A 54780-nucleotide genomic window follows, 5' to 3' on the forward strand; every position below is an offset into this window, starting at 1 on the left:
CTCAAGCGCCTCCACAGCTACAACGGCTATGAAACACCGGTAGCCATGGAGGAAAAGCTCAAGATAGCGGCATGAACCTTAACCGGTGTCCAAAATTACTTGACCAGTTCAGTTTACCCGCGAAGAGGCCAGACAAGGCAAACAACCTAGATGAATTTTTCTTAAATCGCCGGTTGGCTATTCTTTGGCACAATCAAGTCTCTATTAGATGCCCAGGAACCAGCATGCCTCGCGTACTGACCATCGAAGACGACGCCGTCACCGGCCAGGAAATCGTCGCCGAACTTACCAGCCACGGCCTGGAGGTGGATTGGGCCGACAATGGCCGTGAAGGCCTGGCCAAGGCCATTGCCGGCGGCTACGACCTGATCACCCTCGACCGCATGCTGCCCGAGGTCGACGGCCTGACCATCGTCACGACCCTGCGCAGCCTCAAGATCGCCACGCCGATCCTGATGATCAGCGCCCTCTCCGATGTCGACGAGCGGGTGCGCGGCCTGCGTGCCGGCGGTGACGACTACCTAACCAAACCATTTGCCTCAGATGAGATGGCCGCACGGGTCGAGGTACTGCTACGCCGCAACAGCGTGCCCATGACCCAGACCCGCCTGCAGGTCGCCGACCTGCAACTGGACCTGATCAGCCACGAGGCGCGCCGTGGTGACAATACCCTCAACCTGCTGCCTACCGAGTACAAGCTGCTGGAATACCTGATGCGCCACAGCGGCCAGGTGATTACGCGGATGATGATTTTCGAGGAAGTCTGGGGCTACCACTTCGACCCGGGCACCAACCTGATCGACGTGCATATCGGCCGCCTGCGCAAGAAAATCGACTCCGCCGGCCAGTCGCCGTTGATCCGTACGGTACGGGGCTCCGGCTATGCCATTGCTGAACCCGTCTAAGGGCTGGAGTTCCTCGACCAGCCGCCTGTTGGCGTTGTACAGCTTTCTGTTCGTAGCCTGGAGCAGCATCCTCATGGGGGTGCTGTACTTCGAGGTATCCAGCTACCTGAACAAACTCACCCGCCACTCCATGCTGCAGCGCCAGCACTTGTTCGCGCACATGAGCGGCAAGCAACTGGATGACGCCCTGATCGCCAGCCAGGCCTTCGAAGAACGTAGCTTTGACGCCTATGGCTTGTTCGACACCCAGCTCAACCCGATGGGTGGCAGTGTGCGCACCCTGCCTCCAGAACTTGGGCTGGACGGCAAGATCCATGAACTGAAACGCTGCCTGGATGCCGACGACCCGCGCATGCCCCGCGACAGCTGCGATGCGGTGGCGATCAAGGTGCAGGATGGCCGCTGGCTGGTGCTGGTACGTGACAACGGCTCGCTGTTCGTGGTCACCCGCATCATCCTGCACGCGCTGCTCTGGGGCATATCGCTCACCCTGATCCCGGGCTTTGCCGGCTGGTACCTGCTACGGCGCCGGCCACTGAAGCGGATCCGCGCGATCCAGGCCCAGGCCGAGCTGATCGTCGCTGGCGACCTGACCCACCGTCTGCCGCTTTCGGCCCGGCGCGACGAGTTGGACATGCTGGCTGCCATCGTCAACGCCATGCTCGACCGCATCGAGCGGCTGATGCACGAGGTCAAGGGCGTGTGCGACAACATTGCCCATGACCTGCGCACCCCACTGACCCGCCTGCGCGCCCAGTTGTACCGGATTCGCCAGCAGAGCGACGTGGACTCTGCGCAAGCCGAGGCGCTGGACCAGGCCATCGGTGAAACCGACACCCTGATGGCGCGTTTTCGCGGGTTGCTGCGCATCAGCGAACTGGAAGACCGCCAGCGCCGCGCCGGCTTCGTTCAGCTTGATCCGCATGATCTACTCGTCGAGTTGCACGACTTTTACCTGCCGTTGGCCGAAGATGGCGGCATTCACCTGGAACTGCACCAACCTGCGCAATTGCCGGCGCTGCACGGCGACCGCGAACTGTTGTTCGAGGCGTTGGCCAACCTGGTAGGTAACGCCATCAAGTTCACGCCCGAAGGTGGGCAGGTGCGGATTACCGCCGCGCAGGGCGACAACGGCGTGCACGTGGCTATCGAGGACAGCGGGCCGGGCATTCCGGAGGAAGAGCGGACCGCGGTGCTGAAGCGCTTCTACCGCAGCGATGAAGGCCACCGCCATGCCGGGTTCGGGCTGGGGCTGTCGATCGTTGCGGCGATCGTCGACCTGCATGGGTTCGGGCTGGAGATTGGCGAGAGCCAGTTGGGTGGGGCAAAGCTGGTATTGCACTGCCCGCTTGTGGGGCCAGGTAAATAAAAGCGGGGCTGCTTTGCAGCCCATCGCGACACAAGGCCGCTCCTACAGGAACGGCGCCGCATTCAATGCTTGCGTAATTCCTGTAGGAGCGGCCTTGTGTCGCGATGGGCCGCAAAGCGGCCCCCATTGCACCGATCAGTCAGCCAGACGCCAGGTAGTACCACCCTTGCTGTCTTCCAGCACCACGCCCATGGCGGTCAGCTGGTCGCGAATGCGATCCGACTCGGCCCAGTTCTTGTCCGCACGCGCCTGCAGGCGCGCCTGGATCAAGCCCTCGACCTCAGCGGCGTCAACCTTGCCTTCGGCACCAGCACGCAAGAAGTCATCGGCTTCCAGCTGCAGCACTCCCAGCACATCACCCAGCTCACGCAGGCGACCGGCCAGGCCGGCAGCAGCATCCAAGTCGCTGTCGCGCAGGCGGTTGATCTCGCGCACCAGGTCGAACAGCACGGCGCAGGCTTCGGGGGTGCCGAAGTCGTCGTTCATCGCCACGCTGAAACGCTCGACAAACTCCTCGCCACCCTTGGCCGCCACGCGTGGCAAGCCGCGCAGGGCGTGGTAGAAGCGCTCCAGTGCGCCCTTGGCGTCACGCAGGCTGTCTTCGGAGTAGTTGATCGCGCTGCGGTAGTGGCTGGCCACCAGCAGGTAGCGCACCACTTCCGGGTGGTACTTCTCGAGCACGTCGCGGATGGTGAAGAAGTTGTTCAACGACTTGGACATCTTCTCGCCGTTGATACGGATCATGCCGCAGTGCATCCAGGCATTGGCGTACTGCTTGCCAGTGGCCGCCTCGCTCTGGGCAATCTCGTTCTCGTGGTGCGGGAACTCCAGGTCGCTGCCGCCGCCGTGGATGTCGAAGCTTTCGCCCAGGCAGCAGGTGGACATCACCGAGCACTCGATATGCCAGCCCGGACGGCCCGGGCCCCATGGCGATTCCCAGCTTGGCTCGCCTGGCTTGACGCCCTTCCACAGCACGAAGTCCAGCGGGTCCTGCTTGGCCTCATCGACCTCGATGCGTGCACCGATGCGCAGGTCTTCGATCTTCTTGCGCGACAGCTTGCCGTAACCGACGAACTTGCCGACGCGGTAGTACACGTCGCCATTGCCCGGGGCGTAGGCGTAACCCTTGTCGATCAGGGTCTGGATCATGGCGTGCATGCCGGCGATATGGTCGGTGGCACGCGGCTCCTGGTCCGGCGGCAGGATGTTCAGGCGGCGCTCGTCTTCGTGCATCGCGTCGATCATGCGGGCAGTGAGCGCGTCGAAGCTTTCGCCGTTCTCGTTGGCGCGGTTGATGATCTTGTCATCGATGTCGGTGATGTTGCGCACGTAGGTCAGCTCGTAGCCGCTCTTGCGCAGCCAGCGGGTAACCAGGTCGAAGGCCACCATGCTGCGGCCGTGGCCCAGGTGGCAGTAGTCGTACACGGTCATGCCGCACACATACATGCGCACCTTGTTGCCATCCAGCGGCTTGAAGGTTTCCTTCGCTTTGCTCAGGGTGTTGTAGATGGTAAGCACGGCGGTTCCTCAGCTGCCCCAGGAGTCACGCAAGGTGACAGTGCGGTTGAACACCGGGCGGCCCGGCTGGCTGTCTTTCAGGTCGGCGCAGAAGTAGCCTTCGCGCTCGAACTGGAAGCGGTCCTCGGGCTGCGCCTGGGCCAGCGACGGCTCGGCACGGCAACCGCTGAGCACTTGCAGCGAATCCGGGTTGATGTTGTCGAGGAAGCTGCCGCCATCTTCGGTCTTCTCCGGGTTGGCGGAGCGGAACAGGCGGTCATACAGGCGCACTTCGCACTCTACGCTGCCTTCGGCCGGCACCCAGTGGATAACGCCCTTGACCTTGCGGCCTTCAGGGTTCTTGCCGAGGGTGTCCGGGTCGTACGAGCAACGCAGTTCGACGATGTTGCCGTCGGCGTCCTTGATCGCTTCGTCGGCGCGGATCACGTAGCTGCCGCGCAGGCGCACTTCACCGGCCGGCTCCAGGCGCTTGTAGCCCTTTGGCGGCTCTTCCATGAAGTCGTCACGGTCGATGTACAGCTCGCGGGAGAACGGCAGCACGCGCACGCCCATGTCTTCCTTCGGGTGGCGCGGCAACTCAAGCTGCTCGACCTGGCCTTCCGGGTAGTTGGTGATGACCACTTTCAGCGGGCGCAGCACGCACATGGCGCGCGGTGCGGTGCGGTCCAGGTCGTCACGGATGCTGAACTCGAGCATCGACATGTCGACCACGCCGTCGGAACGGTTGGTGCCGATCATTTCGCAGAAGTTGCGGATCGAGGCCGGGGTGTAGCCACGGCGACGGAAGCCCGACAGGGTCGACATGCGTGGGTCGTCCCAGGCTTCGACGTGCTTTTCGTCGACCAGCTGCTTGAGCTTGCGCTTGGAAGTGATGGTGTAGTTCAGGTTCAGGCGGCTGAACTCGTACTGGCGCGGGTGTGCCGGTACCGGCAGGTTGTCGAGGAACCAGTCGTACAGCGGACGGTGCCCTTCGAACTCCAGGGTGCAGATCGAGTGGGTGATACCCTCGATGGCGTCCGACTGGCCGTGGGTGAAGTCGTAGTTGGGGTAGATGCACCACTTGTCACCGGTCTGGTGGTGGTGGGCATGGCGGATACGGTACAGGATCGGGTCGCGCAGGTTCATGTTCGGCGAGGCCATGTCGATCTTGGCCCGCAGCACGCGCTCGCCGTCCTGGAACTCGCCGGCCTTCATGCGGGCGAACAGGTCGAGGTTTTCTTCCACGCTGCGCTCGCGGAACGGGCTGTTCTTGCCCGGCTCCTTGAGGTTGCCGCGGTATTCCTTGGCTTGATCAGGGGTCAGGTCGCAAACATAGGCCTTGCCACGCTTGATCAGTTCAACGGCCCAGTCATGCAGCTGGTCGAAGTAGTCGGAGGCATAACGCACGTCGCCGGCCCAGTCGAAGCCCAGCCATTTGACGTCGCTCTGGATGGCGTCGATGTATTCCTGGTCTTCCTTGGCCGGGTTGGTGTCATCGAAACGCAGGTGGCAGACACCCCCGAATTCCTTGGCCAGGCCGAAGTTGACGCAGATCGACTTGGCGTGGCCGATGTGCAGGTAACCATTGGGCTCCGGCGGGAAACGGGTGACGATGCTGCTGTGCTTGCCCGAGTCCAGGTCGGCCTGGATGATCGGCCGCAGGAAGTTCGCAGGGACAGCGGGGGCGCCTTTGGCAGCGGCGTTGGGCGCGTTGTCGGCAGTGGGCTTGCTCATAGGATCCTTGAATGCACGTGTCCGGCCTGGGTAGGCCGATTGAATCAAAGGGCCTATCATAGCCGAAGCAGTCAAGCTGCTGACAGTCGGGCCCGGACAAACTGGCGTGATTTATCACGGCTTTTTGCCGCAGCCTGGCAAAATGGCCGGTGCGCGCCATGTGTCGTGATCGCCTGATCCTGCGTCAGGTGATAACCCGCGCCCTGCGCACCCCAATTTCTGATTGCCTTGAAAGAGCGAGTTTCAGCATGTCCAAAGTCAAACTGAGCACCAACCACGGCGACATCGTCCTGCAACTGGACGCCGAGAAAGCGCCGCTGACTACCGAAAACTTCGTTCAGTACGTCAAGGAAGGCCACTACAATGGCACCGTGTTCCACCGCGTGATCAAGGGCTTCATGATCCAGGGCGGCGGTTTCGAGGCTGGCATGAGCCAGAAGAAAACCCGCGCCAGCATCCAGAACGAAGCCGACAACGGCCTGAAGAACAAGAAGTACAGCATCGCCATGGCCCGCACCATGGAGCCGCACTCTGCCTCGGCACAGTTCTTCATCAACGCCTCCGACAACGACTTCCTCAACCACAGCGGCAAGAATGTGCAGGGCTGGGGCTACGCCGTGTTCGGTGAAGTGATCGAAGGCCGTGAAATCGTCGACGCCATCGAGAAGGTCGCCACCGGTTCCAAGGCTGGCCACCAGGACGTACCAAAAGACGACGTGATCATCGAGAAAGCCGAGATCATTGAGTGATCCTGCTGATCTCTGATCTGCACCTGCAAGAAGAACGCCCGGACATTTCCCGGGCGTTTCTTGATCTGCTCGATGGCCGTGCCCGCCACGCCAAGGCGCTGTACATCCTTGGCGACTTCTTCGAAGCGTGGATTGGCGACGATGCCATGACGCCCTTCCAGCAGTCGATCTGCCAGGCCATGCGCCGGCTGAGCGACAGCGGCACGGCCATCTACCTGATGCATGGCAACCGTGACTTCCTGATTGGCCAGGCATTCTGCAACGCGGCGGGCTGCACGTTATTGAGCGACCCCTGCGTGATCGAGCTGGGCGGTGAACAGGTGCTGCTGATGCATGGCGACACCTTGTGCACTCGCGACCTGGGCTACATGAAAATGCGCCGTTTGCTGCGCAACCCGCTGAGTTTGTGGATCTTGCGCCACTTGCCGCTATCGGCCCGCTACAAGCTGGCACGCAAGCTGCGCAGCGAAAGCCGCACGCAAACGCGGATGAAGTCCACCGAGATCGTCGATGTCACACCGGAGGAAGTGCCAAAGGTGATGGCGGCGCATGGCGTGCGCACGCTTGTGCATGGCCATACCCACCGGCCGGCGATCCACAAGCTGGTGGTCGACGGGCAACCGGCGCGGCGCATCGTGCTGGGTGACTGGGACCGCCGGGGTTGGGCCTTGCAGGTTGACGAGCAAGGCTTTCAGCTAGCGCCGTTCGAGTTTTCCTGACCTGGCAGGTTTTGCAGGACCGGCCTCTTCGCGGGCTTGCCCGCTCCCTCAGATATCGCACGAGTTCCAAAACTTGTGGAGTACCTGTGGGAGCGGGCAAGCCCGCGAAGAGGCCAGCATGCCTTACTGCTGCGCCACTGCCCCCTTGTCCCCTTCACTGATCAACACTTCCCGGTACTGCGGGTCAGCCTTGATCTGCGCCTCGGTAAACGGAATCACCGCCAGTTGCTTGGCCGCAAACGCCTTGGTCTGGTCACTGGCATGCGCCGACGCCGCTTCGCTTGACTGGGAAAACGCCAGCAAACCTCGCGCCTCTGGCCCCTTGTCGGTAAAGCTGACCAGTTGCAAGTAGCTGGTACCACTGACCACCAGCCGCTTGCCCTGCCCGTGCGGTACGCTGTAGATCGCGTTGTACACGCCCAACGCCTGCGGGCCACCCGGTACCGGCGTACCATCGAGAGCTTGCTGTACCTGCCCCCACTTTGCCTCCCCCGCTACACCGCTCTCGGTTACCTGCTTGAGCGATGCCAACGCGGCTTCGTGTACCAGCTTGCGCACGGCGGCCTGCTCGACCGCCAAACCGCGTGGGGTGTGCTGCGGGTCGGCGGGATTGAAGGCCACCCGCCAGCTTTGCGGGTGATCGGCCAAGGCATTGAACAGGTTCTGGAAGTGCACCAGGCCAATGCCACTGTCGAGGTCGGCCTTGCCGTTCCAGGCCGCCAGGCTGCTGCACACGGCCTGCACGTCTGCGCCGGCACCTTTGCACCACTGCAGCAGATCCGGCAGTACCAGGCTGGCCAGGTACACCTCGTCTTCGGTCACCATGCGCTGCAGCTCATCGACACCCAAGCGGGCGCTACCCTGCAAGCGTTGCAGGGCAAAGCGGCCACGCATGCCCAGCGGCTGGTCATTGCGGCTGACCAAAGGTGAAAAACCGGTCAGCGGCTGCGCCGGGTTGGCCAGCCAGGCCGGGTCGTTGGAGTTCTGCACGTAGTCTTCGCGCTCAAGGCTCGGTAGCAACCGTGCAGGGAAGATACCCGGCTGCGCCGCCTGCGCATCGACTTTCCACTGGCACGCACTGCGTGAACCATCCAGCACCACCAAGCGCCCTTGCGCCTGCGGGTTGCTGCAGCTGTCCAGCAGCTGCTGATCGACATAGGGCACTACCGACTGGTTCAGGTACAAGGCCCGCCCCGCCTGGTCCACGGCCAGCGTATTGACCCAAGGGATGCCCTGCAGCTGCTCGACCGAGCCCTTCAATGTCGCCAGGCTGTCAGCACGGTTGATCTGGTACCACTGCTGCAACACCCGGGTATTCTCAAGGTTGGCGTCGCGCAAGCTGTAGGCCGCATGCGCATCCCAGTCCAGGCGGCCTGGCCATTGCACCACCGGGCCGAACTGCGAACTGTAGACCTGCCGCTCTACCTGGCTCAGGCTGCCATCCTCGGCTTTTACCGCAACGCTAATGGTTTGCCGGGCCAGCGGCAGCGATTGGCCATCGAGCAGGTAACGGGTCGGGTCCTTGGGATCGAGTTGCAATCGGTACAGGGTGAAGTGCTTGGAGGTATCGACGGTGTGCGTCCAGGCCAGGTGCTGGTTGAAACCGATGTTGACCATCGGCAGGCCGGGCAAAGCCGCGCCCATCACATCGAGCTGGCCAGGAATGGTCAGTTGCATCTGGTAGAAGCGCATGCCACCCATCCACGGGAAATGCGGGTTGGCCAGCAACAGGCCGCGGCCATTGGCGGAGCGCTGTGCCCCGACGGCTACGGCATTGCTGCCGCGCTCCGTGGCAAAGCGTTCTTGCCGGGCCAGCGCCACAGCGAAGCCCGCCGGCGCCTGCTGGCTGGTCAGGTTTGGCGGTTGCGCCCCCGCCACAGCCTCGACGAACTGCCCGACACCACCCTCGGCCAGCAACCGGCGGGTCAGTTTGACCAGGTCCTCACTGGTAATGGGTCGCACCCACTCGCCATTGCCACACTCGGCGGGCAAGCCTTGGCTGCGGCGCTCGGCCAAGGCCCGGTTGTAACCGCTGGCGTAGCCTGCCAGCAGAGCCTGCACCGGTGCTGGCTGCGCCTGCAAGAACGCAGCGACTGCCGCCGGGTTGTTGAGCCAGTTGAAGAACAGGTCGCTGGCCAGGTTACCACGCTGTTCCAGGGTCTTGCCCTTGGCACCGAAGTAGCGTGAGCGCTCACCACTGACGGTCAGCACTTCATTGGCCAGCAGGCACAGGTTGTCCTGGGCGTAGGCGTAGCCGACACCATAGCCCAGGCCACGCTCATCCTTGGCCACGATATGCGGCACCCCGTAACTGGTTCGGCGAATCTGCGCACTGGCTTCGCCGGTGCTCTGCGCCTGTACGCCAACGCTGAAGGCCACCAGCGCGGCAGCCAGGCCAGCGCAAGTCATGGGACGGGAAAGTGGAAACACGGGCACTCCTCGGGTTCGGGGGTCATCCCGATCTGACGAATGGCCAGATGAAAACTTTACGTATTACAAGCCGATGGAACGTCTTGATGAGAAACAGGCATTTTTTTCACGAGTGGGTTGCAGTTTTTGCGTTCTCATTCGTCCTAGTAAGTGAGGCACCCACATTTCGGGTTCGTCCACGAAAAGGAGCATTCACATGTACAACCCGCAACCCTCGATCCAGGCCGGGCGAGCCCCTGGCAGAGCGCCCAGGGAACAGGACGTTCTTGCTGATGAGCGCATTGGCAACGAGCAGATCCGTGAGCTGTTGCGCAGCTTCGGCCTGCGCACCAGCCTGATCCGCCTCAAGGTGATCGACGCCTTGCACGCCGCCGACCGTAATGGCCGCAGCATTGGTGTGCGCGGCGTGCACGCACAACTGGAGCAGCTGGATATTCCGCTGTCGTTCCTTAGCGTGCGCGAAGTGCTCAAGCGGCTGTGCGCCGAAGGCGTCATCCAGCTGGGCAGCGACAAATGCTACAGCCTCAACCCCCAGGCGCGCGCCATGCTGGAGCAAACGCCTTCACGCTGAGCGCATGGCCGGCCATGCCTGGCCGGCCCGCACAGGTCAGGGCTTGACCTTGCGTCGCAGAATGCCGTTGATTACCACGACCACCACGGCGATGGCGATGGCCAGCATCTGGAAGGTCTGCTCACTGATCGTGCCCTGCTTCTGCAGGTGGGACAGGCCCAGCATCAGGCCCAGTACCACCAGAATGATCAGAAGTGAATATTTGAGGCGCTGCACGTGTGTCATCGAAGGTTCCTTGCAACATCAGGGGCAAATGGCTCGCAACGAGCCGCGACAATGATACAACGCCCGCCGGCCCCGGCGCTGCATTTCCTGCTGGGTGGGGCGGCGCCAGCCTGAAAGCATGGGGCTCCCGAGTACCCATGCCGGAGGCATCATGTACAAACCCCTGCTGTTCGCATCCCTGTTTCTCACGCCCTTTCCCCTTTATGCACTGGACACCCGCCAGACCCCTGCCGAACAACTGCTCGACCTGGGCCGCGAGTTGGCTGCGCACGCGGGTGCCAGCCAATGGCAACAATTGTGGCAGCGCGTGCGCCAGGCCGGCTACCTGCAGGCCGATGGTGCCCCCATACATTTCAGCGTGCCTTCCGCCCGGCTACCCGAGCTGGCCCGGCAAACCTTGGCCGAGGCCGACCAGGTACAGGCGCTGCAGCAGACCCAGGCCCTGTACCGCCGCAGCTTTGCCGGCCAGGTCATCGGCCAGCGCAACGGGCAGGCGCTGCATGCGCTGTGCTTGCTGGTTGACTGGCGCACGTTGCCACAAGGCATGCGCGACACCCCCCAAGCCTACTTGCGCAGCGCCAGCTTGCTGAACAGCTATCCGTGCGATTGAGGGTTACCGGCCCCAGCTAGCGATGCAGGAAGTGATCTGTCGGGAAATCACCAGACACAGCCAAATATCGACGCCGTTTCCTACAACGCCGGATAACGCTGCCTGCAAAGCCTGTTCACCGAAACTACAACCCCCAACCCTTATGCCGCCTAGCGACGCGCCTAGGCTGTCGCAGAAAATTTGCTCACACCTTCGACATAACGCCGCTGGTGATCGGGTCGCACATCCCACCCATCCCGAAGGAGCGCCATATGCATTTGCCAGATTTGAGCCAGATCGATATCAGCCAACTGCCCCACTCGTTGCAGGCCCTGATCGACTGTATCGGCATCGACAACGCCTACCAGCTGACCAGCACCTACGGCGGCAGGCCCAAGTACATCCCCAAGCACCGTGAGCGCACCAAGCTCGCCGACATACTGCCGGCCGAAGCGCTCGACGCGCTGATCAAACGCTTTGCCGGTGTCGCCCTGGAGATCCCCAAGGCCGACCACTTCCTGCGCCAACTGCGCAACCTGCAGATCCAGAAGGAAAGCGCCAACGGCTTGTCACGCAGCCTGCTGGCCAACAAGTACGGCCTTAGCCTGCGCCAGATCGGCAACATCCGTCGCCAAGAGCCTTGCGTGCGCTGAAGCCCAAGCACCGTGGCCGCCATTGGCGGCTACCTTACCCCCACTAGAAAGAGCACCCCAACATGTCGATAGACAACAGCCTCATCGGCTCGGTCATCAATGCCCTGCCGATGGACCGCATGATCGCCGGCCCCCTGCAGGCCATGGTCCAGGCACAGGTAACCGCCAGTAAATCGTATGCCGACTTCCTGATGCAGGTGTGCGTCCAGGACGGCAAGGCAGTAGCCATCCAGTTCGACTACGACGAAACCATCGTCGACGAACAGGGCGAGTACAAGGGCGTAGTCAGCAAGACCATGAAAGTGCCGCTGCTGGCGGCCATCACCCACCCGAACATTACCATCGAAGAAGGCAATGTCGAGTTCGAGCTGATCATCAACCAGATGTCGGAAGACACATCCAGCACGGACATGAACGCAAGCGTAGGTGGCTCACTGGGTTGGGGGCCGTTCAAGCTGAACGTGAGAGGCAGCGTCAGCCACAAGTCCTCGCAAACGCGCAAGACCGACACCCGCGCCCGCTACGCATTCAATACCACCCTGAAACGCCAGGAGCCGCCTGAAGCAGTGATGAGGGTGATCGAGTTCCTGACCGATGCGGCGACCAAGCCAACTGTCGTCAAAGGCGCCACACTGGAGAGCCCGGACGAAATATCGCAGAAGGACACCTTGAAAGACCCTGCCGCCAATAACAACCCACCGCCAGGTGGCAGCAACCCTTGATACGCTCCGCCCTTGACGAAACAGCCCCCTGGCCAACAGGGGGCCCCTATTGGCCTGAGGAGTCGTATCAATGGACAAGTCCCCCGCCCCCATGACCTCCATCGACCTGCGGGAGATCACCCGTGGCCTGCAAGAAGCCGCCAGCGCCACCAATAGCCTGATCGCCCAGCAATACATCAACTTGTTCGACCAGTTTTTCGAGTGCGACACCGAGGCCTTGGGCGCCCCGATGAAGGCCAAGATGGTCGAGGTTGCCATGGACGGCCAGCACGTCATGCGCGTGCCGTTGTTCGCGCTGGTATCGCCCAAGGGCCTGGCCCTGGAACGCATGCAGGTCGACCTGTCGGTGCGGGTCAAAGGCACTGAAGCGCAACAGGCCTTGCTGACTGCTGGCGAAAGCAAGGCCGCCAGCTTCAAGGTGACCATCGGCGGCCAGGGCCGTCAGGGTGAAAACCGTGACCCGGACGAAGTGCAGATCCGCATGCAGTTCCAGGCCAGCGAACCACCAGAAGCACTGAACCGGCTAATCGAGGAATACACCAGCCTGATCATTCCGGTACGTGCCCCCAGCCCGCCGCCGTCGCCCGACACCAATGAATTCATCGAGGCGGCCACCGTTCGTTGATGGCCACCCCGGCGCCGGCTTAGAAGTCGCGCTTGTAGAAGATGTCCAGTGAACTGGCCAGCCCGCTGGCGGCCTCGAGGTAAACCTTCTTGCTCAGTTTGTAGCGCAACGCAATGGTGTTGGCGGGCTCGAACACTCCCACCCCATAGCGCAGGCTCAGTTTCTCGGTGAGGTTGCCGCTGGCGACCACGCTGGTGGTATTGCCCGAGCCTTCGGTATCCAGCTGGAAATCATCGATCCCCAGGCTTGAAGCCAGGCTGCCGGTAATGCCGGCGCTACCCGCCAGGCCCAGGCCCAGCGCTGCCTCGGCGAGCATGTTGTTGTCTTCGCCAGAGGTACCCAAAGGCCGCCCCAATACCAGGTACGAAAGGGCCTGTTCCTGGCTCATGGCCGGCTCCGAGAACACCTTTGTGGTGGGCTGCTCGGCGCTGCCGCTCAGGCGGATACCGGCAATCACGTCGTCAACCTTGCGGATTGCTTCGATATCCAGGTACGGCTGGTCGAGTGGGCCGGCGAACAGCAGCCGCGCGCGCCGGATAGTCAGGCGCTGGCCGTAGGCACGGTAGCGGCCGTCGGCCAGGCTCAGCTCGCCGCGGGTGTCGAGATTGTCGCCGATGTGCACATGGCCAAGCAGGTTGGCGGTGAGGCCAAAGCCACTGAACGACAGCTTTTCGCGGCCCACTTCGACATCGATATCCATGGCCATCGCCATGGGTGGCTTGCCCTCTTCGGTCTGGTGGCCGACGATCACCGTGTCATCCGACACCTTGACGGTGGACGGTGGCAGCTCGCGCACGGTGATCTTGCCCTTGGGCACCTGCACCTTGCCGGTCACTGCCAGCTTGTCGTCGACCAGGCGCAAGGTCAGGTCCGGAGCAACCTCCAACGTTGCATAAGGCTCAACCGTAACCGGCAGTTGCTGGCCTTGCAGGCGCAGGTCCATGCCCAGTGCCTGGCCCCAGGTGAGGTTGCCACTCAACTGGCCCCGCCCCGCCTCACCACTGCGCCAGCCACCGTTGAGCTGTACCTGCTCACCGGCAATCAACGCCTGCAATGACAGGTCCTCGAGGCTGACCGGCAGCTCGGCACCACTGACTTCGCCGCCACTGAGCATCAGGTTGCCGTTGACCTGCGGTGCCAGCAAAGTGCCCGACAGCCGGCCACTGCCATTGAGCTGCCCGGCCAGGCGTTCGACCATTGGCACGAACGGACGAGCCACCGACAGCTCCAGCCCAGCCAGGCGGAAATCACCCGACAACGGCTTGTTCTTGCCCAGTGGGTCGAGGCGAGCATTGACGTTCAGCTCTCCCAGGCGCTCGCCGCGGAAAGCCAGGCGCGTATCGATGCGCCGTGGTGCCAGCGTGCTATCCACGCGCAGGGCCTGGTATGGGAAATCGATCCAGCGGCCTTTGTCGCGCACGCGCAGGGTGCCGCCACTGGCGTCGACGACGATACTGCCTTTGGGGCCGCTGGCCGGGATGTCCAGGTTGATGTCGGCATTGAGCAGGCCCTGCCAGGCGAAGTCCTTCGGCAGCCACTGGGCCAGGCTGGTCAGCGGGAACTGCTTGAGGTGATAGCGCAGGCGCGGCTCGGGGGCCAGGCGCTGGTCTTCGCCACATAGGCTGGCCTGGCCGGAGCGCCAGCAGTGGGCGCCAAAATCCAGCTGGCCGCTGGCCAAGCGCTGCAGGCGTGCCGGCGCTTGCAACTGCCAGTCCTGGCCACCGGCCTGGATACGCCCGCTGGCCAGGCGCCCGCGCCAGTCACCTTTGTTCAACTGGCCATCCAGGCCAAGGTCGAGCTTGAGTTGCGGGCCATCCAGCGCCAGGCTCAGGGCTTGCTGGCGAATGTCGCCTTTGCCGTTGGCCTGCAACGTACCCAATGCCGTGTCACCCAGGTGGATGCCGCTGGCCTTGAGTTCGATCACACCGCGTTGGGCGTTGTCCAGGCGCGCATCCAGGTCCAGCTGTTGCAGGCGGTTTTCGGCCTGTGCCAAGCGCTGGCACTGCAGGGTCAGCGTACCTTGCGGTGCCTGCAAGGTGCCGGCAACATCCAGCCGGCCCTTGACCTGGCCTTGCAGCCTTGGCCACAGCTGGCCCAGGCGCGGCAGGTCGAGGTCGACCCGCCCGGCCAGGCGCTGCTGCAGGCTGCCACTGCCGTTGATGCGGTTGTCACCCAGCTGGATTGCCAGCGAACCCAACGTCCAACTCTGCCCTGCCCCCTGTGCCTCGACCTTGAGCAGCGCCGGTTGGCCACGCAGGCGGCCTTTCAGGTCAAGCTGGGCATCAAGGGTCAGTGCGTCACCCTTCATCTCGCCTTTGCTGCGCAGTGGCCCCGCCAGGGTGCCCGGCAGCTCGGCCAGCCAATAGGCCGGGTCGAGTGCCGACAGCTGCAAGTCGACATCCCATGCCAAGGTGTCGGCAAAGCGCACGGCGACACTGCCGGCGGCCTTACCTTGCCCGGCGCTCAGCGCCAACTGCGGCAACTTCACCTGGCCCAGGTCACCTTCGAACGGGCTGGCCAGGTTGAACGCCCCCGCCGGCCCGTCCAGGTCGCCATTGAAGGTGCCCTGGTAGCTGCCATCGCGGTAGTGCACCTGGGCATTGAAGCGCTTGAGCGTGACCTCGGGCGGCGTCTCCAATGGGTACAGGCGCAACCACGGGAAGTCCTGCCAGTCCAGCTGGGCGTCGGCGGTCAGGCCGTTTTGCCAATCGGCCGTGGCTTGCAGCTTGACGCGCTGGGTATCGCTGGCGTTCAGGTCCAGGGCATCGAGCTTGGCCCCTTTGCTGTCGACCACCCCGGACAAGATCAGGGCGATAGGCGCCTGCTCGGCCGGCAGATTGGCCGAGCCTGACAATTGATAACCCTTGAGCAGGTCGCCCTTGGCATCAAGCTTGAGTTGGTTCAACTGCAAGGTATCAGGCAGCGAGCCAGCCGGTTTGAAGGCCTCGGAACGGATCTGTAAGGTCGCCGGCAGGTGTTCGGCCAACGCCTGCAACTGCCCGCTCAACGTGGCATCGAGGTAACCGCTGCTGGTACCTGCAAGCTTAAGCGTCTTTTGCAACTCACCAGTGGCGGTCAGCGCCAGCTGCCACGCTTTGCCCTCTACCGCAGGCAGTTGCAGCTGGCCCTGGAGTTGCACCGGCCAGTCACCTTCGGGCTGCAGGTCGCCCTGCAGGTTCAATTGCAGGTCGTCGCGCTGCACATGCAGGCTATCGATGCGCAACCCGGTGTTAGTCCAATGTGCCGCCAGTTGCAGGTCACCGAGCAGGTCACTACCATCCAGGCGCAGTTGGCCAAGCTTGACTTCACCTAGTTCGATGGCCAGCGGCAAACGCAAGGCGGGCAACTGCAGCGGGCCGCTGTCGGCCGGCTCGGTGCTTGGTGCAAACGCCATGTCGATACGTTGTGCCTGCAACTGGTCGATACACAAGGTGGCGCGCAGCAGGCAAGCAGGCGACCAAGCCAATAACGGTGCCTGCACTTCTACCTTGCTGCCAGCGTCTGCCCAGCTCAACCGGCTGGCTTGCCAGCTGCCTGCCAGGCGGCCCTGGAAATCAGCCACCTCAAGCCCGGGCACCTTGCCTAGCGCCCAGCGGCTGCCAGCCTCGGTACCCAGTAAAAAGCCCAGTGCCAGGACCAGGCTCGCGACTGCCCCGAGCAGGCCCAGCAGGATGTATTTGATTACGCGTTTCAAAGCTCAGGTCCCATGGAAAAGTGCAGGCGAATGCCCCCTTCGTCATCCAGCGCCTTGGCCAGGTCGAGGCGCAGCGGCCCGACCGGCGAAACCCAGCGCACACCAAAACCGACACCGGTCTTGAGGCTGGGCAGCTCAAGGTTGTTGAACGAGTTGCCCTGGTCGACGAAGGTTGCCAGCCGCCACTTTTCAGTCAGCGAATACTGGTACTCGACACTGCCAGCCACCAGGTAGCGCCCGCCAATGCGGTCGCCGTCGCTGTTTTTCGGCGACAGGGTCTGGTAGTCGTAGCCACGCACGCTCTGGTCGCCACCGGCGAAGAAGCGCAGCGACGGCGGGATGTTGTTCTTGAAGCCATTGGTCGCGCTGCCGCCGAACTGCACGCGGCCAAGCAAGCGGTGGTTGTGGCCAAGCGTGGTCAGGCCCTTGAGCAACACGTTGCCGTGCAACAGGTTGGTGTCGGAAACCAACCCTTCCTTGGCCGCCTGTACATCGAACTGCAGGCGGTAACCGTTGTGCGGGTCGATGCGGTTGTCACTGCGCAGAAAGGAATAGCTCACGCCAGGCATCAGCAGGTTGCTCAACCCGGAGTCATCGCCCAGCCGATATTCCTCGCGCTGGTACTTGAGCGAAATCACCCGCTGCCAGCCACTGGGCAGCTTGCTGTGCCACTCGGGGCCGACCGTCAGCAGTTTACTGAGGGTGTCGGTACCGGCAATTTCCTCGTTCTGGTAGCCGCCGGCGAAGCGCAATTTGTCGGTCAGCGGCGGGTCGAGGGGAATGTCGTACCACAGGCCAACGTTTTTCCGGGGCGCCGACAGTTCGGTTTCCCAACCATAGCTGTGGCCCTGTGGGTTGACCCAGTGGCGGGTCCAGTTGGCCTTGGCACGTGGCCCGACGTCGGTCGAGAAGCCCAGGCCCAGGCCCATGGTGCGTGGCTTGCGGGTTTCCAGGCGGACATCCACCGGGACCTCTTCGCCAACGGCGGCGGTGGGCGCCGCATCCACGCGCACGCCTTCGAAATAGCCGCTCGATTGCAGGTCATTGTTCAGTTCGGCGATCAATTCCGAGTCGTAGGGCGTACCCGGCTTGAACGACACCATGCGCTGCAGCAGGTCGTCGTCCAGTGGTGTGTCGCCACCGAAGGTAACGGCACCCAGCCGATAGCGCGGGCCACTCTGGTAGACCAGTTCGATATCGGCCACGCCCGCCTGGGGGTCGACCGCCAGGCGCTGGCGGCTGAATCGCCCGTTGAAGAAGCCATAGCGCGATGCCTGGTTCTGGATCAGCCGCTTGGCGTCTTCGTAATGGCCGTGGTTGAGTTGTTCGCCCGTGCGTAGCGCCTTGCTGTCAGGCACGCGGAAGGCCTTCATCTCGCTAGCCGGGCCTTCGATGCGCACGGTCACGTTACGCAGGCGAATCGGCTCGCCTGGGTTGATGGTGATGATCAGTTGCGGGGAATGGTCAGCGGCACTGGCGGGCTTGACCTCGGTATCGATCTGCGCCTGGTAGTAGCCAAGTGCCTGCGCGGCTTTGCGCGCCTGCTCCTGGGCGCCGCGACTGAAGCGCAGCAGCGCTTCTTCATCGCGGTCGCCAAGGGTACCGATATAGCCTTCGACATTAGCCTTGAGCGCCTTGTTGGCCGGTTTTACCTTCACCAGCAACTCACTCTGGCCCCATGCTGCGAAACTGGCGGCCCAGAAAACCAGGCCCCAGGTCAATCTTCCTGAATACGTCATGCGGCGCATGCTACCAGAGCCAGGCGCTCAAGGGAGCCGCCCGGCGGCCTGCTCAGGCAAAAGCGGAACTTGATGAAACCGGATTGGGATGAAAAAACACCCTCTCTCGGATTGGTCCTACAGCGACCTCGCCAATTTCCTCGTAGCCCTGGCGCTGGTAAAAGGCCAGGTAATGCTCATTGCCGGTGTCCAGCACCACACCCTGGGTGCTTGGGTCGTCCGCGCACCAGTCGTGCACCGCTTGCAACAATTGCTCACCGTACTGCTTACCCTGAAATTGCGGGTGTACCCCTAGCAGCGGCAACACATGCACCTTGTCGGTAGGCAGGCAAGTTGCCAAGGCAGCCTGGTAGTCCATGTAGCGGCGCGTGCAGCGTTGGCCGGTGCCCAGCAACATGCGCAGGCGCCAGGCCCAGCTATCGGCCACGCCCAGCCGGCGCAGCGGCGGCACGATCAGCGCCAAGGCAATCAGGCGGTCGTCCACCAGCAGGCCGATGGCGGGCAATTGCAGGTAGAAATGCTGGCGGACCCACTCGCGCACCATAACCCGCAGGCGTCGCTCGTACCCTGGGCGCTGGGCCTCGAAGATATAGGCGAAGGTTGGTTCGTGGCGGTAGGCGTTGTACAACAGCGAACGTGCCTCGCGGCTGTAACCATCATCTAGCAGGCAGACACGCGCCTGAGCGGCTGTGGTTTCGGGCATTGCGGGCAGACCTCCTGGAATGGGCGTACAGAGCCTTGGAGGTGCCTTACCACGCATCGTTCACCCCCTACAGCACGTTAGCAGCAGCGCCCCGAAGCCGCCATGCTGGTGATGGCGGGCGATGTCGGCTAGCATCGCGCCTTTTACCGGGATCATCTTTCCATGAAGATCGTCTGTTTCAACATCAACGGCCTGCGGGCGCGCCCGCATCAGCTGGCGGCGCTGATCGAAAAGCACCAGCCGGACGTAATCGGCCTGCAGGAAACCAAGGTCAGCGACGATCAGTTCCCGCTGGCCGACGTGCAGGCGCTGGGTTACCACGTGCATTACCACGGTCAGAAAGGCCACTACGGCGTAGCCCTGCTGTCGCGCCAGGCACCGCTGAGCCTGCACAAGGGCTTTGCCACCGATGAAGAAGACGCCCAGCGCCGTTTCATCTGGGGCACCTTCGCCGATGCCGACGGCAACCCGATCACCATCATGAACGGCTACTTCCCCCAGGGCGAGAGCCGCGACCACCCCACCAAGTTCCCGGCCAAGCAGCGCTTCTACAGCGACCTGCAGGCATTGCTGGAAGGCCAGTTCCGCAACGACCAGCCACTGCTGGTGATGGGTGACATGAACATCTCGCCGCAGGACTGCGACATCGGCATCGGCCCGGACAATGCCAAGCGCTGGCTCAAGACCGGCAAGTGCAGCTTCCTGCCGGAAGAGCGTGAGTGGATGGAGCGTTTGAAAGGCTGGGGCCTGGTGGACAGCTTCCGCCACCTGTACCCGGAGGTGACTGACCGCTTCAGTTGGTTCGACTATCGCAGCCGTGGTTTCGAGGACGACCCCAAGCGCGGCCTGCGCATCGACCTGATCATGGCCTCGCAGCACTTGGTACCACGGATCAAGGCGGCGGGCGTGGACTATGAACTGCGCGGGATGGAAAAGCCGTCGGACCATGCGCCGATCTGGTTGGAGCTGAGCTGAGGTTAGTGGTGGGGCCTGAGGTGCTTGCCTTGAGCCCCCCTACTCACAACCCCAACCGCAACGCCTCCCCTACCCCCGCCCCGCGCACATCATCCGCCGCGCTGACCAGGGCAAAGTTGTAAGCCCCATGCGACCAGTAGCGCGCCTCCAGCTGGCCATCGACCCGCTGCCCGTCGGGCATGCGCCGGTACTGCTCACCCGGTGAGCGCAGGAACAGGCTGATGCGCTGGCCCTTGCCATCTTCAAACACCAGCAATGCCGCAGGCCCCTGTTCGTTGCTGAGCAGGCGCGCACCTACCGGTTTGAAGCCATAGCCCGCCAGGTCTGGCAACTGGCCCACACGGCTGAAGTGGCGCCCCAGCCAGTCGCGCAACTGCCCAGGGTCGCTGGCCTGGATATCCAGCGCCTCGCTCCCCGCGAACAAGCGGTGTGCCTGAACGGCATCAGCCATGGGCAGATCGACGCGCGCCAGGGTTGCATCGCGCACCTGCCAACCGCCCAAGCCACCCACGCCCAAGGCAAGCAGCAACACCGCCGCCGTGGCCCAGCGCCGCTGGCGACGCTGGCGCAATTGCCGGCGCAACGGCCCAAGTTCCAGTTGCGCCGCCGCGGGCGATTCAGCAAAGCCGGCCAGCGCTGTACGCAGCCGGCGCGCGTCGGCACGCCAGCCTTCCACCCGTGCCGCAGCCTGTGGGTTGGCCGCCAGCCAGGCCTGCACCTCGGCCCGGCGCACAGGCTCCAGGCGCTCATCGACGTAAGCGTGCAATTCGTCTTCACTGGGGATCAGGCGCGTCATTTCAATCTCCGCAAGGCCGGGGGCTGGGGGTTGCCCTCGGTCAGTTCGCGCAAGGCATTGCGGGCGCGCGACAAGCGCGACATCACAGTACCGATGGGGATGCTCAAGGCCTGGGCGGCCTCCTTGTAGCTCAAACCTTCGATGCTGACCAGCAACAACAAGGCTCGCTGCTCGGCCGTCAGCCGGGCGAACGCCTGCAAATCGGCCTGGGCCAGGACAATGGCCTCAAGGTTGTCGCCGACCGGCTCATCCTCGCGCTCAGCGCGGCCGAACCAGGACAGCCAGCGCGCATGCAGGCGGTCACGGCGTTTGCCGTCGAGGAACAGCCGATAAAGAATGGTAAATAGCCACGCACGTAGGGCATCGGCGTCGCGTTGCTGGTCGCGCCGGCTCAAGGCCCGCTCGACCGTGGCCTGCACCAGGTCGTCGGCGCTGCCCGGCTCGCGGGTCAGCCACACCGCAAAACGGCGCAGGCGGGCAAGCAGCTCGCGCCACTGGTGGTCGTCCAGATCGTGCATGGCTAGGTCCCGGCCTCTGGGGTTGTCAGTGTAAAGGGCAGACGCCTGTGAAGAAATTCTATTCCCCGCGAGGGAATAAGTTTTTCCCTGCCCCGTCGTACCGGCACCTTCACTGAACCGGACGATGACCATGAACTCACCTTTGCACGGCCCGGCCAAGGCCTTGCGCCTGGCCGCCATCGGCGCCGTGATGCTGGCTGCAGGTGCCGGCTTTGCTTATGCCGCCGGCTGGCTTGGCGAAAGCCGGCTGACGCCACAACGCATCATCGACACCTTCGAAGCCCAGGCCGGGCATTACCCAGGCTACCGCAAGAACCACGCCAAGGGCCTGTGCGTCAGCGGCTACTTCCAGGCCAGCGGGCAGGCCGCCAACCTGTCCACGGCGCGTGTGTTCAGCCAGACGCGGGTGCCGGTGATAGGCCGTTTCGCCATTGGTGGCGCCAACCCGTTCGCACCGGATACCGGCATTCCGGTGCGCAGCCTGGCCATACAATTGAGTACTGATGACGGGCAGGTCTGGCGCACTGGCATGAACAACCCGCCAGTGCTGGCGGTCAGCACACCTCAAGGGTTCTATGAGCAAGTGCTGGCAGGCGCGCCGAACCCGGCCACCGGCAAACCGGACCCGGCCAAGATGCAGGCGTTCTTCGCCGCCCACCCGGAAAGCGCGGCGTTTCGCCAATGGGCAGCGGGCTACAAGCCCAGCAACAGTTTTGCCAGTACCCAGTACCACAGCATCAATGCCTTCCGCCTGATCGACGCCAGTGGCGCAGCCCACCCGGTGCGTTGGCAGCTGGAGCCACAAGCCGAGTTTGCTGCGCTACCCACCCAGGTCGATGACAAACAGTTCCTGCAGCATGACCTGAAACAGCGCCTGGACCAAGGCCCGCTGCGCTGGACGCTACGCCTGGTGCTGGCCGAACCTGGCGATGCGGTGGACGACCCCGCCAGCCCCTGGCCTGCCGAACGGCGCAGCGTGGACGCCGGCACGCTGGTGCTGGAGCAAGTCGATGCGCCCGAACGAGGGGCCTGCCGCGACCTCAATTTCGATCCGCTGATCCTGCCCCAGGGTATAGAGGCGTCCGCCGACCCGATCCTCGCCGCCCGCTCTGCTGCCTATTCGGAATCCTTCAACCGCCGCAGCCGTGAATCGCTCAGCACTGGAGCCCGCCCATGAAACCGCAAGCCTTCCACCCCCTCGCCCGCCTGCTGCACTGGCTGATGGCCGTGTTGATCCTCGCCATGCTGTTCATAGGTGTGAGCATGGTCGCCGACTTGTCGCCGCGCCACCCTGTGCTGATCGGGCTGCACAAGGCCACCGGCCTGGCCTTGCTGGTGCTTGTAGTGTTGCGCATCGCCGTGCGCCTGGCCTTGCCTCACCCACCCTTGCCGCGTGACCTGCCAACGCTGCAGCGCTGGGCCGCCGGGGCCTCGCACCTGTTGCTCTATGGCCTGATGCTGGCCATGCCACTGTTGGGCTGGGCGATGCTGTCGGCTGGCGACTACCCTCGCCCGCTGGGCTTGCCCGCCATCGCCCCGCACAACCTGCAGCTGTATGCCGTGCTGCGCCAGGCGCATGGCTGGGCCGGCTACCTGCTGTTCGCCACGGTGCTGGTGCATGTAGGCGCGGCCTTGATGCACGCGTGGGTGCGCCGCGACGGTGTGTTGCGTAGCATGTGGCCTGGCCCCCTGCGCCGCGGCGAATGATCCGTGGCGGCCCAGGGTTTGACAATCGATAATAATTCTTAACAAGATCGGCTTTTAACTGCCGTACTGTCCTGGACTGCCTAATGAACGTTGCAAAGGATCCTGCCACCCTTCTACCGGCCAGCACCCTGGACTTGCGCCCATTGCTGCTGGCCAACATGGCCTGCACCATGTCGATGATGGCCTTCGTCGCACTGATCGGCCCAATTGCCCGCCAGCTTGGCATGGCCACCTGGCAAGGCGGTGCCGCCGTGACTGTGGCAGGCGTGGTCTGGGTACTGTTGGCACGGCCCTGGGGGCGCGCGGCAGACCGCCTGGGCCGGCGGCGCGTGCTGCTGCTGGGCAGCGCCGGTTTCACCCTGGCTTACTGGCTGCTGTGCCTGTTTGTCGAAGGCGCACTGCGCTGGTTGCCGGGGGCTACCGTGGCCTTCATCGGCCTGATGGTCGCACGTGCCTGCATCGGCGCCTTCTATGCCGCCATCCCGGTGGGCTGCAATGCGCTGATCGCCGACCATGTCGAACCGCAACGCCGGACCAGGGCCATGGCCTCGCTAGGGGCGGCCAACGCCGTTGGCCTGGTGGTGGGCCCTGCGCTGGCGGCGCTGCTGGCGCGGCATAGCCTGAGCCTGCCGTTCCATATCATGTCACTGCTGCCAGCCAGTGCCTTTCTCGTCCTGTTGTTCACCCTCAAGCCCCAGGCGCTACCCAACAGCCATGCCCCCAGCCCGGTGCGGTTGAACGACCCGCGCCTGCGCCGGCCCTTGCTGGTTGCGTTCAGCGCCATGCTCAGCGTCACCGTGTCGCAGATCATCGTTGGGTTCTTCGCCCTCGACCGTCTGCACCTGGGCCCTGCCGAAGCCGCCCAGGCCGCCGGTATCGCCCTGACCACGGTGGGCGTGGCGCTGATGCTGGCGCAGGTACTGCTGCGCCAGCTGGAATGGCCGCCGCTGAAGATGATCCGGGTTGGCGCCACGGTGTCGGCCCTGGGTTTTGCTTGCGGCTCGCTGGCGGCAACAGCGCCCTGGCTGTGGGCTTGCTACTTTGTCGCGGCTGCGGGTATGGGCTTCGTGTTCCCGGCGTTTTCCGCGCTGGCAGCCAATGCCATGCACGCCTCCGAACAAGGCGCCACGGCCGGCTCCATTGGCGCAGCCCAAGGCATGGGCGCGGTGATCGGGCCGCTGGCCGGCACCCTGGTGTATGCCCTCGATCCACGCTTGCCATTCCTGGCCGTGGCGGCACTGTTGTTGCTGGTCGGGCTGTGGCCAATGCCGCGTGACCAAAGGGTTTGAGAAGCACAGCGCGCAAGCGCGCAGAGTGTGTTTTAATGCGCATCGCTCATTATTTTAAACACCTCTGATTACAAGGCGGCTATGGACACGGGGACGCGACTCAAACTGGTGCGTGAACGCAACAACCTCTCCCAACGGGAACTGGCCCGCCGCAGCGGGTTGACCAATTCGACGATCTCGCAGATCGAACAGAATCGCGTCAGCCCTTCGGTCAGCTCCCTGAAAAAACTGCTCGAAGGCATTCCCATGAGCCTGGCGGAGTTTTTCAGCTTCGACGAGCCGGTGCGTGAAGAGCGCTACGTGTTCCGTGGTGGCGAACAGCCAGACCTGGGCCGCAACGGCCTGCGCATGCTGCTGGTCGGCGCCAGTGTCGAAGGCCGGCAGATGCGCATGCTGCGTGAACTGTACGCACCGGGTGCCGACTCGGGGGAGCCGATCGTGCATGCTGAAGGCGAAGAATGTGGCCTGGTCACCCGGGGCACCGTCGAGCTGTGGGTCGACGGCCAGGTCAGCGTGCTCAACTCGGGCGATGGCTACTACATCCCCACTACCCTGCCGCACAGCTTCAAGAACATCGGCCCGGACGAGGCCGAGATCATCAGCGCCAACACCCCGGCGAATTTCTGATCTTGATGCACAAGGGGTCGCTGAGCAGCCGGGATATCTACCAGTGCCTGCGCAATGTAGCCCTTGGCGTGCAGCACATTGAGGTGCGTGCACGCCGCGACGGCGGCCTGGTCGATATCGAGACCCAGGGCTGGCAACTGACGCTGGCCCTGGACGCCGAAGGCCTGGCACATTGCGTTCATTGCCTGGCCCCTGACGGCGAGCAGGCCGGGCTCGAGAACTGGCAGCGCTATGGCAGCAACCCCACCGACCTGCTCAGCCTGTGGGAGCGCACTCAGCTGGAAAGGCTGCTGGCGCCCTGACGCAACGCCTCTTCGACAAAGTCCAGGCGGTCCTGGCCAAAGAACATCTGGTCGCCGACAAAGCAGGTTGGCGCACCAAACACCCCACGCGCCACAGCCCCCTCCGTGGCCTGCCTTAGCGCGGCCTTTACCTCGTCATCCGCTGCCAACGTGTGAAATGCCTGCGGGTTGAAGCCGCCCTGGGCAAGCGTTTCATCCAGCACCGCGTTATCGCTCAGGTTGCGGCGCTGCACAAACAGCCCATTGAACAGCACCGCCAGCAAGGCCTGGAAACGCTCTGGTGAACGCAGCTGAGTGCCCACCACCCCGCGCATCAGGGCCAAGGTGTTGAGCGGAAACCCCGGCGGCAAGCCGTACGGCACCCCATAGCGTGCAGCAAAGCGTGCCAGGTCGGTGAACATGTAACGCCCCTTGGCCGGGATCAAGGCCGGCGAGGCGTTGCCGGTGGCCTGGAACACCCCGCCCAGCAGCATCGGGCGGTAGCGCAACGTGGCCCCGTGGCGGGCACACAGTTCTGGCAGTTGAGTCCAGGCCAGGTAGCTGGCCGGGCTGCCCAGGTCAAAATAGAAATCGACAGTCTTGTGCATGATCAGGGTCCTTGCGTGGTGAAAGGGGCTTACCAGCGTTCCATCCAGGGGCGCAGGTCTAGCTCGAAAGTCCAGGCGTCACGGGGCTGGGCATGTAAAAACCAGTAGCTGTCGGCGATATGCGCCGGGGCGAGGATGCCATCCTGGTCCTTGAGGGCATAACGCTCGGGGAAGCTGTCACGGATGAAGGCAGTGTCGATGGCTCCGTCCACCACCACATGCGCGACGTGAATATTGCGCGGCCCAAGCTCGCGCGCCATGCTCTGGGCCAAGGCACGCAAGCCGTGCTTGGCACCGGCGAAGGCCGCGAAACCTGCTGCACCACGGGTACCGGCAGTGGCGCCGGTGAACAGGATCGTACCGCGCTCGCGCTGAACCATGCGCCGGGCCACCGCTTGGGCGGTGAGGAACCCGGCAAAGCAGGCCATCTCCCAGATCTTGAAGAACTTGCGGGGTGTTTCGTCGAGGATGCTGCACGGCACATTGGCGCCGATATTGAAGACAAAAGCTTCGATCGGGCCAATATCGCGCTCGATGGTTTCGACCAAGGCCGCCACCTCCTCCTCATTGCGCGCATCAGAAGCAAAGCCGTGGGCCTGGCCGCCGCCGGCGCGTATTTCCTCCAGCAGCGGTTGCAGCTTGTCAGCCTGGCGCCGGGTCACACAGGCAATGTAGCCCTCACGGGCAAAGCGCTTGGCGATTTCGCCCCCGGTGGCATCGCCCGCACCGATCACCAGCACTACTTTTTGTTGTTCTGACATGCTTGCCTCCATTGGTGAATGATCGTTTAGTAAATGAACGCTATGTTATGATCACTGCCATCGTCAAGCCCGCCTGCAGAGGCAAGTGAATGCGCTACTCCAATGAACACAAGCAGCAAACCCGCGAACGGCTGCTGGCCAGCAGTGGTGCGCTGGCCAAACGCGGAGGGTTTTCCAGCACTGGCGTTGCCGGGCTGATGAAGGCGATTGGCCTGACCGGCGGTGCCTTTTACAACCACTTCCCGTCCAAGGACGACCTGTTCACCGAGGTGGTGCGCCAAGAGCTGTGCAACAGCCCGCTGGCGCGCCTGGCCAACCAGGGCGCCAGCCGCGAACGCCTGGGCCGTTGCCTGCAGCAGTACCTGAGCCTGGCCCACCTGCACAATGCCGCGGGCGGCTGCCCATTACCGCCGCTGGGGGTGGAAATCGCCCGGGCAGAAGCCCCGGTGCGTGAAGTGGCCGAGCACTGGCTGCTGGAATTGCACACGGCCTGGAGCGCGACACTGGAGGATGAGCAATTGGCCTGGGTGCTGATCAGCCAGTGCGTAGGTGCGTTGATGATCGGGCGCATGCTGGCCACCGAGAACGTGCAGTTGCAGGTACTGGACGCGAGCCGCCACTTTGTTGACAAGGCCCTGCATGAAGCCGATTAGTGTACTGCTGGGGTTGCTGCTGGCCCTGCCAGCGCTTGCCGACCAGGCTTGCCCGCCAGGGCAGTATCAGGTGTGCCTGATGGGCTGTTTCTGCGCCCCGATCGACCCCGGTCAAGCCGGGCAGATCCTCAAGGATGTGGAGGTCATGGCGTCGTCCAGCCTGACCTACGCCTTGCAGCAGGCGCGTGACGAGGCCACCGCCAGCGGCGTTGAGCCGATACCGTTGCATATCCGTGCGCAACTGGAACCCTGGTATGACTTTGCCGTACTCGACGCAGCGCGCTTCCGGGTTGGCAACCAGGAGCAGATGAGCGCGGCCAATGCACTGCTGCAGAACCCCGACGTGAACGCTGTGACTTTGATCGACACGATCATCTTCCGCCGGGCCGGTGACGCTGAGGACAACGTGGCCTTGTGGGCGCACGAGCTCAAGCATGTGCAGCAGTACCAGCAGCTAGGCGTTGAGGAGTTCGCCCGGCGCTATACGCGCAACTACGACGACCTGGAGGGGCCCGCCTACAAGATCGAGGCCGAGGTGGGCAAGGCGTTGCGCGAACGCGGTTCAGGGCAGGCCAGATAGCAGTGGCGACGCACCACCCTGTGGGAGCGGCCTTGTGTCGCGAAAGGGCTGCGAAGCAGCCCCCCGATTTCAGCGTGGACGCAAATATTGCTGGGGCCGCTTTGCGGCCCTTTTGCGACACAAGGCCGCTCCCACATGGATTGCAACCGCTGCGACCAGAGTGTCAGGAAACCGCCGAAGCCTCTTCCGCCACCTGCTCACGACTTGCATAACGCTGCGCCAGCACCGCACAGACCATCAACTGGATCTGGTGGAACAGCATCAGCGGCAAGATCATTGCGCCAATGCCACTGCCCACGAACAACACCTGCGCCATCGGCACGCCGGTGGCCAGGCTCTTTTTCGAGCCGGCGAACAGGATCGTGATGCGGTCCTCCAGGTCAAAGCCCAGCGCCTTGCCAAGCAGGCGGGTACCCAATAGCACCACCGCCAGCAGTATTGCGCATACGGCAAACAACCCGGCCAGGTGCTGCGGCGAGACCGTGTGCCACAGCCCGTTAACCACCGCTTCGCTGAAGGCGGTGTACACCACCAGCAGGATCGAGCCCTGGTCCACCACCTTGAGCCAGCGCGCATTGCGCTTGACCCAGGCGCCAATCCAGCGCCGCGCAACCTGCCCGGCAACAAACGGCACCAGCAGTTGCAGGGTGATCTTCAGCACCGCGTCCAGGCCAGAGCCGGTGTCACCACTAGCACCCAGCAACATCATCACCAGCAACGGCGTGAGGAAGATACCCAACAGGCTGGACGCCGCTGCACTGCAGATGGCCGCCGGCACGTTACCGCGGGCCAGCGAGGTGAAGGCGATGGCCGACTGCACGGTAGCCGGCAAGGCGCACAGGTACAGCACACCCAGGTACAACTCGTTGCCCACCAGCGGCACGAACAGCGGCTTGAACGCCAGGCCCAGCAGCGGGAACAGCACGAAGGTGCAGGAGAACACCAGCAGGTGCAAACGCCAATGCCCGGCACCGGCGATGATCGCCTCGCGCGACAGCTTGGCGCCATGCAGGAAGAACAGCAGGCCGATGGCCAGGTTGGTCAGCCAGCCGAAATACACCGCGCCATCGCCCGAGCAAGGCAGCACGGTGGCGATCAGCACCACCCCGAGCAAGGCCAGGGTGAAATTGTCGAATAACATGCGCAAATACTTCATCACCGTTTCCGTCTTGTCATTGTGCAAGGGCAGACGATAAGGTCTGCGGCATTTCGCCGCTAACGCCGGAACCCCCACTGGTATCGCTCAACGGACACGCACCATAAAAGGACCTCCCATGCCCCGCCCTTGCCTGGCCGCACTTGCAGCCACCATCACGCTTACTTTCGGCCACGCCACAGCCCAGGCCGACGATCAACTGCAAGCCAAGGTCGACCACATCATCCGCCCGCTGATGCAGGAGCAAGGTATCTCCGGCATGGCGGTGGCGATCTATGCCCGCGACCACGCGCACTACTTCAGCTATGGCGTGGCCAGCAAGGCCGACAACGTGCCGGTAAGCCGAGACACGCTGTTCGAGATCGGCTCGTTGAGCAAGACCTACACCGCCACCCTGGCTGCGCTGGCCAGTGCCGAGGGCAAGCTGGACCTCGAGGCCCCGGCCAAGCGCTACCACCCGGCGCTGGCCGGGGCGCCCATTGGTGACGCCAGCGTGCTGGAACTGGGCGCCTACAGTGCCGATTGCCTGCCGTTGCAGTTCCCGGATGCGGTGCAAACGCCGCAGCAGGTGGTCGATTTCTTCCGCCACTGGCAACCCCGTGCCAAACCCGGCACCCAGCGCTGCTACTCGAACCCCAGCCTGGGGTTGTTCGGTGACCTGGCCGCCCGCGCACAGCATCAACCGTTTTCGGTGTTGATGACCGAGGGGCTGCTGGCAAAAATGGGCCTGGAAAACACCTACCTGAACGTCCCGGCCAGTGCCCAGGGGCTTTATGCCCAAGGCTACGACGCAGCCGACAAACCGGTGCGCGTTGGCCCCGGCCCCTACGCCGACGAGGCCTACGGCATCAAGACCAGCGCCAGCGACCTGCTGCGCTATGTACGCCTGCACATGCAGCCAGAGGGTATGCCCCCGGCACTGGTTAAAGCCGTTGCCATTACCCAGCAAGGCTACTTTCAGGTCGGCGCCATGACCCAGGGCCTGGGCTGGGAGCGCTACCCCTACCCGGTCGCGCTGGAAACCCTGGTCGATGGCAACAGCCCCCGGCTTATCCGTGAGCCGCAACCAACCTCACGCTTGCAACCGGCCCTGCCCGCGCTGCCGGCAGCCTGGTACAACAAGACCGGTTCGACCAACGGCTTTGGTGCATACGCCGCGTTTGTGCCGTCCGAACAGCTGGCCGTGGTGTTGCTGGCCAATCGAAATTACCCGAACGAAGCCCGGGTGCGTGCAGCCTTCGGCATTCTGTCAGGGCTGTAGTACCAACAGAGATTGTCGAACAAAATGACAAAAATGTAGTGCCGCAAAATATTCACTACAAAACGGTTGACGCCGTTCATCGCCCTTGTGCATGATGAAGCCGTCTCCCCGATCGGGAGCGGTGGCAAGGGTGTTCCAGACGGCCTGCGCGGTAACGCAGGCCGTCCGTGGAGAGGGAACTGTCCAAAAGGCAGCGTGAGAAAGCCCCTGTTGCGATGCTGCTGTAGCAGCCTTGGTAGTGCGCTACACCGTGGTAGCGCCAACTGTGAAAAATCACCTACGAATGGGTAATGGGGGCTTTATGATGAACTTGAACAACAATCCGACTATCGACCAATTGGCCCAGCTGTTCGCCGTACGCAAGGACAGCCTTGACGACCACTTGCTGTGGGTCAGCCAAACCGGTGAAGTGCGCCTCGACCGCCTGCCACCGAACACGGTCGAAGATGAATTTGAAGAGCACCTGCCCAGCATGCGTGCCCGCTTCAAGGTCTACCGCCGTGGCCAGGGCTACGTCGGCAAGAAGGCCGCCGCCGACACCGAGTTCGTTGGCCGCGTACTGCAGACCCTGCAACAAGAATGGCCCGCTGCCCGTGAGCAGCAGGCAGTCAAGGTGATCGAACCGCTTAACTGAGGGTTCGCACCCTTACCAGAGCCCGGCCTGCATAGGCCGGGCTTTTTCATGCCTGGCGCCGCTGCAAGCGGGTTTCCGGCAAGGGCAAGGCACCGGTTGCCATCGCCCGGGCGCGGTCTACGCCCCATACCAGCGCGCGAGTCATGCTTTCGCCTGGCCGTGTGGGGTAATACTCCTCCAGCAATGCCCGCCCATCCCCAGCATACAACCCCAAAAACAGTTGGGTTGCCCCCAGGCGTGACAAGCGCACCTGTACATCCAGCGTGGTGCCGTCACTAAGGGCTTCGTCGTGGCTGCGGCTGTGCAGCTGGGCATCGGCCCACTGCCAATAGGTCTCTTCCCTGACTCGCATGTGCATTCAATCCTCCGTTGCTGGAATGCCGCGTCAGAAAACCACAGCCTTGGCCAGCCGGCGAGCGCTACCCGGCAATGCCATGAGGCGGATCAACGAATATCAACAAAAACCCCGCCATTCGGCGGGGTTGTCCTGGGGCGGGATCACTTTTTCAGCGGAACCCGCGGCATGAAGCGGCCTTTTTTGCTGCGCTGCAGGTGTGCAGGCTGGAGCTGTTCCGAATCATCCAGCGTCATGTGCGAGAAGCCCAGGCGGTATGCCGCCTGGCCACAGCGCACTTGGCTGTTGATCGGGAATGCGTCGTTCAGGTCTTCGAAAAAGGATTCGCTCATGCCCTGTATCCCTCCAGTGGCGGTCACGCCGGCAACCAGAATAGCTGCCCAGTTAAACGCGGCCTGGAAGTGAGACTAGCTGGTCATATGCGGACCGCCCAGACAAACACCCCGGACCCGACCAGCGGCTAAACGCTCTATTTCAACCGTACCGCAGTGCCGGTGGCGAACACCACGACCATGCCGCCCTGTACCGACGGCATGCTGATTTCGAAATCAACACCTACCACCGCATCGGCTTGCAACTGGCGTGCCCGCGCCTTCAATTCCTCGGTGGCCTGCTCACGGGCCTCGCGCAGCGCGCTTTCCAGGGTTTGCGAACGGCCCCGAAGAAATCGCGAAAACGTGTAAAGAAATCGCGCACGAAGTTGATGCCCTGCACCGATTCGGAACTGACCACACCCAGGTATTCGGCAATCGGGCGACCTTCGAGCTGGCTGGTGGTGGAAATGATCATGGGGGGCGCTCCGTAGGCCTGGCAAAAGAGGCCGATTCTAACAGAGCGCATTTCTCCCCGCAGATACGCACCCATTGTGGGAGCAGGCACCGCGTTGGTTGGCACGGGCTTCGCCCGTGTTCGCGGGCTCGCCCGCTCCCACAGGGACCGCGCAGGGCTTTTAGATCTTCAGTGAGGCAGTGCTAAAAGGCGAATTAAGCGCTGACCGCGCGCAAACGCTGCCCGATCCTTGCGCCAAACACGTTAACCAGCAACCCGGCCATCACCAACAAAGCACCCCAGCCCTGAGTTGCGGTCAAGCGCTCGCCCAGCAACAACGCCGAAGAGCTCAAGCCAATCACTGGCACCAGCAACGAGAACGGCGCCACCTTGCCGGCCGGGTGGCGCGACAGTAGCTTGCTCCACAGGCTGTAGCCGAGCATGGTGGCGACAAAGGCCAGGTACACCAGGGCCAGCACCGAACTCCAGCTGATATTGGCCAGGGCATGGCCAATGCGCTCGGGCCCTTCCAGCCACCAGGACAACGCCAGGAACGGCAATGGCGGGATCAGCCCACCCCAGATCACCAACGCCACCAGGTCAACCGAGCCAAAGCGCCGGGTAATGATGTTGCCCATGCCCCACATGGCGCCGCCACACAAGGTCAAAAGCAGCGCCAGCATCGGCACATGGCCGCCGTCTTCACTGCCGATCAAGGCCAGGCCACTGGCCGCCACCAGCAGCCCCAACACGCTGGCCAGGCGCAGCCGCTCACCCAGGAACAGCGCAGCGAAACCAAGGGTGAAAAATGCCTGCGACTGCAGGATCAGCGAGGCCAGCCCTGGCGGCATACCGCTGTACATGGCCTGGAACAGGAAGGCGAACTGGCCCAGTGAAATCGTCGCGCCATAGGCGAACAACCAGCGCCAGGGCAACTTGGGCCGCTTGACCAGCAAGATCGCCGGAAACGCCACCAACAAGAAGCGCAAGGCCCCCAGCAACATCGGCGGCAAGCCATCGAGACCAACCTTGATCACGACGAAGTTGACTCCCCAGGCGACAATCACCACCAGGGCGATGAGCAGGTCCTTGAGCGGCATTGCAGCTTCCTTCTTCAGGCTTTCTAGACATATTTCGTTACAGCATAAGGCTATTCCTTTAACAGGGACCAGCACAGTTGTGGCCGAGGGTTGCACAACAGTGACTGTTACAGTTTGCAAAAACCGCCGCCATACCGCACAGCAGGGTCTACCTTGTTAACCGAACTTCAAAGGAGTACGACCATGAAGCAGATCCTGATCATTGGCGCGGGCTTTGCCGGCCTGTGGAGCGCGCTAAGCGCCATCCGCCAGCTAGACCTCCATGGCAGCAAGGGTGTCGAGGTGACAATGCTCGCCCCCCAGGCCGAACTGCATGTGCGCCCCCGCTTCTACGAGCCCGACGTGCACACCATGGCCGCCCCGTTGCAGGAGCTGCTCGACGCCGTGAATGTGCGTTTCGTGCAAGGCACGGCCTTCCACATCGACGAAGCTGCCCGCCGTGTCAGTTACCGCACCCGCAGCGGTACCGAGTGCGCCCTGCCCTACGACCGCCTGATCCTGGCGTGTGGCAGTGTGCTCAATCGCCCTGAGATGGTTGGCATCGAGCATGTCTTCGATGTCGACAAGATCGACAGCGCTGCGCGCCTGGAAACCCACCTCAAGGCCCTGAACACGCTGCCAGACACACCCGCGCGCAATACCGTGGTGGTGGCCGGGGGCGGCTTTACCGGTATCGAGACCGCTACCGAAATGCCAGCCCGCCTGCGTGCAATCCTGGGGGAGGACACTGCTGTGCGCGTGGTGGTAGTCGACCGCGGTGCAAGGATTGGCGCAGCCCTGGGTGACGGCATCCGCCCGGCCATCGAACAGGCATCTGCGGCACTGGGCGTGGAGTGGGTCTGTGGCAGCACAGTCGCCTCGGTGGACCGGGACGGCGTGCTGCTGGACAACGGCCAGCGTATCGACGCGGGTACGGTGATCTGGACCGTGGGCTTCAAGGCCAACCCACTCACCGAGCAGATCAGTGGCGAGCGCGACCGCCAGGGTCGCCTGCATGTCGATGGCAACCTGAAGGTCAAGGGCAATGATGCGGTGTACGCAGCCGGTGATGTGGCTTATGCCGCCTGTGACGAGCTTGGCAACTACGCCGTGATGTCGTGCCAGCATGCGATCCCGCTGGGGCGCCATGCCGGGAACAATGCGGCTGCCGAGCTGATTGGCGTGGCACCGAAAACCTACAGCCAACCCAAATATGTAACCTGCCTGGACCTGGGTGCCTGGGGTGCGGTGTATACCGAAGGGTGGGAGCGTGCGGTGTCGCCACCGGAAGACAAGGCCGAGGCCAAGGTGCTGAAGGCGCAGATCAATACGGTGTGGATTTATCCGCCAGCAGCCGACCGCGCGACGGCGCTGTCGGCAGCTGATCCAGCGATCCCGGTAGCCTGAGGCAGACACGCCCATGATGTGGGAGCGGCCTTGTGTCGCGAAAGGGCCGCGAAGCGGCCCCAGCAATAGGTGCGTTGACGCTGAAATACTGGGGCTGCCATGCAGCCCTTTTGCGACACAAGGCCGCTCACACAAGGTTCGCGTCAGCCCGTGGACCCTTGATCAGGCCGCAGCGAACAGCTCGTTGGCAATCTGCGCCTGGGCAGCATCAATCGCCTGGCTGCGCTGCTCCGGGCCATAGGCCAGGCCGTGGGCGCGGACGATTTCCAGGTCGGTCACGCCAATAAAGCCGAGGAACACCTTGAGGAAGTCCTCGTGCCCGGCGCCAGTCGGCTGGCCAGCGTGCAGGCCACCAGCGGTGGACACCAGTACCACCTTCTTGTCACCGCACAGGCCTTCCGGGCCAGCTTCGGTGTAGCGGAAGGTCTTGCCAGCAACGGCAACGCGGTCGATCCAGGCCTTGAGCTGGGTCGGCACGGTGAAGTTGTACATTGGCGCACCAATCACCACGGCATCAGCGGCGAGGAACTCTTCCAGGGTTTCTGCGCTCAGCTTGGCTTCGAAGGCCTGGGCTGCGTCACGCATGTCTTCTGGGGTGCCAGCAGCTACCAGGGTGGCAGCGGAGAAGTGGGCGATGGCGTCGGCGGCCAGGTCGCGGTACACCACTTCCACGCTCGGGTCAGCGGCTTGCCAGGCTTGGACCACTTCACGGCTCAGCTGGCGGGAGGCGGAATTGTCGCCCAGGATGCTCGAATCGATATGCAACAGTTTCATGGGACTCTCCTGTGAATGACGACCGCAGCGTTGGGCGATCACAATGGGGAGAATCCTACCGAGGTGCTCAATGGCTGATAAGTCGGTAAAAATGCGTTAGTTTGTCCCACAGGTGGAACAGTGAGACATTCCCATGCAAGACCTCAACGACCTTTTCTACTTTGCCCGCGTGGTCGAAGCCGGTGGTTTCGCCGCTGCCGGGCGCCAGTTGGGCATCCCCAAGTCGCGCTTGTCACGGCGTATCGCCGAGCTTGAAGAACGCCTGGGCACGCGCCTGCTGCAACGTACAACACGGCAACTGAAGCTAACCGCCGTGGGCGAGCGCTACCTGCATCACTGCCAGGCCATGCTGATGGAGGCCGAAGCCGCCGATGAGGCCGTGGCCAGCATGAGCAGCGAGCCGCGCGGGCGCTTGCGGGTGTCATGCCCAGTGGCACTGGCGCACGCCTTTCTACCGGATGTCATCAGCCGCTTTCTGCAACAGTACCCGCTGGTGCAACTGGACATGGTGCTGCTCAACCGCCGGGTCGACCTGATTTCCGAAGGGATCGACGTGGCCCTGCGCGTGCGCGACCTGGGCGATGAAGACCCGGCCCTGGTCACCCGCCGCCTGCGCCAGGCGCAGATGCAACTTGTTGCCGCGCCCGGTTTCGCCGACCACATCCGCGAGCCGAGCGAACTGGCGTCATTGCCGGTGCTGGGCGCCGCCGAGGCAGACCGCCTGGTGCACTTCCGCCTGTTCGGCCCCCATGGCAAACAGCAGGAAATTGCCCTGGAACCACGGCTGGCCATTGATGACTTCGTGGTACGTAATGCAGCTGTACGGGCAGGCCTTGGGTTTACCGCGCTGCCCAGCATGTTCTGCGAAGAAGAGCTGGAACGCGGCGAGCTGGTGCGCTTGCTGCCTGACTGGTCGCTGCCAGGCGGCTACCTGCAGGCTGTGTACCCGCACCGGCGAGGTTTGCTCCCCGCCGTGCGCGTATGGATCGATCACCTGGCAACGTCGTTCGAGGCCTGTGGAGAACGGTATGTCTGAGCAACCCATGAACGAAGCCCAGGTAGCGGCGTTCTGCCTGAACCTGCCGGGTGCGCGGGAAGACTACAAATGGGGAGGCATCCGGGTGTTCTCGGTGGCGGGCAACAAGATGTTCGCGGTGCTCGACCTGGCCGGGGCGGGTTTGTCGTTCAAGGTGGCCGATGACTTGTTTCTGGGTTATTGCGACCGACCGGGAGTGCGGCCAGCGCCGTACCTGGCGCGGGCGCGCTGGATCAGCATGGCGCAGCCCTACCCCATGGGGCGGGATGAACTGTGTGATTTGTTGCAGCGCTCGCATCAGCTGGTGGTGCGGCGGTTGCCTAAACGGTTGCAGGTGGGGTTGGTGATCTAGTCAGCCTGTACCGGCCTCTTCGCGGCGGTTCGACGCGAAGAGGCCGGTACAGCCACGCATCAACCAAATGGCAGATAGCGCCCGTCGAGAAACAACCAGTCCGCCCAGAACACCTGGTGCACCAGCACAATCCCCCAGAACACCAGCTGGTACGAAACCTTGCGCGTCTTGTGCCGGAACAGCTGCTGCGCCAGCAGCGCGCCCGGCCAGCCGCCCAACAGTTCACTGGCATGCAGCACTTTCTCGGGCGTACGCCAGGCCTGCGTACGCGCTTGCTGTTTATCCTGCCAATACAGCAGCAGGCTGATCAGGCTCATCGCCGGGTACAGCGCCAGTGGCCACCAGGCCTGGTCGTTCCAGGCCATGCGTGCCGCACCCAGACCCGGCAACAGGCACAACAGCGCCAACAGCAGCAGCTTCAGGCGCGCATGACGCACGCCCTCCGCCCGTTGCCCGCGCAGCGCCTCAGCCATTTGCCGTGGCCCAGTCAACCCAACCGAACTGCCAGGTCGCCAGGATCAACAGGCCGAAAACAATGCGGTACCAGGCAAACGCCGCATAGCTGTGGTTGGCAATGAACTTGAGCAGCGCACGCACAGCGATCATGGCAAAAATGAACGAAGTCACGAAACCAATGGCAAACACCGGCAGGTCGCCGGGCTGGAACAGGTCACGGTACTTGTAGCCCGAATACACCGCCGCACCCACCATGGTCGGCATGGCCAGGAAGAACGAGAACTCGGTCGCCGCCTTGCGCGACAGGCCAAACAGCAGGCCGCCGATAATGGTGGAGCCAGAGCGCGAAGTACCGGGGATCATCGCCAGGCACTGGATAAAGCCAATCTTCAGTGCATGGCTCCAGCGCATGTCGTCCACGTGGTCTACCTCCACACGGTGCTCGCGGCGCTCGGCCCAGAGCATGATCACACCGCCCACCACCAATGCTGCCGCCACGGTGATGGGGTTGAACAGGTAGTGGTGAATCAGGTCGGCGAACAGTACGCCCAGCACCACCGCCGGCATGAACGCCAGCAGCAGGTTACCGGTGAAACGCCGCGCCGTGGGCTGGCTGGCCAGGCCGAAGACCACCTCGAAGATCTTGCCGCGAAACTCCCACACCACTGCCAGGATCGCCGCCAGCTGGATGATGATGTTGAAAGCCATGGCCCGTTCGCCGCCAAAACCGATCAGGTCGGCGACGATGATCTGGTGGCCGGTACTGGAAATCGGCAAAAATTCCGTCAGCCCTTCGACCACGCCTAAGATGATTGCCTGGAAGGCAGTCCAAAAATCCATTATTCCCCCGATGGAGCGCTGCTCATTGCAGGCCCCCTAGTTCTTGATTTGCTTGAAATAGCCGCACGCGGCCCGGCTGTTTTACAGCGACTGTTGGGCGCAACGCCAGTAGAAAAGTTCACGCGGCCTCAAGGTTTCATCTTGCGCGGCCGAAATCCTAGCAGAGCGCCTTTGCAAGCGCGCTATGCGGCCTGCTGCAGACTATTACAAAGATATCACTTAGCCATAAGTCGAGTGGGGGGCTGGCGCAAAGCATGCTTGGATGCACCTGAATAAAAAGAACAATGCGGGAGTTCCTTGATGAAGAGCCTGAGATCGATGTCGATCAGCCGTCGCTTGTGGCTGATCCTGTTGGTGGCTGTGGCCATGCTGGTGGTTTTGGGCCTGCTGATGCTGCGCCAGATCCATGGCGACCTGTACCAGGCCAAGGCTGAAAAGACCCGCCATGTGGTGCAGACCGCAGCCGGTGTACTGGCCTATTACCAAGGCCTGGAGGCGGCCGGCACGCTCAGCCGAGAAGCTGCCCAGCAACAGGCACTGCAAGTGGTGCGCGCCCTGCGCTACGACCACGACGATTACTTCTGGATCAACGACCTTGGGCCGAGGATGATCATGCACCCGGCCAACCCCAAGCTCGACGGCCAGGACCTGTCAGCCATCCGCGACCCCGACGGCTTTGCCGTGTTCAACGAGATGGTCGCCCTGGCCCGCCAGCAGGACGCCGGGCCGGTCAACTACCGCTGGCCCAAACCCGGTGCCAGCGAACCTGTAGCCAAGACCTCCTATGTACAGTTGTTCAAGCCCTGGGGCTGGATTATCGGTTCGGGCGTATACATCGATGACGTGCAGGCCGAATTTGCCCGCCAGTTGCGCGATGCCTCGCTGGTCGGCCTGGGTATCGCCCTGCTGATGGCGCTGGTCGTCAGGCTGATTGCCCGCAGCATTGCCCGCCCCTTGCAAGAGGCCGTGCAGGCCATGGGCAACATTGCCAGTGGCGAGAGCGACCTGACCCGGCGCCTGGACACCCATGGCCGCGATGAAATCACCCACCTGGGCGAGCACTTCAACCGCTTCAACGGCAAGCTGCAAGGCGTGGTCGGCCAGCTCCAGGGGGCGGCCCACGCCCTGGCCCAGTCTGCCGGGCACGTCGGTGACAATGCCGGCGCCGCGCAACAGCATAGTGCCCAGCAATCGTTGCAGATGGACCAGGTGGCCACCGCCGTCAACGAAGTGACCTACGCCGTGCAGGACGTGGCCAAAACCGCCGAACAGGCCGCCGAAGAAATGCGTGCCGCGCAGCAGCAGGTTAGCCATGGCCAGCAGGCTATCCACGGCAGCCTGGCGCAGATCGATCGCCTGTCGCTGACGATCGACCAGGCCGAGCAGGTGATCCGCGACCTGGCCGGGCACAGCACGCGCATTGGTGGCGTGCTCGACGTGATCCGCTCCATCGCCGAACAGACCAACCTGCTGGCGCTGAACGCTGCCATCGAGGCCGCACGGGCCGGTGAGCAAGGCCGTGGCTTTGCGGTGGTCGCCGACGAGGTACGCCTGCTGGCCCAGCGTACGGCACAGTCGACCGCCGAGATCCATACCATGATCGAGCACCTGCAAAGCCAGTCGGATGCCGCGGTCAAGGCCATCGACACCAGCAGCGAGGCATCGCGCCAGACCGTCGAGCAAGCCCGCGAGGCCGGTGCCAGCCTGGAGGCCATCAACCAGGCCCTGAACAACCTCACCGCGTTGAATGCCTCCATTGCCAGCGCCACCTTGCAACAGTCGCATGTGGTTGAGGAGATCAACCGCAATGTGCTGGATACCGCCGGATTGTCCCAGCAGACCGCTGATGCGGCGCGGCAGTCCAGCGATGCCGGGGTGGCGCTGGAGCAGTTGAGCGAAGAGCTGGAGCAGTTGCTGCGCCAGTTCCGGGTATAACTTAAAAAAGGCGACGCGGTCGTGGTGGGAGCGGGTTCACCCGCGAAGAAGGCGACGCGGTATATGGCACCGGCTACGCCGGTGTTCGCGGCTGAAGCCGCTCCCACAGGGTTCCTGGCCAGCTTGTAGAGTTGGCACAAGACAATTGCTCCCTCAAGTTCGAGCGCATCCCAGCCCCGACGCTATACACCTTCACTCTTCGACCCGCTACAATCGCGCCCCTCCCCCGCAGTCTCCAAGGATCGCCGATGTCCGGCCTTGAACTCATCGCCGCCGTCCTCGGCGTCACCGCTGTCTGGCTCACGGTCAAGCAGAACGCCTGGTGCTGGCCGATAGGCCTGGTCATGGTGCTGATCTATGGCTGGCTGTTCTACGAGGTAAAACTGTACTCCGGCATGCTGCTGCAATTGGCCTACGCCATCCTGCAACTGTACGGCTGGTGGCAATGGAAGCGCCCTGGCCACGCCGAAAATGCCCGCCAGGTCTCCCGCCTGCAGCGCCCGGCACTGTTCACTGGCCTGGCCGCCGGGGTGCTGCTAAGTGCCGCCCTGGGCGCCGCCATGGCCAACTGGACCGACGCCGCCCTGCCCTGGCTGGACGCCACCCTGACCGGCTTCAGCCTGGTGGCACAACTGTGGATGGCCCAAAAGCGCCTGCAGTGCTGGCCGCTGTGGGTGGTCGTAGACATTGTCTACGTCGGCCAGTATCTGCACCAACAGCTGTATTTCACTGCCGGCTTCTTCGCCGTGCTCACTCTGATCGCCGTGCGCGGTTGGCAGGAATGGCGCCGTGACCCGGCGCTGGTGCAGCCATGAATGCGCAACAGGCCATGAAAGTCCTGGTGTTGTGCGGCCCCGAATCCAGCGGCAAAAGCTGGCTCAGCGGGGTGATCCAGGCGCATTTCGGCGGCGTGGTGGTGGCCGAGTACGTGCGCCACTTCATTGACCGGGAATGCCGCGATACCTGCTACGCCGATATCCCTGCCATTGCCCGCGGCCAGTTGGCCTGGGAAGACCACGCCCGTGAGCAAGCGCCGCCGCTGTTGATCCTCGATACCCACCTGCTCAGCAACATGCTCTGGAGCCACGCCCTGTTCGATGACTGCCCGGCTTGGCTGGAACAGGCATTGCTGGCACGGCATTACCACCTGCACCTGGTGCTAAGCCCGCAAGGTGTGGATTGGGTTGCCGATGGCCAGCGCAGCCAACCCGAGCTAAGCGAGCGCCAACGCTTTTTCGACGACAGCCTGCAGTGGCTGAAACGGCATAACCAAGCGCACCAGATAATTGAGGGCAATTGGCCGCAGCGCCAGTTGCTGGCCCTGCAGGCAGTGGCTAAGCTCATTGATAGCGATATGCCAGCCTGCCCCACCGAGTGTTAAGCCACTGACACACCCCGGTGGGGCAAACCCCCCGAAAATGCGGGGCTTCACCCCGTTCCGGGGGCAGTGTCAAGCTCGTGATACACACCTGCAAAAACCCTTCCAGTCAAGGCTACTGGTGGCTTAGCCAGTAAAGCTCGCGGCTGCCTGTTTCACCGCTGAGACAGAATCCGTCGCAGTTTGTCATCCATCTGCCTTAACTGATTGATCTGAAAGTCATTCTCAAAAGCGGCACACCTTCTGCTCTCTTCCTGGCATCGCTGAACAGGGCCAGCGCACAAAGAAGGAATTGCCGTCGTGAGGAAAACTGACAAAGGCCTTTATCACCTGCTGCTAGCGGGTTGTGTACTGGCATCGCTGAGCCTGACAGCCCAGGCGGACAAGGGGATCATCATCATCACCCGCGATGTACAGACGCGCAACGCGACAGTACCGCCCCTGATCCCTGACCCGAACCCCACCACGGTCAACGCCAACCCTTCTGCCCATGTGCTCAAACAAACCAACGAGCTGAGTGACGGTGACTTCGCCACCATCAGCAGTGGCGCTGGTATCAGCAACATGATCACCCAGCAGACCAACAACCTGGGCGGCAACCTTGGCAACCAGTCGCAATTGCCCAACCTGTCGGGTGGTCGCGGAACGGGGTCGGGCAATGGCATCTCGAACATGGTCAACTCGAGCGTGCAACGCGGCCTCGCGCCGTTGCAGATTCTGACCGGCGGAGGCAAGTGAGATGAAGCACACGCTGCTGATTCTGGCCGCCCTTTGCAGTGCTCCGGCCTTTGCGCAATCCCTGGTTCCCGTCATCAACAACGCCGACATCGACAGCTCCGGCGCCCGCTACCAAGGCAACTTCTCCGTCAACCAGGCCGCTGGCGACCAGCAGCAACAGGCCAATGCGCGAGCCATCGCGGTCGGGCCAGAAGCGAACGCCAGTACCCAGATACGGCAACGCCTGAACACGCCCGCCGACCCCAGGATGGACGCCCGCTCGACCATCCAGGGCAACGCCTTCAGCAACGGCAGCGGCGCACTGGGGGTCAACCAGAGCGCCGGCGCCAATACCCAGCAAGCCAACGCACTAAGTATCAGCATTGGTGCACAACCGCAAAGCATCGACGACAGCGTCCTCATGCAACAGAACGTGGCGCTGCTCAACAGCTCCGGCCCAACTGACACCACAACTGGCCATCGCCAGGTCACTACCAGTGACCAGGCCTTCACCGGTAGCCGTGGGGTGGTTCAGTTGAACCAGAGTGCCGGGGTGGGAAACCGCATGGCCAACACCTTGAGCATACGGGTCGCGGATTGACCCTTTCAGTTAAGAACAACACTTAACCTAAATAGAGTACGGAGAATCACCATGAAACCCTCGATGGCAATCAAGCCTCTGGTTTTCGCAATTGCTGCGGTCATGGCTGTTGCTGTACAAGCTGCTGATCAGAGCGACCGGCGTGGCGGGCACCACAATGGCCACCATAACGGCCAACACACGCCTCCTCCAACCAAGATCCCTGTGTATGCCACTGCCAACGCCATGGACAGCCAGCGCAGCACCGGTAACAACATCTTCAACGCAGGGACCATCAACGAGGCCGAGATGAGCGAATCGGCCACTGGAGCTAGCGGCAACGTTGGGGTCAACGTGGCAGCCGGTAACGGTAACCAGCAGGACAACGCTGCAGCTATCGCCAACGCGTCCTCCGAGTCGAGCCTGGATAACAGCTTCGTGTTCGGTTCTGCCGAAGCCACTGCCGAAGTTCGCCAGTACAGCAACAACAACCGGGTCGACAACTGGTCCACCCAGTCTTCGGCTGTAATGAGCGGCTCGGCCGATGGCGCAGAAGGCAACGTTGGTGTCAACATCGCTGGCGGCGACCTGAACCAGCAGAAAAACACCATGGCCATTGCCAACACTGGCGCGCCACTGGGTAACGCAACCGCCACCGCCTCTGCCGACCAGAACGGCCCTGGCCTGACTGTGAACAACAACGCCGACCGCACCTATCGTGTGGACACGCTGACGTTCACTACCACCAAAAGCGGTTCGAGCTCGCGTGAAGGCACCTTCAACTCCAGCGATGACCGCAGCTCGTCTTCGAGCTTCAGCGTGGCCGGCTCGCAAAGCGCCAGCAACAGCGGCTCCAGCTCCTGGAACTCCAGTGGCTCTAGCAGCATGAACGCCAGCGGCTCCAAGAGCTCCAGCGCCAGCGGCTCGAACAGCTCCAATGCCAGTGGCTCGAATAGCGCCAGCGCCAGCGGCTCGAACAGCTGGAATGCCAGTGGTTCTGCCAGCAACACTGCCAGCTCGTCCAGCAGTGCCAGCCTGAACGCCACCCTGGCAGCCGCTGCCGATGCTACCCGTACTCACACCACCGATGACGGCCGTCGCGAACGTACTCGTACTGACAGCTTCGATGCCTCGCTGAACGCATCGCTCAATGCGTCGATCGACAAATCGCACGATAGCTCGTACGACTCGTCGTTCGAAAAAGCGTTCGACTCGTCGTTCGACAAGTCGAAAGAGTCTTCCTACGACCGCTCTCGCGACTCTTCGTACGACAAGACTCGCGAATCTTCCTACGAGAAGTCTCGCGACTCTTCGTATGAGAAGGCTCACGATTCGTCCTATGCCAATGCATCGGAGTCGGCATTCGAGAAATCGGGTGAGAAAGCCAAGCAATCCTCGAACGACGTGGCTAAGAGCTACAGCGAAAGCGACGCCTACGAGCTGAGCAACACCGTGTCCTTCCAAGTGCTGACCCCAACCGGCTGGGCCAACCCTGTGACCAACACTGCAACCCTGAGCGGTTCGGTGAATGGTGGCAGCGGCAACCTGGGCGTGAACGTGGCAGCCGGTGTCGGCAACCAGCAAAGCAACTCGCTGGCCATTTCCAACACCTCGTTCTAAACGCTGCGCTTGAGGCCCCCTTCGGGGGGCCTTTCTTCAACTGAACCAGAAGGCATCCGATCATGCGCATTTTCGCCTTGGCGTTTTTGCTGTGCCTGGCCAGCGTGAGCGAAGCTGCACAAATGCCGCTGTCCGTCCTGCCGGGCGGCGCTGTCGTGTTCAAACCTATCCAGAGCATACGGGAGCGCAAGTTCGCCGACCTGGTGCAACAGAAAACAGACTTCAGCTGCGGCGCCGCCGCGCTGGCAACCATCCTGCGCCAGGCCTACTGGCTGGACGTGGACGAACAACAGATCATCGAAGGCATGCTGGCACACGCCGACCAAGACCTGGTGCGCACCCAAGGCTTCTCGATGCTCGACATGAAGCGCTATGTGGAAAGCCTGGGCATGCGTGCCCGCGGTTACCGGGTAGCGCCCGACACCCTGCATGACGTGCGCATTCCGGTCGTGGTGCTGATGGACGTTCGCGGCTACAAGCATTTCGTGGTCATGCAAAAAGTAGACAAGGGCTGGGTATACGTAGGGGACCCGGTGCTGGGCCACAAGCGCTACAAGGTGGACGACTTCCTGAAGGGCTGGAATGGCATCATTTTCGCCGTCATCGGCCAGGGTTACGACAAAAGCAATGTTCTGCTCGACCCGCCTCTGCCATTGACCGCCAAAGGCCGCGTGAACAATTTCACGCCCGTCAAGGACACAGAGCTGTTGGACTTCGGCTTTATCAAAAGCGACTTCTTCTAACGACTACGACTCTTCTAACGATAAGGAGCATGACGCTCCGGGAGCATCCCATGAAGAATCCACTCTGGCTCGCAGTGGCTTGCCTGGCAGCCAGCCTGCCAATCCACGCAGAAACATTCAAACCCATTGAACTGAAGGATCAGGAATTGGCGAGCTTGCGTGGTCGCTACGTCATGCCGGGGCGTATCGTGAGTTTCGGCATAGTCATGTCCAGCACCTGGCAGAATGCCAAGGGGGACGTGATTGGCGCGACAAGCACCCTGCAGGTGCAACAGTCGACCATCAAGCCTCAATTCTATGTCTCGATGATTGACGAAAAAGGCACGGGGAGCGCCTCAGGCACCCCAGCTGCAGCTGGCACGGGCACCGTGACGGGCGGCAGCGGCCTCAACACCACCGAAGGTGTCACCCAGGTGGTGCGCGCCGCTGGCGACAATAATGCGGCTTACAACAACGTCGACATCAACGTGACCAAGGGCAACCAGGCGCCCGCCGTGCAGCCGCAAGGCCAGGCGCTGGCCGCCGGGCAGACGCTGGTTGGTGAAAACGGCGCAGGCGCGCTCAGCGTATCCGCCAGCGGCGTGGGCGTGCAATTCAATATCAATGCCAGCAATAACCAAGGCAGCAGCGTACAGCGCCTGGCGCAAGGCGGGCTGATGCAGAACTCCACGCTGCTCGGCAACGGCAACCGCGTCAACAACGTTACTTCGCTCAATGTGGTCATGCGCGAAAGCGTACCAACAGCCGCTTCGCTGAACGGTAGCCTGGACCAGCTCAAAGGTCTTCGTACCTTCGGATACTGATCTACGCTCAGTCTCATCAAAAGTAGTTGGAAGGGACGGCAACTCCATGCACCGATCTTTAACGCTCAAAGCTTTTGTGTGCTTGACAACCCTGGCCCCGGCCACATTGATCTACGCAGCTGCTGACCCTCAGGTCGAGGCCCTCAAGCAGGAACTGATCGAACTGAAACGTCGCTATGAAGCCCAGCAGCAAGCGCTGATGGTGCTGGAGCAGCGCGTGCGTCAGGTAGAGGAAGCCCCTGCAGCGCCGCAGCCCAAACGGTTGGTCAAGTCCCCCGCCGAAGGTGTCAAGGGCGCACAGACAGTCGCGTCTGGCGCGCCAGGCACCACTGGTAGTTCCTATGGCCAGGCGCTGACAGCCGACTCGGAGCCTGCGCAAAGCGTTTCCAACCTCTATGACGAAGCCAGCGGTTTCTTCGGCGGCGGCAAGTTCAGCTTCGAAACGGGCCTCACCTATACCCACTACGATACCCGGGCACTGGTGCTCAACGGCTTCCTGGCGCTGGACTCGATCTTCCTCGGCAGTATCAACCTGGACCGGGTCAAGGCAGACAACTGGACCCTGGACATGACTGCCCGCTACAACATGGCGCAACGCTGGCAGTTCGACATCAACGTCCCGGTGGTGTATCGCGAATCCACCTACTCTTCCGGTGGTGCAGGCGGCGCCGGGGCGAGTACTTCCGATGCCAGCGTAACCCGCGACCCGGAGATCGGCGATGTCAACGTTGGGGTTGCGTACAAGTTCCTCGATGAGTCCGAAACCTGGCCAGATGCCGTCGCCACCTTGCGGATCAAGGCACCCACAGGCAAAGACCCTTATGGCATCAAGCTGCGCCAGGTCGCGGGCAACGACAACCTGTCGGTGCCAGAAAGCCTGCCGACCGGTAACGGCGTCTGGTCGATCACGCCCGGCATCTCGCTGGTCAAGACCTTCGACCCCGCCGTGCTGTTCGGCAGCCTGTCCTACACCTACAACATGGAGGACTCGTTCAGCGACATCAGCCCACAGGTCAACAGCAAAGTGCCGGGTGACGTGAAGCTGGGCGACTCCTGGCAGATCGGCGGCGGTATCGCCTTTGCCCTGAACGAGAAGATGAGTATGTCGTTCTCGGTCTCCGACCAGTTTGCCAGCAAGAGCAAGATCAAACCCGATGGCGGCGAGTGGCAATCAATCTCCAACAGTGACTACAACGCGGCCAACTTCAACATCGGCTTGACCTTCGCCGCCACCAACAACCTGACCATCGTCCCCAACCTGTCCATTGGTCTGACCGACGACGCGCCAGACTTCTCCTTCAGCCTGAAATTCCCCTACTACTTCTGATACTTGCCATCGGCCAGGCCTGCGCAAGCGGGCCCGGCTTTTGGTTACCAGCCTTGTAGCCGACCGCTTTCCCTGCCCCGGCCTGATATCATCAAGCACAGACGCATGACGATTTAATGGCAAAAGGGAAGTTTTTGTGAAGAACCTGTCAGACCACTCACGTACCCGGCTTGTCGCCTTGGCGGCCTTGGTACTGGTGATCCCACTGGGTACGCGCGCCATGCTGGGCTGGTCCAACCCGTTCGGCTATCTGTCCGACCTCGCCCTCGGCAGCTTGCTGGTCTTGCTGCTGCACCGCCGGCCGTGGTGGCTGGCCCTGCCCGTGCTGCTGGCCTGGGCGGCCCTCTGGGTGGCCTCGGCCGAACTGGTGAGCGCGGTGGGGCGCTTGCCGACCAGCGCCGACCTGGCGTACCTGGTCGACCCGCAATTCATGGAGAACTCCACCGGCGGCGGCTTGGCCCATGCCTGGCTACCCTGGGCGCTGGGGGCGGCCCTGCTGGCCTGGATGGCGAGCGCCTGGCGCAGCCGCGCGCACCGCGGCCAGCCGCTGCCGCGCAAGGCCTGGGCCATTCCACTGCTGCTGTTTGGCGCCCATTGGGGCAGCCAGCAACTGGCACCTTCCGACGCCGACCAGTGGCGGCAATACAACCTTACCCACCAACTGATGACTGCCGGGGCCAGCAGCCTGCAGCGCCGGGTCGAAGGCTGGATGGGCCAAACGCAACCCTTCACCCCACTGCCCAGCAGTGGCCTGACCCAATCCGACCTGCACGGCCAGCGCCTGCTCGCGGGCCCAGGCAGCGCCCGCAACCTGCTGGTCATTACTGTAGAAGGTATCCCCGGCGCCTACCTGCGGCCCAACCGCCGGGCCCTGCACAGCCGCTTCGACGAAGACCTGATGCCCAAGCTTAGCCAGTGGGCCGAGCGCGGCATGAACACCCCGGACTACGTGCTGCACACCCACCAGACCATCCGCGGCCTGTACGCAATGCTGTGCGGTGACTACGACAAGCTGGCCAACGGCACGCCCAAGGGCGTGGAACTGCTGACCCAGAACGAACGCAACCAGGCCTGCCTGCCGGCACAGTTGCGCCAAGCCGGCTTCACTACCCACTACCTGCAGGGCGCCGGCCTGCGTTTCATGGCCAAGGACCGCATCATGCCGCACATCGGCTTCGACGCGGTGCACGGCCTGGAATGGTTCCGCAACAAGAACTACCTGGACTTCCCGTGGGGCAAGGACGACCGGGCCTTCTTCGAAGGTGCCCTGGACTACGTCGGCCAGCTGCAGAAACAGGACAAACCCTGGATGCTGACCCTGCTGACGGTAGGTACCCACCAGCCGTATTCAGCACCGGCCGAATACCTTGAGCGCTACGACACGCCGAAACAGGCAGCGGTCGCCTACCTGGACGACGCACTCGGGGCGTTTCTCGATAACCTTGAGCGCCAGGGCGTGCTCAAGGACACCTTGGTGGTGGTGACCTCTGACGAGTCGCACGGCATCGATGGCGTGCGCCTGGCCTCGTCCTGGGGCTTCAACCTCACCCTGGCGCCAGAGCAGGCACAGCTGCCGCACATCAAGCGTGGTACCTACGGCCATATCGACCTGGCCACCTCCCTGCTCGACTACTTTGCCCTGCCCATTCCGGTGGCGCTGGGTGGTCGCTCGTTGTACCGCGACTACGACACCGGCCGCGAGATGATCTCCTATACCAACGGCATGCTGCGCTACCACAACGGCCAGGGCGTGTTCACCGAATGCGACTTCCAGCAGCGCTGCCGGCGTTACGCCAGTGAGGGCTTCATCGCCGACCAGGCCCGCTACCTTGGCCCGGGCGACAGCTTGCTTGGCCAGCAGATCGGCGCCCTGGCCGGGGTACTCGATCAGTCCCTGATGCAAACCCCGCTCAACCTGCGCTACCAGTTCGGCGGCCCTTCGCCGATCAAACTGCGCAAGCGCATTCATGATGACTGGGCCGACAACCTGATCGGCGCCCAGTACCTGGAAATGCCCGAGGGCTCGCATACCCGCGTGCGGGTCAAGGTTCGCTCGCTAGACCCCAAGCGCGCGGCCTATATCCAGCTCAAGGCCAAGCAGCTGGAGCAGGATGTGCCGCTGGGCCTGCCTGCAGAGGTGAAAGTCACAGCAGACGAGCCACTGGAAATGGAATTCAGCTTTGACAACCCGACCGAGCGCAAGGCGTTTTCCTTCCATTTGCTGGGCTATGGCGGAGGCAAGGTAGAGGTCAGTGACTTCAGTGTGATCACCGCGCTGCCAGGGGAAGATGACACCGCAGATGAACTGGGCGAGGGGCATATCGCCCATTCGGGCTGAGTGCCGTACCACTCATCGCCCGGCCACCGGTGCCTGTCGATTCAACCTGGGCGTGCTCGACTAGTGTGTGAATCCCCCAGCGTGGAGACAGCACCATGAGCACAAGCGAAAGCAGGCACCCGGTGGTTTCCCGCAGCCAGTGGCTGGCGGCCCGCCGGCAACTGTGGCTGCACGAAAAAGCCTTTACCCACCACCGCGACGCGCTAAGCGCAGCCCGTCGCGCCCTGCCCTGGGTCAAGGTCGAACACGACTATCGCTTTCACGGGCCAGACGGCGAGCTGAGCCTGGCCGACCTGTTCGCGGGCCGCAGCCAGCTGTTGCTTTACCACTTCATGTTCGTCGAGGGCTGGAACGAGGGCTGCCCCGGTTGCTCGTTCCTGGCCGACCACTTTGACGGCGCCAACCTGCACCTGGCGCATCACGATGTGTCGCTGGTGGCGGTGTCACGGGCGCCCTATGCCGAGTTCCAGGCGTTCCGCCAGCGCATGGGCTGGCAGTTCCCCTGGTATTCATCAAGCGGCAGCGGGTTTAACGAAGACTTCGGCGTGAGTGTTGGCAGTGAAGGTGAGCGGCAGTACAACTATGAGCCGTATGACGGCAGTGAAAGCGAACTGCCCGGCCTGAGTGCGTTCTACCGCGAAGCGGACGGCAGCGTGTACCACACCTACTCAACCTATGCCCGCGGGCTGGATATCCTGGTCAACACCTACAACTTCCTCGACATTGCGCCACTGGGGCGCAACGAAGGCGGGACCATGGACTGGGTGCGGCACCATGACCGCTATGAAGGGCAGCCGGGAAAGCCGCATTGCTGCCACAACTAGGTTTGTTGCCATGGGGCCGCGAAGCGGCCCCAACATTTTCAATGTGGAGCGCATGTCCTTCAGCCGCGTACACCCAACATCCCGCGCTCGACGATGAAGTCGATCACCGCCTGCAGCCCCTCGCCCTTCTTCAGGTTACTGAAGGTCCAAGGCCGCTGCGGGCGCATGCGCTGGGTGTCGCGCTCCATTACTTCCAGCGAAGCCCCCACATAAGGCGCCAGGTCGGTCTTGTTGATTACCAGGAAATCCGACTTGGTAATACCCGGCCCCCCTTTGCGCGGGATTTTCTCGCCTTCGGCCACGTCGATCACGTAGATGGTCAGGTCGGCCAGCTCCGGGCTGAACGTGGCACTGAGGTTGTCACCGCCACTTTCTACGAAGATCACTTCCAGGTTGCCAAACTTGCGCGCCAGCGCTTCGACCGCCGCCAGGTTCATCGAGGCGTCCTCACGAATTGCCGTGTGCGGGCAGCCGCCGGTTTCCACGCCAACGATACGTTCAGGCTCCAGGGCGCCCGCTTCGGTGAGGATGCGCTGGTCTTCCTTGGTGTAGATGTCGTTGGTGACCACGGCGATCTGGTAGTGATCGCGCATGGCTTTGCACAGCGCTTCCAGCAGTGCGGTCTTGCCAGAGCCGACCGGGCCGCCGACACCGACGCGCAGGGGTTGTTGATAGCTTTGCATGCAGGCAATCCTCAGGAACGGAATAAACGGGTGTATTGGGTTTCGTGACGCGATGAGGCAATGGCCAGCAGCGGCAGGCCACCACCGAGCTGGTCATCGCCCAGGGCCAGTGCCTGGTCGAGGGCCGCGGGCAAGTCCGCACCCAGGTCGCGCAGCAAGGTCTGGGCAGCTTGCTGGCCGAACGGCACCAGCTTGACCCCGGCCATCACCGCGCCTTCCAGCCAGGCAAAGCCGTGGCCCAAGGCCAGCTGGCGCAGCGGGATTGCCCAGTGCGCGGCCAACCAGGCCATGCCGCCCAACTGGGTAAGTTCAAGGCTCGCGCGCCAGGCCGGCGCCTGGCCCAGTTGCCAGCCGTCGAGCAGCCGCGCCAACGCTGCGCCGCGTTGCTGTTCTTCCAGGCGCAGCTCGGCAGTTTCGCGGTTGGCCAGCAAGAAGCGGCTCCAGTGGCCGAAGGCTTCGGCATCCTCGGCTTGGCAGGCGTGGTACAGGCGCGCCAGTACCGGCCAGTCGAGGCAGGCCAAGGTGTCCTGGACCTGTTCACGCTGCCAGGCAGCGAAACCGTCCACGCCCCGTACCCAGCCCGCCTCCACCGCCCACTCCAGGCCTTGCGAGTAGGTGAAGCCACCCACCGGCAAGCCGGGGCTGGCCAGCTGCAGCAGGCGCAGCAACGCCAGGTCGCTGTTCATCAACCGGCCAGCACCAGCGCGGCGCCGGCCAGCAGGCCACCGCCAAAGGCTTTCTGCAGGCCGCTGTGGCGGCGCAACAGGCAACCGACCGCGAAGCCGGCCGCCAGCAACAGGCCGCTTACCGTCACGAAGCCGGCGCTGAACTGCCAGAACGCACTTGGCGTGGCCTCCACGCCATGGGCCCAGCCGTGAAACAGGGCGAACACCGGCATGGCCATGGCCAACAGCAGTTGGCGGCTGGGCAACAGCACCGCCCCAGCAGCCACCAGCAGCGACGCGGCAATCAGGGTTTCCATGCCCAGCACGTCACCGAACAGGTGGCCACACACTGCGCCACCGAACATCGCCGCCAGGGTTGCCAAGGGCAGCGTCAGGCTGCGCCGGGTCAACGCGGCGAGCACGCCGGTGCCCAACAGCATCAGCAAGTGATCAAGGCCAGTCAGCGGGTGCAGCAGGCCATCCTGCAGCGGGTTGCTGTCGTGGCCAGGGTGGGCGAAAGCCGGCAGGGCCAGCATCAGCAGAAACAGGGCGAAAGTCTTTTTCATGGGTTGCTCCAGGGCAGTTCAGGAATGGGCAGGCAGGCGTACAAATGGGTGATCGTGGCCGTGGGCATGGCTGTGGCCATGCGCTGCGCTCTGGTAGGCACCGGCTTCGGGTTCGAACGGTGCTTGTTCGGCTTCTACCGTCAGCCCCAGGCCACGCAGCATGTCGTCCAGCACATGGTCGTGCTGGAAGCGCAACAGGCCAGGCTCGATCTGCAGCGGCACATGGCGGTTACCCAGGTGATAGGCTGCGCGGGCCAGCAGGTGCGGGTCGGTGCAGCGCACCGTGGACACCGCTTCGGGCGCTGCCAGTACGCGAATCAACTGGCTACCTTCGGCATCAGCCAGCAGTTCCCCCCCACGCAGCAGGTGGCCGCGCTCGAGCATCAGCCCTGCCTCGCGGCCATCGTCCAGGGTTACCCGCAGGCGGCTCTTGATGCGGCTGTCCACGTCCAGGGTGACGGTGCCGCTGACAGCCAGGGTGCCGGGGTCGGTGATACGGCGGGTCAAGACAATCATCTGTGCTCCTTCAGAACAGGAAGTAACGCTGGGCCAGCGGCAGCTCGCGGGCCGGCTCGCAGACCAGCAATTCGCCATCGGCACGCACCTGGTAGGTCTGCGCATCGACTTCGATCAGCGGCTGCAGGGTGTTGTGGACCATGTCCGGCTTGCGTACCCGGCGGCAGCCGTGGGCCACACCTATCAGGCTGCGCAGGTTCAGCTCCTCGGCCAGGCCGCGGTCCATTGCCGCCTGGGGCAGGAAGGTCATGCGCGTGGCATGCCGCGCCGCGCCCAAGGCGCCGAACATTGGCCGGTAGTGCACCGGCTGAGGCGTGGGGATGGAACCGTTGATGTCGCCCATGGGCGCGGTGACGATCATCCCGCCCTTGATCACCAAGGCCGGCTTGACCGCGAAGAACGCCGGCGCCCACAGCACCAGGTCGGCCAGCTTGCCGGCTTCCACCGAGCCCACTTCGTGGCCGATGCCATGGGTGAGTGCCGGGTTGATGGTGTACTTGGCGATATAGCGCTTTACCCGGAAGTTGTCGCTGTAGCTGGTATCCGGTGCCAGCGGCCCACGGCGCAGCTTCATCTGGTGCGCGACCTGCCAGGTACGCAGCACCACTTCGCCAACCCGGCCCATGGCCTGGGAGTCGGACGAGGTCATGGCAAAGGCGCCCATGTCGTGAAGGATGTCCTCGGCGGCGATGGTTTCGCGGCGGATGCGTGATTCGGCGAAGGCCACATCCTCGGCAATGCTCGGGTCCAGGTGGTGGCAGACCATGAGCATGTCCAGGTGTTCGTCCACAGTGTTGACCGTGTACGGCAGGGTCGGGTTGGTCGAGGACGGCAGCACATTGGCCTGCCCCGCCGCGCGGATGATGTCCGGCGCATGGCCGCCACCGGCACCTTCGGTGTGAAATGTGTGGATGGTGCGGTCGCCAATCGCCGCCAGGGTGTCCTCGATGCAGCCAGACTCGTTGAGGGTGTCGGTGTGGATCGCCACCTGGATGTCCATTTCCTCGGCCACACCCAGGCAGCAGTCAATGGCTGCGGGTGTAGAACCCCAGTCTTCATGCAACTTGAGGCCGACAGCACCGGCCGCGATCTGCTCGCGCAACGCTTCAGGCCGCGAAGCATTGCCCTTGCCCAGCAAACCGATGTTGATCGGCAGGCTGTCGGCGGCCTGGAGCATGCGCGCCAGGTACCAGGGGCCGGGGGTGCAGGTGGTGGCGTTGGTGCCGGTGGCCGGCCCGGTACCGCCGCCAATGAAGGTGGTAACACCGCTGTTCAGCGCCTCGTCCACCTGCTGCGGGCAGATGAAATGGATATGCGAATCGACGCCACCTGCGGTAACGATCTTGCCCTCGGCGGCGATCACTTCGGTGCCGGGCCCTACCGGCACGTTGACGCCTGGCTGCACATCGGGGTTGCCGGCCTTGCCGATCACGGCGATGCGCCCGTGCTTGATGCCGATATCAGCCTTGACGATGCCCCAGTGGTCGATGATCAGGGCGTTGGTCAGTACCAGGTCCATGGCCTCGGCGGCCAGCATCTGGCCCTGCCCCATGCCATCGCGGATGACCTTGCCGCCGCCAAACTTGACCTCTTCACCATAAATCGTGAAGTCCTTTTCTACCTCTACCCACAGCGCAGTGTCGGCCAGGCGCACGCGGTCACCCACGGTGGGGCCGAACATGTCGGCATAGGCCTGGCGGGAAATCCGGCTCATGCCCTGCCCTCCAGTGCGCCCATCACCTTGCCCTGGAAGCCATAGACCTCGCGCTTGCCGGCGTAGGCCACCAGTTGCACGGTACGCGCCTGGCCTGGTTCGAAACGCACGGCGGTGCCGGCCGGGATGTCCAGGCGAAAGCCCAGGGTTGCTGCGCGCTCGAACACCAGTGCTTCGTTGACTTCGTAGAAGTGGTAGTGCGAGCCAACCTGCACCGGGCGGTCGCCGTGGTTGGCCACGCTAACGCTGACCGTGTCACGGCCACTGTTCAGCTCGATGTCGCCAGCGGCGACCTGGATTTCACCTGGGATCATGCGGCACTCCTTGGCGGTTTCAGACGATGGGGTCATGCACGGTCACCAGCTTGGTGCCATCCGGGAAGGTTGCTTCAACCTGCACGTCGTGGAGCATTTCGGCGATGCCGGGCATCACCTGCTCGCGGGTCAGTACCTCGCGCCCCAGGCTCATCAGCTCGGCGACGGTGCGGCCATCGCGTGCCCCCTCCAGCACGGCGGCACTGATCAGCGCCACGGC

General features: G+C 63.2%; 58 protein-coding genes and 1 pseudogene (1 of these 59 only partly in view). 33 read left to right on the forward strand and 26 right to left on the reverse strand.

What is annotated here, in order from left to right; all coding sequences use genetic code 11:
* Nucleotides 1–224: 224 nt before the first annotated feature.
* Nucleotides 225–905, forward strand: coding sequence for a response regulator transcription factor (locus tag ABE456_RS00005; RefSeq protein WP_346642131.1), 681 nt, complete (start codon nt 225–227; stop codon nt 903–905).
* Nucleotides 883–2274 (forward strand): HAMP domain-containing sensor histidine kinase, encoded by a 1392-nt coding sequence (locus ABE456_RS00010; protein WP_346642132.1) that lies wholly within the window; start codon nt 883–885, stop codon nt 2272–2274. The genes ABE456_RS00005 and ABE456_RS00010 overlap by 23 nt, the downstream gene beginning before the upstream one ends.
* 135 nt (nt 2275–2409) lie before the next feature.
* On the opposite strand, the gene cysS is transcribed toward ABE456_RS00010, so the two are convergent.
* A complete protein-coding gene (gene cysS / locus ABE456_RS00015; protein ID WP_346642133.1) occupies nt 2410–3792 on the reverse strand; it encodes a cysteine--tRNA ligase in 1383 nt (460 codons plus the stop codon).
* Nucleotides 3793–3801: 9 nt separating this feature from the next.
* Nucleotides 3802–5505: a glutamine--tRNA ligase/YqeY domain fusion protein gene (locus ABE456_RS00020; protein WP_346642134.1), complete on the reverse strand. Its 1704-nt coding sequence runs from the start codon at nt 5503–5505 to the stop codon at nt 3802–3804.
* A 248-nt stretch (nt 5506–5753) separates the two neighbouring features.
* Here ABE456_RS00020 and ABE456_RS00025 point away from each other — a divergent pair, with 248 nt between their 5' ends.
* Both ABE456_RS00025 and ABE456_RS00030 read left to right on the forward strand, forming a co-directional pair.
* A complete protein-coding gene (locus ABE456_RS00025; RefSeq protein ID WP_346642135.1) occupies nt 5754–6254 on the forward strand; it encodes a peptidylprolyl isomerase in 501 nt (166 codons plus the stop codon).
* The gene (locus ABE456_RS00030) at nt 6251–6973 is read left to right on the forward strand and encodes a UDP-2,3-diacylglucosamine diphosphatase (RefSeq protein WP_346642136.1); all 723 of its coding nucleotides are present in this window, start codon (nt 6251–6253) and stop codon (nt 6971–6973) included. Before ABE456_RS00025 ends, ABE456_RS00030 begins: the two co-directional genes overlap by 4 nt.
* 123 nt (nt 6974–7096) lie before the next feature.
* On the opposite strand, the gene ABE456_RS00035 is transcribed toward ABE456_RS00030, so the two are convergent.
* Nucleotides 7097–9382, reverse strand: coding sequence for an acylase (locus ABE456_RS00035; RefSeq protein WP_346642374.1), 2286 nt, complete (start codon nt 9380–9382; stop codon nt 7097–7099).
* Between the two features lie 217 nt (nt 9383–9599).
* Between ABE456_RS00035 and ABE456_RS00040 the strand changes: the two genes are divergently transcribed.
* On the forward strand, nt 9600–9974 hold the full coding sequence (locus ABE456_RS00040; protein WP_346642137.1) for a fe2+ zn2+ uptake regulation protein: 375 nt from the start codon (nt 9600–9602) through the stop codon (nt 9972–9974).
* Between the two features lie 36 nt (nt 9975–10010).
* Here ABE456_RS00040 and ABE456_RS00045 read toward each other — a convergent pair whose 3' ends face one another.
* On the reverse strand, nt 10011–10199 hold the full coding sequence (locus tag ABE456_RS00045; protein ID WP_003248064.1) for a hypothetical protein: 189 nt from the start codon (nt 10197–10199) through the stop codon (nt 10011–10013).
* Nucleotides 10200–10350: 151 nt separating this feature from the next.
* On the opposite strand from ABE456_RS00045, the gene ABE456_RS00050 reads away from it, so the two are divergent.
* From ABE456_RS00050 to ABE456_RS00065, 4 genes are all read left to right on the forward strand, one after another.
* On the forward strand, nt 10351–10809 hold the full coding sequence (locus tag ABE456_RS00050) for a hypothetical protein (RefSeq protein ID WP_346642138.1): 459 nt from the start codon (nt 10351–10353) through the stop codon (nt 10807–10809).
* A gap of 251 nt (nt 10810–11060) precedes the next feature.
* Nucleotides 11061–11441, forward strand: coding sequence for a Mor transcription activator family protein (locus tag ABE456_RS00055; RefSeq protein WP_346642139.1), 381 nt, complete (start codon nt 11061–11063; stop codon nt 11439–11441).
* A gap of 62 nt (nt 11442–11503) precedes the next feature.
* Nucleotides 11504–12163 carry a DUF2589 domain-containing protein gene (locus ABE456_RS00060; RefSeq protein WP_346642140.1) on the forward strand — a complete coding sequence of 220 codons (660 nt, stop codon included), beginning with the start codon at nt 11504–11506 and terminating at the stop codon, nt 12161–12163.
* Nucleotides 12164–12233: 70 nt separating this feature from the next.
* Nucleotides 12234–12788 carry a DUF2589 domain-containing protein gene (locus ABE456_RS00065; RefSeq protein ID WP_346642141.1) on the forward strand — a complete coding sequence of 185 codons (555 nt, stop codon included), beginning with the start codon at nt 12234–12236 and terminating at the stop codon, nt 12786–12788.
* A gap of 19 nt (nt 12789–12807) precedes the next feature.
* Here ABE456_RS00065 and ABE456_RS00070 read toward each other — a convergent pair whose 3' ends face one another.
* Genes ABE456_RS00070 through ABE456_RS00080 form a run of 3 tightly spaced genes read right to left on the reverse strand, consistent with a single transcriptional unit; the run spans nt 12808 to nt 18924 of the window.
* Entirely contained in the window at nt 12808–16482 is a 3675-nt protein-coding gene (locus ABE456_RS00070) for a translocation/assembly module TamB domain-containing protein (protein ID WP_346642142.1), read from the reverse strand.
* Nucleotides 16479–18221 (reverse strand): autotransporter assembly complex family protein, encoded by a 1743-nt coding sequence (locus ABE456_RS00075; protein ID WP_346642375.1) that lies wholly within the window; start codon nt 18219–18221, stop codon nt 16479–16481. The genes ABE456_RS00070 and ABE456_RS00075 overlap by 4 nt, the downstream gene beginning before the upstream one ends.
* Before the next feature lie 52 nt (nt 18222–18273).
* Nucleotides 18274–18924, reverse strand: coding sequence for a GNAT family N-acetyltransferase (locus tag ABE456_RS00080; RefSeq protein ID WP_346642143.1), 651 nt, complete (start codon nt 18922–18924; stop codon nt 18274–18276).
* A 162-nt stretch (nt 18925–19086) separates the two neighbouring features.
* Here ABE456_RS00080 and xthA point away from each other — a divergent pair, with 162 nt between their 5' ends.
* Nucleotides 19087–19899: an exodeoxyribonuclease III gene (xthA, locus tag ABE456_RS00085; RefSeq protein ID WP_346642144.1), complete on the forward strand. Its 813-nt coding sequence runs from the start codon at nt 19087–19089 to the stop codon at nt 19897–19899.
* A gap of 43 nt (nt 19900–19942) precedes the next feature.
* Here xthA and ABE456_RS00090 read toward each other — a convergent pair whose 3' ends face one another.
* Together ABE456_RS00090 and ABE456_RS00095 are read right to left on the reverse strand one after the other, a co-directional pair.
* Nucleotides 19943–20695, reverse strand: coding sequence for an anti-sigma factor (locus tag ABE456_RS00090; RefSeq protein ID WP_346642145.1), 753 nt, complete (start codon nt 20693–20695; stop codon nt 19943–19945).
* Nucleotides 20692–21213 (reverse strand): sigma-70 family RNA polymerase sigma factor, encoded by a 522-nt coding sequence (locus tag ABE456_RS00095; RefSeq protein ID WP_346642146.1) that lies wholly within the window; start codon nt 21211–21213, stop codon nt 20692–20694. Before ABE456_RS00095 ends, ABE456_RS00090 begins: the two co-directional genes overlap by 4 nt.
* Before the next feature lie 124 nt (nt 21214–21337).
* Here ABE456_RS00095 and ABE456_RS00100 point away from each other — a divergent pair, with 124 nt between their 5' ends.
* The 5 genes from ABE456_RS00100 to ABE456_RS00120 all read left to right on the forward strand — a co-directional run bounded on the left by ABE456_RS00100 (nt 21338) and on the right by ABE456_RS00120 (nt 25138).
* Nucleotides 21338–22390 carry a catalase family peroxidase gene (locus ABE456_RS00100; protein ID WP_346642147.1) on the forward strand — a complete coding sequence of 351 codons (1053 nt, stop codon included), beginning with the start codon at nt 21338–21340 and terminating at the stop codon, nt 22388–22390.
* Nucleotides 22387–22920 (forward strand): cytochrome b, encoded by a 534-nt coding sequence (locus ABE456_RS00105; protein ID WP_346642148.1) that lies wholly within the window; start codon nt 22387–22389, stop codon nt 22918–22920. The genes ABE456_RS00100 and ABE456_RS00105 overlap by 4 nt, the downstream gene beginning before the upstream one ends.
* Nucleotides 22921–23003: 83 nt before the next feature.
* Entirely contained in the window at nt 23004–24209 is a 1206-nt protein-coding gene (locus tag ABE456_RS00110; protein WP_346642149.1) for an MFS transporter, read from the forward strand.
* 81 nt (nt 24210–24290) lie between these two features.
* Entirely contained in the window at nt 24291–24836 is a 546-nt protein-coding gene (locus tag ABE456_RS00115) for a cupin domain-containing protein (RefSeq protein ID WP_003248033.1), read from the forward strand.
* Nucleotides 24837–24838: 2 nt separating this feature from the next.
* Complete coding sequence (locus ABE456_RS00120; protein ID WP_346642150.1) at nt 24839–25138, forward strand: hypothetical protein; 300 nt, start codon at nt 24839–24841, stop codon at nt 25136–25138.
* Here ABE456_RS00120 and ABE456_RS00125 read toward each other — a convergent pair.
* A complete protein-coding gene (locus ABE456_RS00125; RefSeq protein WP_346642151.1) occupies nt 25111–25725 on the reverse strand; it encodes a 2-hydroxychromene-2-carboxylate isomerase in 615 nt (204 codons plus the stop codon). The genes ABE456_RS00120 and ABE456_RS00125 overlap by 28 nt on opposite strands.
* 29 nt (nt 25726–25754) lie before the next feature.
* Nucleotides 25755–26486, reverse strand: coding sequence for an SDR family oxidoreductase (locus ABE456_RS00130; protein WP_346642152.1), 732 nt, complete (start codon nt 26484–26486; stop codon nt 25755–25757).
* An 89-nt stretch (nt 26487–26575) separates the two neighbouring features.
* Here ABE456_RS00130 and ABE456_RS00135 point away from each other — a divergent pair, with 89 nt between their 5' ends.
* Both ABE456_RS00135 and ABE456_RS00140 read left to right on the forward strand, forming a co-directional pair.
* Nucleotides 26576–27139 carry a TetR/AcrR family transcriptional regulator gene (locus tag ABE456_RS00135; RefSeq protein ID WP_346642153.1) on the forward strand — a complete coding sequence of 188 codons (564 nt, stop codon included), beginning with the start codon at nt 26576–26578 and terminating at the stop codon, nt 27137–27139.
* Nucleotides 27126–27719 (forward strand): DUF4157 domain-containing protein, encoded by a 594-nt coding sequence (locus tag ABE456_RS00140; RefSeq protein WP_346642154.1) that lies wholly within the window; start codon nt 27126–27128, stop codon nt 27717–27719. Before ABE456_RS00135 ends, ABE456_RS00140 begins: the two co-directional genes overlap by 14 nt.
* A 163-nt stretch (nt 27720–27882) precedes the next feature.
* Here the strand turns inward: ABE456_RS00140 and ABE456_RS00145 are convergent, their stop codons facing one another.
* Nucleotides 27883–28875 (reverse strand): bile acid:sodium symporter family protein, encoded by a 993-nt coding sequence (locus ABE456_RS00145; protein WP_346642155.1) that lies wholly within the window; start codon nt 28873–28875, stop codon nt 27883–27885.
* 118 nt (nt 28876–28993) lie between these two features.
* On the opposite strand from ABE456_RS00145, the gene ampC reads away from it, so the two are divergent.
* Complete coding sequence (gene ampC, locus ABE456_RS00150; protein ID WP_346642156.1) at nt 28994–30136, forward strand: class C beta-lactamase; 1143 nt, start codon at nt 28994–28996, stop codon at nt 30134–30136.
* Nucleotides 30137–30437: 301 nt separating this feature from the next.
* Nucleotides 30438–30770: a hypothetical protein gene (locus ABE456_RS00155; RefSeq protein WP_003253895.1), complete on the forward strand. Its 333-nt coding sequence runs from the start codon at nt 30438–30440 to the stop codon at nt 30768–30770.
* Between the two features lie 46 nt (nt 30771–30816).
* Here ABE456_RS00155 and ABE456_RS00160 read toward each other — a convergent pair whose 3' ends face one another.
* The 4 genes and pseudogenes from ABE456_RS00160 to ABE456_RS00175 all read right to left on the reverse strand — a co-directional run bounded on the left by ABE456_RS00160 (nt 30817) and on the right by ABE456_RS00175 (nt 32993).
* Nucleotides 30817–31128, reverse strand: coding sequence for a hypothetical protein (locus tag ABE456_RS00160; RefSeq protein ID WP_346642157.1), 312 nt, complete (start codon nt 31126–31128; stop codon nt 30817–30819).
* A 140-nt stretch (nt 31129–31268) separates the two neighbouring features.
* Nucleotides 31269–31457, reverse strand: coding sequence for a hypothetical protein (locus tag ABE456_RS00165; protein WP_346642158.1), 189 nt, complete (start codon nt 31455–31457; stop codon nt 31269–31271).
* Between the two features lie 137 nt (nt 31458–31594).
* Nucleotides 31595–31914: pseudogene (locus ABE456_RS00170) on the reverse strand (YbjQ family protein).
* A 194-nt stretch (nt 31915–32108) separates the two neighbouring features.
* The gene (locus ABE456_RS00175; RefSeq protein WP_346642159.1) at nt 32109–32993 is read right to left on the reverse strand and encodes an EamA family transporter; all 885 of its coding nucleotides are present in this window, start codon (nt 32991–32993) and stop codon (nt 32109–32111) included.
* Between the two features lie 183 nt (nt 32994–33176).
* On the opposite strand from ABE456_RS00175, the gene ABE456_RS00180 reads away from it, so the two are divergent.
* Entirely contained in the window at nt 33177–34379 is a 1203-nt protein-coding gene (locus ABE456_RS00180) for an NAD(P)/FAD-dependent oxidoreductase (protein WP_346642160.1), read from the forward strand.
* Nucleotides 34380–34541: 162 nt separating this feature from the next.
* On the opposite strand, the gene ABE456_RS00185 is transcribed toward ABE456_RS00180, so the two are convergent.
* Nucleotides 34542–35153: an FMN-dependent NADH-azoreductase gene (locus tag ABE456_RS00185; RefSeq protein ID WP_346642161.1), complete on the reverse strand. Its 612-nt coding sequence runs from the start codon at nt 35151–35153 to the stop codon at nt 34542–34544.
* Between the two features lie 133 nt (nt 35154–35286).
* Here ABE456_RS00185 and ABE456_RS00190 point away from each other — a divergent pair, with 133 nt between their 5' ends.
* Complete coding sequence (locus ABE456_RS00190; protein ID WP_346642162.1) at nt 35287–36189, forward strand: LysR substrate-binding domain-containing protein; 903 nt, start codon at nt 35287–35289, stop codon at nt 36187–36189.
* Nucleotides 36182–36541: an MmcQ/YjbR family DNA-binding protein gene (locus ABE456_RS00195; RefSeq protein WP_346642163.1), complete on the forward strand. Its 360-nt coding sequence runs from the start codon at nt 36182–36184 to the stop codon at nt 36539–36541. The genes ABE456_RS00190 and ABE456_RS00195 overlap by 8 nt, the downstream gene beginning before the upstream one ends.
* Nucleotides 36542–36600: 59 nt before the next feature.
* Here ABE456_RS00195 and ABE456_RS00200 read toward each other — a convergent pair whose 3' ends face one another.
* A complete protein-coding gene (locus ABE456_RS00200) occupies nt 36601–37014 on the reverse strand; it encodes a DUF1294 domain-containing protein (RefSeq protein WP_346642164.1) in 414 nt (137 codons plus the stop codon).
* Entirely contained in the window at nt 37007–37837 is an 831-nt protein-coding gene (locus ABE456_RS00205; RefSeq protein ID WP_346642165.1) for an undecaprenyl-diphosphate phosphatase, read from the reverse strand. The genes ABE456_RS00200 and ABE456_RS00205 overlap by 8 nt, the downstream gene beginning before the upstream one ends.
* Before the next feature lie 300 nt (nt 37838–38137).
* Here ABE456_RS00205 and mcpP point away from each other — a divergent pair, with 300 nt between their 5' ends.
* The 11 genes from mcpP to ABE456_RS00260 all read left to right on the forward strand — a co-directional run bounded on the left by mcpP (nt 38138) and on the right by ABE456_RS00260 (nt 50102).
* Nucleotides 38138–39772 carry a methyl-accepting chemotaxis protein McpP gene (gene mcpP / locus ABE456_RS00210; protein ID WP_346642166.1) on the forward strand — a complete coding sequence of 545 codons (1635 nt, stop codon included), beginning with the start codon at nt 38138–38140 and terminating at the stop codon, nt 39770–39772.
* A gap of 248 nt (nt 39773–40020) precedes the next feature.
* Nucleotides 40021–40587 carry a nicotinamide riboside transporter PnuC gene (gene pnuC / locus ABE456_RS00215; RefSeq protein ID WP_346642167.1) on the forward strand — a complete coding sequence of 189 codons (567 nt, stop codon included), beginning with the start codon at nt 40021–40023 and terminating at the stop codon, nt 40585–40587.
* Complete coding sequence (locus ABE456_RS00220) at nt 40584–41153, forward strand: AAA family ATPase (RefSeq protein WP_346642168.1); 570 nt, start codon at nt 40584–40586, stop codon at nt 41151–41153. The genes pnuC and ABE456_RS00220 overlap by 4 nt, the downstream gene beginning before the upstream one ends.
* 297 nt (nt 41154–41450) lie before the next feature.
* Nucleotides 41451–41888 (forward strand): hypothetical protein, encoded by a 438-nt coding sequence (locus ABE456_RS00225; protein ID WP_346642169.1) that lies wholly within the window; start codon nt 41451–41453, stop codon nt 41886–41888.
* Nucleotide 41889: 1 nt separating this feature from the next.
* A complete protein-coding gene (locus tag ABE456_RS00230) occupies nt 41890–42468 on the forward strand; it encodes an adhesin (RefSeq protein ID WP_346642170.1) in 579 nt (192 codons plus the stop codon).
* 51 nt (nt 42469–42519) lie between these two features.
* Entirely contained in the window at nt 42520–44067 is a 1548-nt protein-coding gene (locus ABE456_RS00235; protein WP_346642171.1) for a heme utilization protein, read from the forward strand.
* Nucleotides 44068–44129: 62 nt separating this feature from the next.
* Nucleotides 44130–44810 (forward strand): C39 family peptidase, encoded by a 681-nt coding sequence (locus ABE456_RS00240; protein WP_346642172.1) that lies wholly within the window; start codon nt 44130–44132, stop codon nt 44808–44810.
* 50 nt (nt 44811–44860) lie between these two features.
* A complete protein-coding gene (locus ABE456_RS00245) occupies nt 44861–45613 on the forward strand; it encodes a hypothetical protein (RefSeq protein ID WP_346642376.1) in 753 nt (250 codons plus the stop codon).
* Nucleotides 45614–45659: 46 nt separating this feature from the next.
* Complete coding sequence (locus tag ABE456_RS00250) at nt 45660–46940, forward strand: hypothetical protein (protein ID WP_346642173.1); 1281 nt, start codon at nt 45660–45662, stop codon at nt 46938–46940.
* A 136-nt stretch (nt 46941–47076) separates the two neighbouring features.
* Nucleotides 47077–49278, forward strand: coding sequence for an LTA synthase family protein (locus ABE456_RS00255; RefSeq protein ID WP_346642174.1), 2202 nt, complete (start codon nt 47077–47079; stop codon nt 49276–49278).
* Nucleotides 49279–49373: 95 nt separating this feature from the next.
* Nucleotides 49374–50102 (forward strand): thioredoxin family protein, encoded by a 729-nt coding sequence (locus ABE456_RS00260; RefSeq protein WP_346642175.1) that lies wholly within the window; start codon nt 49374–49376, stop codon nt 50100–50102.
* Between the two features lie 59 nt (nt 50103–50161).
* Here the strand turns inward: ABE456_RS00260 and ureG are convergent, their stop codons facing one another.
* The 7 genes in view from ureG to ABE456_RS00295 are tightly spaced (at most 19 nt apart) and all read right to left on the reverse strand, a layout consistent with a single transcriptional unit that may run on beyond the window.
* Entirely contained in the window at nt 50162–50785 is a 624-nt protein-coding gene (ureG, locus tag ABE456_RS00265) for an urease accessory protein UreG (protein ID WP_010953755.1), read from the reverse strand.
* Nucleotides 50786–50796: 11 nt separating this feature from the next.
* On the reverse strand, nt 50797–51471 hold the full coding sequence (locus ABE456_RS00270; RefSeq protein ID WP_346642176.1) for an urease accessory protein UreF: 675 nt from the start codon (nt 51469–51471) through the stop codon (nt 50797–50799).
* A complete protein-coding gene (locus tag ABE456_RS00275) occupies nt 51471–52016 on the reverse strand; it encodes a HupE/UreJ family protein (RefSeq protein WP_346642177.1) in 546 nt (181 codons plus the stop codon). Before ABE456_RS00275 ends, ABE456_RS00270 begins: the two co-directional genes overlap by 1 nt.
* An 18-nt stretch (nt 52017–52034) precedes the next feature.
* The gene (gene ureE / locus ABE456_RS00280) at nt 52035–52532 is read right to left on the reverse strand and encodes an urease accessory protein UreE (RefSeq protein WP_346642178.1); all 498 of its coding nucleotides are present in this window, start codon (nt 52530–52532) and stop codon (nt 52035–52037) included.
* Between the two features lie 10 nt (nt 52533–52542).
* Nucleotides 52543–54246: an urease subunit alpha gene (ureC, locus tag ABE456_RS00285; RefSeq protein ID WP_346642179.1), complete on the reverse strand. Its 1704-nt coding sequence runs from the start codon at nt 54244–54246 to the stop codon at nt 52543–52545.
* Complete coding sequence (locus ABE456_RS00290) at nt 54243–54560, reverse strand: urease subunit beta (RefSeq protein ID WP_346642377.1); 318 nt, start codon at nt 54558–54560, stop codon at nt 54243–54245. Before ABE456_RS00290 ends, ureC begins: the two co-directional genes overlap by 4 nt.
* Before the next feature lie 19 nt (nt 54561–54579).
* A protein-coding gene (locus tag ABE456_RS00295) for an urease subunit gamma (RefSeq protein ID WP_003253929.1) crosses the window boundary here: on the reverse strand, nt 54580–54780 show its 3' portion. Its footprint extends 102 nt past the window's final position; the window shows 201 of its 303 coding nt (coding positions 103–303); the start codon falls outside the window, past its right edge; its stop codon occupies nt 54580–54582.

Origin of the sequence: Pseudomonas sp. TWI929 (assembly GCF_039673335.1) — a bacterium.
Lineage (GTDB): Bacteria > Pseudomonadota > Gammaproteobacteria > Pseudomonadales > Pseudomonadaceae > Aquipseudomonas.

Bases quoted from the DNA above. Each gene is read 5' to 3' on its own strand.
- ABE456_RS00005 (WP_346642131.1), top strand. From the start codon at position 225: ATGCCTCGCGTACTGACCATCGAAGACGACGCCGTCACCGGCCAGGAA.
- ABE456_RS00010 (WP_346642132.1), top strand. From the start codon at position 883: ATGCCATTGCTGAACCCGTCTAAGGGCTGGAGTTCCTCGACCAGCCGC.
- ABE456_RS00020 (WP_346642134.1), bottom strand. From the start codon at position 5,505: ATGAGCAAGCCCACTGCCGACAACGCGCCCAACGCCGCTGCCAAAGGC.
- ABE456_RS00025 (WP_346642135.1), top strand. From the start codon at position 5,754: ATGTCCAAAGTCAAACTGAGCACCAACCACGGCGACATCGTCCTGCAA.
- ABE456_RS00035 (WP_346642374.1), bottom strand. From the start codon at position 9,382: ATGACTTGCGCTGGCCTGGCTGCCGCGCTGGTGGCCTTCAGCGTTGGC.
- ABE456_RS00040 (WP_346642137.1), top strand. From the start codon at position 9,600: ATGTACAACCCGCAACCCTCGATCCAGGCCGGGCGAGCCCCTGGCAGA.
- ABE456_RS00045 (WP_003248064.1), bottom strand. From the start codon at position 10,199: ATGACACACGTGCAGCGCCTCAAATATTCACTTCTGATCATTCTGGTG.
- ABE456_RS00050 (WP_346642138.1), top strand. From the start codon at position 10,351: ATGTACAAACCCCTGCTGTTCGCATCCCTGTTTCTCACGCCCTTTCCC.
- ABE456_RS00055 (WP_346642139.1), top strand. From the start codon at position 11,061: ATGCATTTGCCAGATTTGAGCCAGATCGATATCAGCCAACTGCCCCAC.
- ABE456_RS00060 (WP_346642140.1), top strand. From the start codon at position 11,504: ATGTCGATAGACAACAGCCTCATCGGCTCGGTCATCAATGCCCTGCCG.
- ABE456_RS00065 (WP_346642141.1), top strand. From the start codon at position 12,234: ATGGACAAGTCCCCCGCCCCCATGACCTCCATCGACCTGCGGGAGATC.
- ABE456_RS00075 (WP_346642375.1), bottom strand. From the start codon at position 18,221: ATGACGTATTCAGGAAGATTGACCTGGGGCCTGGTTTTCTGGGCCGCC.
- ABE456_RS00080 (WP_346642143.1), bottom strand. From the start codon at position 18,924: ATGCCCGAAACCACAGCCGCTCAGGCGCGTGTCTGCCTGCTAGATGAT.
- xthA (WP_346642144.1), top strand. From the start codon at position 19,087: ATGAAGATCGTCTGTTTCAACATCAACGGCCTGCGGGCGCGCCCGCAT.
- ABE456_RS00090 (WP_346642145.1), bottom strand. From the start codon at position 20,695: ATGACGCGCCTGATCCCCAGTGAAGACGAATTGCACGCTTACGTCGAT.
- ABE456_RS00095 (WP_346642146.1), bottom strand. From the start codon at position 21,213: ATGCACGATCTGGACGACCACCAGTGGCGCGAGCTGCTTGCCCGCCTG.
- ABE456_RS00100 (WP_346642147.1), top strand. From the start codon at position 21,338: ATGACCATGAACTCACCTTTGCACGGCCCGGCCAAGGCCTTGCGCCTG.
- ABE456_RS00105 (WP_346642148.1), top strand. From the start codon at position 22,387: ATGAAACCGCAAGCCTTCCACCCCCTCGCCCGCCTGCTGCACTGGCTG.
- ABE456_RS00110 (WP_346642149.1), top strand. From the start codon at position 23,004: ATGAACGTTGCAAAGGATCCTGCCACCCTTCTACCGGCCAGCACCCTG.
- ABE456_RS00115 (WP_003248033.1), top strand. From the start codon at position 24,291: ATGGACACGGGGACGCGACTCAAACTGGTGCGTGAACGCAACAACCTC.
- ABE456_RS00125 (WP_346642151.1), bottom strand. From the start codon at position 25,725: ATGCACAAGACTGTCGATTTCTATTTTGACCTGGGCAGCCCGGCCAGC.
- ABE456_RS00130 (WP_346642152.1), bottom strand. From the start codon at position 26,486: ATGTCAGAACAACAAAAAGTAGTGCTGGTGATCGGTGCGGGCGATGCC.
- ABE456_RS00135 (WP_346642153.1), top strand. From the start codon at position 26,576: ATGCGCTACTCCAATGAACACAAGCAGCAAACCCGCGAACGGCTGCTG.
- ABE456_RS00140 (WP_346642154.1), top strand. From the start codon at position 27,126: ATGAAGCCGATTAGTGTACTGCTGGGGTTGCTGCTGGCCCTGCCAGCG.
- ABE456_RS00145 (WP_346642155.1), bottom strand. From the start codon at position 28,875: ATGAAGTATTTGCGCATGTTATTCGACAATTTCACCCTGGCCTTGCTC.
- ampC (WP_346642156.1), top strand. From the start codon at position 28,994: ATGCCCCGCCCTTGCCTGGCCGCACTTGCAGCCACCATCACGCTTACT.
- ABE456_RS00155 (WP_003253895.1), top strand. From the start codon at position 30,438: ATGATGAACTTGAACAACAATCCGACTATCGACCAATTGGCCCAGCTG.
- ABE456_RS00160 (WP_346642157.1), bottom strand. From the start codon at position 31,128: ATGCACATGCGAGTCAGGGAAGAGACCTATTGGCAGTGGGCCGATGCC.
- ABE456_RS00165 (WP_346642158.1), bottom strand. From the start codon at position 31,457: ATGAGCGAATCCTTTTTCGAAGACCTGAACGACGCATTCCCGATCAAC.
- ABE456_RS00175 (WP_346642159.1), bottom strand. From the start codon at position 32,993: ATGCCGCTCAAGGACCTGCTCATCGCCCTGGTGGTGATTGTCGCCTGG.
- ABE456_RS00180 (WP_346642160.1), top strand. From the start codon at position 33,177: ATGAAGCAGATCCTGATCATTGGCGCGGGCTTTGCCGGCCTGTGGAGC.
- ABE456_RS00185 (WP_346642161.1), bottom strand. From the start codon at position 35,153: ATGAAACTGTTGCATATCGATTCGAGCATCCTGGGCGACAATTCCGCC.
- ABE456_RS00190 (WP_346642162.1), top strand. From the start codon at position 35,287: ATGCAAGACCTCAACGACCTTTTCTACTTTGCCCGCGTGGTCGAAGCC.
- ABE456_RS00195 (WP_346642163.1), top strand. From the start codon at position 36,182: ATGTCTGAGCAACCCATGAACGAAGCCCAGGTAGCGGCGTTCTGCCTG.
- ABE456_RS00200 (WP_346642164.1), bottom strand. From the start codon at position 37,014: ATGGCTGAGGCGCTGCGCGGGCAACGGGCGGAGGGCGTGCGTCATGCG.
- ABE456_RS00205 (WP_346642165.1), bottom strand. From the start codon at position 37,837: ATGGATTTTTGGACTGCCTTCCAGGCAATCATCTTAGGCGTGGTCGAA.
- mcpP (WP_346642166.1), top strand. From the start codon at position 38,138: ATGAAGAGCCTGAGATCGATGTCGATCAGCCGTCGCTTGTGGCTGATC.
- pnuC (WP_346642167.1), top strand. From the start codon at position 40,021: ATGTCCGGCCTTGAACTCATCGCCGCCGTCCTCGGCGTCACCGCTGTC.
- ABE456_RS00220 (WP_346642168.1), top strand. From the start codon at position 40,584: ATGAATGCGCAACAGGCCATGAAAGTCCTGGTGTTGTGCGGCCCCGAA.
- ABE456_RS00230 (WP_346642170.1), top strand. From the start codon at position 41,890: ATGAAGCACACGCTGCTGATTCTGGCCGCCCTTTGCAGTGCTCCGGCC.
- ABE456_RS00235 (WP_346642171.1), top strand. From the start codon at position 42,520: ATGAAACCCTCGATGGCAATCAAGCCTCTGGTTTTCGCAATTGCTGCG.
- ABE456_RS00240 (WP_346642172.1), top strand. From the start codon at position 44,130: ATGCGCATTTTCGCCTTGGCGTTTTTGCTGTGCCTGGCCAGCGTGAGC.
- ABE456_RS00245 (WP_346642376.1), top strand. From the start codon at position 44,861: ATGAAGAATCCACTCTGGCTCGCAGTGGCTTGCCTGGCAGCCAGCCTG.
- ABE456_RS00250 (WP_346642173.1), top strand. From the start codon at position 45,660: ATGCACCGATCTTTAACGCTCAAAGCTTTTGTGTGCTTGACAACCCTG.
- ABE456_RS00260 (WP_346642175.1), top strand. From the start codon at position 49,374: ATGAGCACAAGCGAAAGCAGGCACCCGGTGGTTTCCCGCAGCCAGTGG.
- ureG (WP_010953755.1), bottom strand. From the start codon at position 50,785: ATGCAAAGCTATCAACAACCCCTGCGCGTCGGTGTCGGCGGCCCGGTC.
- ABE456_RS00270 (WP_346642176.1), bottom strand. From the start codon at position 51,471: ATGAACAGCGACCTGGCGTTGCTGCGCCTGCTGCAGCTGGCCAGCCCC.
- ABE456_RS00275 (WP_346642177.1), bottom strand. From the start codon at position 52,016: ATGAAAAAGACTTTCGCCCTGTTTCTGCTGATGCTGGCCCTGCCGGCT.
- ureE (WP_346642178.1), bottom strand. From the start codon at position 52,532: ATGATTGTCTTGACCCGCCGTATCACCGACCCCGGCACCCTGGCTGTC.
- ureC (WP_346642179.1), bottom strand. From the start codon at position 54,246: ATGAGCCGGATTTCCCGCCAGGCCTATGCCGACATGTTCGGCCCCACC.
- ABE456_RS00290 (WP_346642377.1), bottom strand. From the start codon at position 54,560: ATGATCCCAGGTGAAATCCAGGTCGCCGCTGGCGACATCGAGCTGAAC.